General features: G+C 71.1%; 48 protein-coding genes, 1 tRNA gene and 1 pseudogene (2 of these 50 cut by a window edge). 17 read left to right on the forward strand and 33 right to left on the reverse strand.

Annotated features, from left to right (window positions below; genetic code table 11):
- Both Q0747_RS06470 and Q0747_RS06475 read right to left on the reverse strand, forming a co-directional pair.
- Positions 1 to 548, reverse strand: partial view of a methylenetetrahydrofolate reductase gene (locus Q0747_RS06470; protein WP_298252759.1) — the 5' portion only. 355 nt of this gene lie to the left of the window's left edge; only the first 548 of its 903 coding nucleotides appear in the window; its start codon is at positions 546 to 548; the stop codon falls past the left edge of the window.
- Positions 549 to 568: 20 nt separating this feature from the next.
- Positions 569 to 1,705 carry an App1 family protein gene (locus tag Q0747_RS06475; protein ID WP_298252762.1) on the reverse strand — a complete coding sequence of 379 codons (1,137 nt, stop codon included), beginning with the start codon at positions 1,703 to 1,705 and terminating at the stop codon, positions 569 to 571.
- 99 nt (positions 1,706 to 1,804) lie between these two features.
- On the opposite strand from Q0747_RS06475, the gene Q0747_RS06480 reads away from it, so the two are divergent.
- The 5 genes from Q0747_RS06480 (at position 1,805) to Q0747_RS06500 (ending at position 6,685) form a co-directional block, all read left to right on the forward strand.
- Positions 1,805 to 2,671 (forward strand): hypothetical protein, encoded by an 867-nt coding sequence (locus Q0747_RS06480; RefSeq protein WP_298252775.1) that lies wholly within the window; start codon positions 1,805 to 1,807, stop codon positions 2,669 to 2,671.
- Between the two features lie 935 nt (positions 2,672 to 3,606).
- The gene (locus tag Q0747_RS06485) at positions 3,607 to 3,870 is read left to right on the forward strand and encodes a hypothetical protein (protein ID WP_298252777.1); all 264 of its coding nucleotides are present in this window, start codon (positions 3,607 to 3,609) and stop codon (positions 3,868 to 3,870) included.
- Positions 3,871 to 3,965: 95 nt separating this feature from the next.
- On the forward strand, positions 3,966 to 4,823 hold the full coding sequence (locus Q0747_RS06490) for a metal-dependent hydrolase (protein WP_298252779.1): 858 nt from the start codon (positions 3,966 to 3,968) through the stop codon (positions 4,821 to 4,823).
- Between the two features lie 54 nt (positions 4,824 to 4,877).
- Positions 4,878 to 5,846: an NAD(P)/FAD-dependent oxidoreductase gene (locus Q0747_RS06495; RefSeq protein ID WP_298252781.1), complete on the forward strand. Its 969-nt coding sequence runs from the start codon at positions 4,878 to 4,880 to the stop codon at positions 5,844 to 5,846.
- A complete protein-coding gene (locus Q0747_RS06500; RefSeq protein WP_298252783.1) occupies positions 5,843 to 6,685 on the forward strand; it encodes an SDR family oxidoreductase in 843 nt (280 codons plus the stop codon). The genes Q0747_RS06495 and Q0747_RS06500 overlap by 4 nt, the downstream gene beginning before the upstream one ends.
- A 28-nt stretch (positions 6,686 to 6,713) precedes the next feature.
- Here Q0747_RS06500 and Q0747_RS06505 read toward each other — a convergent pair.
- From Q0747_RS06505 to Q0747_RS06575, 15 genes are all read right to left on the reverse strand, one after another.
- A tRNA-Ala gene (locus Q0747_RS06505) sits at positions 6,714 to 6,786 on the reverse strand.
- A gap of 95 nt (positions 6,787 to 6,881) precedes the next feature.
- Positions 6,882 to 7,562, reverse strand: a complete 681-nt coding sequence (locus Q0747_RS06510; protein ID WP_298252785.1) for a histidine phosphatase family protein — start codon at positions 7,560 to 7,562, stop codon at positions 6,882 to 6,884.
- The gene (gene rsfS, locus Q0747_RS06515; RefSeq protein WP_298252787.1) at positions 7,559 to 7,969 is read right to left on the reverse strand and encodes a ribosome silencing factor; all 411 of its coding nucleotides are present in this window, start codon (positions 7,967 to 7,969) and stop codon (positions 7,559 to 7,561) included. The genes Q0747_RS06510 and rsfS overlap by 4 nt, the downstream gene beginning before the upstream one ends.
- Before the next feature lie 27 nt (positions 7,970 to 7,996).
- Positions 7,997 to 8,692 carry a hypothetical protein gene (locus Q0747_RS06520; RefSeq protein ID WP_298252789.1) on the reverse strand — a complete coding sequence of 232 codons (696 nt, stop codon included), beginning with the start codon at positions 8,690 to 8,692 and terminating at the stop codon, positions 7,997 to 7,999.
- A 42-nt stretch (positions 8,693 to 8,734) separates the two neighbouring features.
- Entirely contained in the window at positions 8,735 to 9,400 is a 666-nt protein-coding gene (gene nadD, locus Q0747_RS06525) for a nicotinate-nucleotide adenylyltransferase (RefSeq protein WP_298253063.1), read from the reverse strand.
- An 89-nt stretch (positions 9,401 to 9,489) separates the two neighbouring features.
- Positions 9,490 to 9,726: a hypothetical protein gene (locus Q0747_RS06530; RefSeq protein ID WP_298252792.1), complete on the reverse strand. Its 237-nt coding sequence runs from the start codon at positions 9,724 to 9,726 to the stop codon at positions 9,490 to 9,492.
- Positions 9,727 to 9,827: 101 nt separating this feature from the next.
- Positions 9,828 to 11,168 carry a glutamate-5-semialdehyde dehydrogenase gene (locus Q0747_RS06535; RefSeq protein ID WP_298252794.1) on the reverse strand — a complete coding sequence of 447 codons (1,341 nt, stop codon included), beginning with the start codon at positions 11,166 to 11,168 and terminating at the stop codon, positions 9,828 to 9,830.
- Positions 11,169 to 11,177: 9 nt separating this feature from the next.
- A complete protein-coding gene (gene proB, locus Q0747_RS06540; RefSeq protein WP_298252796.1) occupies positions 11,178 to 12,371 on the reverse strand; it encodes a glutamate 5-kinase in 1,194 nt (397 codons plus the stop codon).
- A 9-nt stretch (positions 12,372 to 12,380) separates the two neighbouring features.
- A complete protein-coding gene (gene obgE / locus Q0747_RS06545; protein ID WP_298252798.1) occupies positions 12,381 to 13,964 on the reverse strand; it encodes a GTPase ObgE in 1,584 nt (527 codons plus the stop codon).
- 116 nt (positions 13,965 to 14,080) lie between these two features.
- Positions 14,081 to 14,341, reverse strand: coding sequence for a 50S ribosomal protein L27 (gene rpmA / locus Q0747_RS06550; protein WP_148601085.1), 261 nt, complete (start codon positions 14,339 to 14,341; stop codon positions 14,081 to 14,083).
- A gap of 56 nt (positions 14,342 to 14,397) precedes the next feature.
- Positions 14,398 to 14,706, reverse strand: coding sequence for a 50S ribosomal protein L21 (rplU, locus tag Q0747_RS06555; protein ID WP_298252801.1), 309 nt, complete (start codon positions 14,704 to 14,706; stop codon positions 14,398 to 14,400).
- Positions 14,707 to 14,986: 280 nt separating this feature from the next.
- A complete protein-coding gene (locus Q0747_RS06560; RefSeq protein WP_298252803.1) occupies positions 14,987 to 18,343 on the reverse strand; it encodes an Rne/Rng family ribonuclease in 3,357 nt (1,118 codons plus the stop codon).
- Positions 18,344 to 18,734: 391 nt separating this feature from the next.
- On the reverse strand, positions 18,735 to 20,708 hold the full coding sequence (gene dxs, locus Q0747_RS06565; RefSeq protein ID WP_298252805.1) for a 1-deoxy-D-xylulose-5-phosphate synthase: 1,974 nt from the start codon (positions 20,706 to 20,708) through the stop codon (positions 18,735 to 18,737).
- Between the two features lie 90 nt (positions 20,709 to 20,798).
- Entirely contained in the window at positions 20,799 to 22,220 is a 1,422-nt protein-coding gene (locus Q0747_RS06570; protein WP_298252807.1) for a class I SAM-dependent RNA methyltransferase, read from the reverse strand.
- 9 nt (positions 22,221 to 22,229) lie between these two features.
- Complete coding sequence (locus Q0747_RS06575) at positions 22,230 to 24,206, reverse strand: APC family permease (RefSeq protein WP_298252809.1); 1,977 nt, start codon at positions 24,204 to 24,206, stop codon at positions 22,230 to 22,232.
- A gap of 113 nt (positions 24,207 to 24,319) precedes the next feature.
- On the opposite strand from Q0747_RS06575, the gene Q0747_RS06580 reads away from it, so the two are divergent.
- Both Q0747_RS06580 and Q0747_RS06585 read left to right on the forward strand, forming a co-directional pair.
- Entirely contained in the window at positions 24,320 to 24,994 is a 675-nt protein-coding gene (locus Q0747_RS06580) for a TrkA family potassium uptake protein (RefSeq protein ID WP_298252811.1), read from the forward strand.
- The gene (locus tag Q0747_RS06585) at positions 24,991 to 25,662 is read left to right on the forward strand and encodes a TrkA family potassium uptake protein (RefSeq protein WP_298252813.1); all 672 of its coding nucleotides are present in this window, start codon (positions 24,991 to 24,993) and stop codon (positions 25,660 to 25,662) included. Before Q0747_RS06580 ends, Q0747_RS06585 begins: the two co-directional genes overlap by 4 nt.
- On the opposite strand, the gene Q0747_RS06590 is transcribed toward Q0747_RS06585, so the two are convergent.
- The 4 genes from Q0747_RS06590 to dut form a co-directional block, all read right to left on the reverse strand.
- A complete protein-coding gene (locus Q0747_RS06590; RefSeq protein ID WP_298252815.1) occupies positions 25,659 to 26,495 on the reverse strand; it encodes a DUF3159 domain-containing protein in 837 nt (278 codons plus the stop codon). The two genes, Q0747_RS06585 and Q0747_RS06590, sit on opposite strands and share 4 nt — an antisense overlap.
- A gap of 1 nt (position 26,496) precedes the next feature.
- Positions 26,497 to 26,853 (reverse strand): hypothetical protein, encoded by a 357-nt coding sequence (locus Q0747_RS06595; protein WP_298252817.1) that lies wholly within the window; start codon positions 26,851 to 26,853, stop codon positions 26,497 to 26,499.
- A 6-nt stretch (positions 26,854 to 26,859) separates the two neighbouring features.
- Complete coding sequence (locus Q0747_RS13905) at positions 26,860 to 27,801, reverse strand: DUF3710 domain-containing protein (RefSeq protein ID WP_367277681.1); 942 nt, start codon at positions 27,799 to 27,801, stop codon at positions 26,860 to 26,862.
- A 78-nt stretch (positions 27,802 to 27,879) separates the two neighbouring features.
- Positions 27,880 to 28,338, reverse strand: coding sequence for a dUTP diphosphatase (gene dut / locus Q0747_RS06605; RefSeq protein ID WP_298252819.1), 459 nt, complete (start codon positions 28,336 to 28,338; stop codon positions 27,880 to 27,882).
- 104 nt (positions 28,339 to 28,442) lie between these two features.
- Between dut and Q0747_RS06610 the strand changes: the two genes are divergently transcribed.
- Positions 28,443 to 28,919, forward strand: coding sequence for a DUF3093 domain-containing protein (locus tag Q0747_RS06610; protein ID WP_298252821.1), 477 nt, complete (start codon positions 28,443 to 28,445; stop codon positions 28,917 to 28,919).
- Between the two features lie 12 nt (positions 28,920 to 28,931).
- Here Q0747_RS06610 and Q0747_RS06615 read toward each other — a convergent pair.
- Positions 28,932 to 29,132 (reverse strand): annotated as a pseudogene (locus Q0747_RS06615) (DUF4193 family protein); the annotation flags it as partial.
- A 241-nt stretch (positions 29,133 to 29,373) separates the two neighbouring features.
- On the opposite strand from Q0747_RS06615, the gene sepH reads away from it, so the two are divergent.
- Positions 29,374 to 30,753, forward strand: a complete 1,380-nt coding sequence (sepH, locus tag Q0747_RS06620; protein WP_298252823.1) for a septation protein SepH — start codon at positions 29,374 to 29,376, stop codon at positions 30,751 to 30,753.
- A 78-nt stretch (positions 30,754 to 30,831) separates the two neighbouring features.
- Here the strand turns inward: sepH and Q0747_RS06625 are convergent, their stop codons facing one another.
- From Q0747_RS06625 to Q0747_RS06640, 4 genes are all read right to left on the reverse strand, one after another.
- The gene (locus Q0747_RS06625) at positions 30,832 to 31,548 is read right to left on the reverse strand and encodes a thymidine kinase (protein ID WP_298252825.1); all 717 of its coding nucleotides are present in this window, start codon (positions 31,546 to 31,548) and stop codon (positions 30,832 to 30,834) included.
- Complete coding sequence (locus Q0747_RS06630; protein ID WP_298253065.1) at positions 31,541 to 32,674, reverse strand: alkaline phosphatase family protein; 1,134 nt, start codon at positions 32,672 to 32,674, stop codon at positions 31,541 to 31,543. The genes Q0747_RS06625 and Q0747_RS06630 overlap by 8 nt, the downstream gene beginning before the upstream one ends.
- Before the next feature lie 75 nt (positions 32,675 to 32,749).
- A complete protein-coding gene (locus Q0747_RS06635; protein ID WP_298252827.1) occupies positions 32,750 to 33,424 on the reverse strand; it encodes a DUF5998 family protein in 675 nt (224 codons plus the stop codon).
- A 61-nt stretch (positions 33,425 to 33,485) separates the two neighbouring features.
- Positions 33,486 to 36,227, reverse strand: a complete 2,742-nt coding sequence (locus Q0747_RS06640) for a bifunctional GNAT family N-acetyltransferase/acetate--CoA ligase family protein (protein WP_298252830.1) — start codon at positions 36,225 to 36,227, stop codon at positions 33,486 to 33,488.
- 122 nt (positions 36,228 to 36,349) lie between these two features.
- On the opposite strand from Q0747_RS06640, the gene Q0747_RS06645 reads away from it, so the two are divergent.
- Positions 36,350 to 38,947, forward strand: coding sequence for a DNA topoisomerase (ATP-hydrolyzing) subunit A (locus Q0747_RS06645; protein ID WP_298252832.1), 2,598 nt, complete (start codon positions 36,350 to 36,352; stop codon positions 38,945 to 38,947).
- A 70-nt stretch (positions 38,948 to 39,017) separates the two neighbouring features.
- Here the strand turns inward: Q0747_RS06645 and Q0747_RS06650 are convergent, their stop codons facing one another.
- On the reverse strand, positions 39,018 to 40,061 hold the full coding sequence (locus tag Q0747_RS06650) for a GNAT family N-acetyltransferase (RefSeq protein WP_298252834.1): 1,044 nt from the start codon (positions 40,059 to 40,061) through the stop codon (positions 39,018 to 39,020).
- 174 nt (positions 40,062 to 40,235) lie between these two features.
- Between Q0747_RS06650 and Q0747_RS06655 the strand changes: the two genes are divergently transcribed.
- Positions 40,236 to 40,604 carry a BlaI/MecI/CopY family transcriptional regulator gene (locus Q0747_RS06655; protein WP_298252836.1) on the forward strand — a complete coding sequence of 123 codons (369 nt, stop codon included), beginning with the start codon at positions 40,236 to 40,238 and terminating at the stop codon, positions 40,602 to 40,604.
- A 7-nt stretch (positions 40,605 to 40,611) separates the two neighbouring features.
- Complete coding sequence (locus tag Q0747_RS06660; protein ID WP_298252838.1) at positions 40,612 to 41,595, forward strand: M56 family metallopeptidase; 984 nt, start codon at positions 40,612 to 40,614, stop codon at positions 41,593 to 41,595.
- Between the two features lie 17 nt (positions 41,596 to 41,612).
- Here the strand turns inward: Q0747_RS06660 and Q0747_RS06665 are convergent, their stop codons facing one another.
- Positions 41,613 to 43,721: a type IIA DNA topoisomerase subunit B gene (locus Q0747_RS06665; protein WP_298252840.1), complete on the reverse strand. Its 2,109-nt coding sequence runs from the start codon at positions 43,719 to 43,721 to the stop codon at positions 41,613 to 41,615.
- Positions 43,722 to 43,955: 234 nt separating this feature from the next.
- Between Q0747_RS06665 and Q0747_RS06670 the strand changes: the two genes are divergently transcribed.
- Positions 43,956 to 44,174, forward strand: a complete 219-nt coding sequence (locus Q0747_RS06670) for a hypothetical protein (RefSeq protein ID WP_298252842.1) — start codon at positions 43,956 to 43,958, stop codon at positions 44,172 to 44,174.
- Positions 44,175 to 44,316: 142 nt separating this feature from the next.
- Here Q0747_RS06670 and Q0747_RS06675 read toward each other — a convergent pair whose 3' ends face one another.
- From Q0747_RS06675 to Q0747_RS06690, 4 genes are all read right to left on the reverse strand, one after another.
- Positions 44,317 to 45,522: an RNA polymerase sigma factor gene (locus Q0747_RS06675; RefSeq protein WP_298252844.1), complete on the reverse strand. Its 1,206-nt coding sequence runs from the start codon at positions 45,520 to 45,522 to the stop codon at positions 44,317 to 44,319.
- Positions 45,523 to 45,776: 254 nt separating this feature from the next.
- Positions 45,777 to 47,102, reverse strand: coding sequence for a DUF4192 domain-containing protein (locus Q0747_RS06680; RefSeq protein WP_298252846.1), 1,326 nt, complete (start codon positions 47,100 to 47,102; stop codon positions 45,777 to 45,779).
- A 77-nt stretch (positions 47,103 to 47,179) separates the two neighbouring features.
- Positions 47,180 to 48,529 (reverse strand): nitrate/nitrite transporter, encoded by a 1,350-nt coding sequence (locus Q0747_RS06685; protein ID WP_298252848.1) that lies wholly within the window; start codon positions 48,527 to 48,529, stop codon positions 47,180 to 47,182.
- A 27-nt stretch (positions 48,530 to 48,556) separates the two neighbouring features.
- Entirely contained in the window at positions 48,557 to 49,573 is a 1,017-nt protein-coding gene (locus Q0747_RS06690; RefSeq protein ID WP_298252850.1) for a proteasome assembly chaperone family protein, read from the reverse strand.
- A gap of 253 nt (positions 49,574 to 49,826) precedes the next feature.
- Between Q0747_RS06690 and Q0747_RS06695 the strand changes: the two genes are divergently transcribed.
- From Q0747_RS06695 to Q0747_RS06710, 4 genes are all read left to right on the forward strand, one after another.
- Positions 49,827 to 51,374 carry a leucyl aminopeptidase gene (locus Q0747_RS06695; RefSeq protein WP_298252852.1) on the forward strand — a complete coding sequence of 516 codons (1,548 nt, stop codon included), beginning with the start codon at positions 49,827 to 49,829 and terminating at the stop codon, positions 51,372 to 51,374.
- 278 nt (positions 51,375 to 51,652) lie between these two features.
- On the forward strand, positions 51,653 to 53,035 hold the full coding sequence (lpdA, locus tag Q0747_RS06700; RefSeq protein ID WP_298252854.1) for a dihydrolipoyl dehydrogenase: 1,383 nt from the start codon (positions 51,653 to 51,655) through the stop codon (positions 53,033 to 53,035).
- Between the two features lie 141 nt (positions 53,036 to 53,176).
- Positions 53,177 to 55,087, forward strand: a complete 1,911-nt coding sequence (gene sucB, locus Q0747_RS06705; RefSeq protein WP_298252856.1) for a 2-oxoglutarate dehydrogenase, E2 component, dihydrolipoamide succinyltransferase — start codon at positions 53,177 to 53,179, stop codon at positions 55,085 to 55,087.
- 107 nt (positions 55,088 to 55,194) lie between these two features.
- Positions 55,195 to 56,091, forward strand: a complete 897-nt coding sequence (locus Q0747_RS06710; RefSeq protein ID WP_298252858.1) for a TIGR01777 family oxidoreductase — start codon at positions 55,195 to 55,197, stop codon at positions 56,089 to 56,091.
- 57 nt (positions 56,092 to 56,148) lie between these two features.
- On the opposite strand, the gene Q0747_RS06715 is transcribed toward Q0747_RS06710, so the two are convergent.
- Positions 56,149 to 57,671: the 3' portion of a serine/threonine-protein kinase gene (locus Q0747_RS06715; RefSeq protein WP_298252860.1), read on the reverse strand. The gene runs 262 nt beyond the window's last position; 1,523 of the gene's 1,785 nt are visible here — the last part of the coding sequence; its start codon lies off the right edge, out of view; its stop codon occupies positions 56,149 to 56,151.

Consider the following 57,671-nt stretch of genomic DNA (forward strand, 5'->3'; position numbering starts at 1 on the left):
AAGAACACCTGGGTGATGGCGAAGTCGGCCCCGGCGGCCTCCTTGGCGAGCAGCACCTCGACGTCCTTCTCCACGCTGGGAGAGTCGGGATGGCGGGTCGCGTAGGCGGCGACGCCGATCGAGACCCGGCCGGCCGCGAGCTGGGCGGTGCGCTGTGCCTCCACGTCGCGGATCAGCCGGACGAGCTCGTCGGCGTGCTCCACGTCCCCGGACCCGGGCTCCACGCCGTCGGGGGCGTCACCGCGCAGCGCGAGGATGCCGCGGACCCCTCCGCCGAGCAGCCGCTCGATGATCCCGACGAGTTCGGCCCGGCTGCTCCCGACGCTCGTCAGATGGGCCAGCGGCTTCAGCGTGGTCTCGGTCAGCAGCCGTCGCAGGAGGTCGATCGCCGTCTCCCGGTTGCTTCCCGCAGCACCGTAGGTGACCGAGACGAAATCCGGGCGCGTGGCCTCCAGCCGACGGATGGTGGCCCACAGGGGGCCCTCGGCCTCGGCGTTGCGCGGCGGATACAGCTCGTAGGAGAGCGCCGGATACGTCCTGGGCGTCATCTGAGGTCCTTCGGGCAGGGTCAGCGGGTCTCCTCGGGTTCCCCGGCGGAGCGGGTCTCGCTGACGATGACTCCCAGCTTCTCGAGCTCCTCCGACATTCCTGCGCCATCGGGAGCGTAGATCCACGGGACTCCCGGTGTGGACCGGACACCGGACTTGGAGCGGCCACCGGCGAGGACGGCCTCGCCGACGGACAGCTGCCGGATGGCGATCGCCCGGACGTTCTCTGGGTGGCGCTCGGCGAACTCGGAGTAGATGGCCTCGTCGTGCTGGCCGTCGTCGCCCACCAGCAGCCACCGGACACCCGGGAACTCCTCGGCGAGCCGCTCGAGGGCCGACCGTTTGTGCTGCTGGCCGCTGCGGAACCAGCGGTCGCGCGTGGGACCCCAGTCCGTGAGGAGCTTGGGGCCCGCAGGGTACAGATTGCGGGAGAGGAACCTCGACAGGGCCGGCGCCACGTTCCAGGCACCGGTGGAGAGGTAGAGGACCGGGGCCGACGGCATGGTGCGGACGATCCGCTCGTAGAGCACGGCCATCCCCGGGGTGGGGGTCCGGGCGTGTTCGTCGAGGACGAAGGTGTTCCAGGCAGCCAGGAACGGCCGGGGAAGCGCTGTCACCATGACGGTGTCGTCGATGTCCGACACGACGCCGAACTCCGCACGGTCGGACACGATACGTACCGGCGCCTCCACGGACCGGGATTCCCCGGACTGCATGGAGACCGTGTGCCACCCCGCCTCCAGGGCCACCTGGATACGGGCGTCGACCACGCCGCCGTGGTCCGCCTCGACCTCGTGCACGGAGTCGCCGATGGTCACCCGCACGACGGCGTCGGCCACCGGCGGGCTCGTGAAGTTCCGCCAGCCGCGGATGCCCTCCTGCAGCGGTCTGAGCGGTCCCTCCTCGGGGCCGCGCTCGCTGTCCCTCGGGTCGCTGAGGACCACGCGCGCCAGCACCCGAACCCACGACGTCGTGCCGTACCCGGTGTACGGGATGACGGTCTCCGTCCGTCCCAGGCGGAGGGCGCGACGCGTCTGGAACCCGAGCCAGGCATCGTCGAGGCGCAGCGCGATGTTGCCGGCTCCCGACTCGGAGGCCGGCGCGTCCGGGGTGGGACGGGCGGGCCGGAGGAAGGACAGGGCATGACGGAGGCGCATGGTCCCCAGTCTTCCACGCGGCCCGGGTGGTCGGGAGGCCGATCCTCCGAGCCCGGCGACCTGCCCCGGCCCGGCCCGGCGCATGACACACTCGGGCTCATGGAGGCAGTCATCCTGGCGTGGGACCCCGACCGGCCGGTCTGGGCCGGGAGTCATGCCGCGGCGGTGCGGACCGTGCAGGCCGACGGTCTGCTCCGGCAGCTGTGGGCGTTCCCCTCGGCGCTGCAGCCGGCTCCGGAGCTGGACGTCTGGCTCGTGATCCTCGGTACCCGATCCGCGATGTGCGGGCTCGGCGGGCACGGCACCGTGGGCTGGGTCGGCGCCGTGGTAGCTGACGCGACGACCGTCCAGGTCGCGGTCGACGTCGACCACCTGCTCCCCCTCGGCGATCAGGTGGCCCTGGCCCGACTCGTGGAGCACCTGCCGGAGCTTCGATTGGAGGAGGGGGTGCAGCCGGTGGATCGAGGGGCGGCGCGCACGCTGCGCAGGCTCTGGGCCGGGGCCGCGCAGCCGGAGCGGGGAGCACTGGAACCCACCCCGGGGTCCCTGCCGTCGCGCGCCGTCCGGCGCGTCCTGGCGAACAGGTACGAGCAGGATCCGCAGCTGCGGCGCACGGTCCTGGCGCTCCGCGGGTCGGCATGCCATGCGTGCGGGCTCGACATGGAGCAGCGCTACGGCACCGTGGCCCGCGATCTGGTCCAGGTACACCACCTGACGCCGCCGGGCTTCGTCGATGCCGACCACGAGGTCGATCCGCTGAGCGATCTGGTCCCCCTCTGTGGCAGCTGCCACGTGGTGGCACACAGCCGCTGGCCCGACCCCTACTCCGTCGAGGAGATCAGGCTGCTGCTGCGCGAGCACGGCTTCCTGCGCGGGAGCACCCTCACGGACTCACAGCTCATGGCGCAGGCCGATGCGGCCCGCCTCCTCGGACCCCCGGAGGGGGATCAGCGCACGGGCCGATGATGCTGCCGTCGCGGGGCCGGCCGCATGACACTATGGAGCGGTACGTCTGACGCTCGAACACGGTCTGGAGACTGGGACATCATGGGAAGAAAGTGGACCCGGGCCATGGCCGCTACGGCCATCGTCACGGGCGCAGGTCTGTCGTTCGGTGCGCCCGGCGCCCTGGCCGTCGATGACACGGCCACCCGTCCGACGACGCCTTCGCAGCAGGCGACCGTCGATCCCGAGACCGATCCCGGTACCGAGGTACAGCTGACGGAGGAGACCGACGACGACAAGGGCACGATACCCGGCGATGGCCGGACGGCGTCGACGAAGTCACCAGGGGCCGAAGAGCCCTCTCCCAGCCCGGCCCCGACGAAGACACCCACTTCCGACCCGACGACGCCTCCCCCACCTCCTCCGGCCCCTGCGCCCGCACCAGCTCCTGCACCTGCACCGATACCTGCCCCGCCCGCGCCCGTCCCCGTCCCCGCGCCGGCCCCGCAGCCGATCGCACCACTCGTTCTGCCTCCGGCGCCCGCCCCCGTGCCCGCTCCTGTGCCCGTCCCGATACCTGCTCCTGCACCGGTGCCGGTCTTGCCGGTGGTGCCGGTGCAGCCCGAGCCCGCTCCGACCCCCTCCGCCACGAAGACACCGAGAGCGACGAAGACGCCGACACCCTCGCCGTCGGCCAGTACGAGCCCCGAGCCCTCACCCACCGCGAGCGCCACTGCGGAGCCCGTGTCACTCGAACCCACCACGTCCCGGTCGGGTCCGAATGTCCCCCTCCTCGCCGTGCTGTCCGTCGTGATCGTCGGGTGCGTCGCGGGACTCGTCAGGCTGTTCGGCCTGCCCGGGAGCCGAACCTCGCTCTGAGCCCAATCGTGACCTGTTCGATACGTGTCGCCGCCGCTCCCCCGCCGCGCGGGTCCGACACTTGGAGCATGGCGCTCATGGGGATCTCAAGGACACGACCGACGCAGTGGCTCAAGGACAATCGGAGGGCCCTGCCATCGGTGGGCGCACTCCTCGGGGTGGCGGTCTTCTGGATCGTGGGGGCGGTCGGCGGGATCGGTTTCCTCCGTGATGCCAGTTCCGCCATGGTGATGCTGACGGGCCTGTACACGATGCTGGTGGCGGTCGCGGCGTCGATCATCATCGCCGTCCTGGCGCTGACGGATCTGATCCAGCGCTACGGGCCGCGCACCCGTCCCTGACCGCCACACCGCGGTCGCGGGGTCCCTGACCAGGAGTGTCGGTCGCTGCACGGAGGATGGGCGAGTACGAGCCGCCCACGAAAGGACCACCCGCCATGATGGGGGCCCACCATGCAGCCTGCGGCTCAGCCGCCTGGATCGCCGTCACCACCCACGTCGAGGTGAGCCTCGGCGTGGCCGCGGCGACCCCGCCCTTCCTGCCCGACACGATCGCCCTGGGCCTGGGCTTCCTCGAGGTCAGCCCCGTCGGGGTAGTCACCGGTGCTCTCGTCACGGCCGGGGCCGCACTGCTGCCCGACGCCGATCACCACAACGCCACGATCGCCCACTCCCTGCCACCGCTGTCCAACGCCGTCTGTTCCGGCATCGGAGCCATCTCCGGCGGGCACCGGCACGGTACCCACTCGATCATCGGCATCGTCGCCTTCGTCTCCATGGCCTGGGTGGCCGGCCTGTGGACGCTGGACACCGAGGCCTTCGGACGGGTCTTCCCCGGCGCCGGGCTGCTCGCCGTCCTGCTGGTGTCGTTCGCGGCCAAGGCGCTGAAGATCATCCCGGACCGGATGCGGAAGTCCCCGTGGGCCGTCGGGCTGGTCGCAGGTGCGTTCGTCTGCGCCTTCGCCCCGGAGGAGCAGTTCTGGTTCCCGGTCGCCGTGGGACTCGGGGTGAGTGTCCATGTTCTCGGCGACATGCTGACCACGGGAGGCTGCAATCTCCTCCATCCGTTCACGCTCAAGCCACCGGGAGCGATCGCGGCGCTGCCGGTCGTGGGCCGGATCTGGCGGAAGAACGGCTTCGTCGCCGTACCTGTCCTCGGGAACGCCGGCTCCGTGAGGGAATGGTGCCTGCTCGTGCCGATCAGTCTCTACGCCATCGGCGGTGTCGGGTGGGCGATCACCGCGATGAGCCGCTCGGGGCTCGGGAGCCTGGCGGGCGCGGTCGGCTTGGGGTGACGCCGAGCGGACAGGGTCTGGTTGCCGGTCCTGCGAGCTGCCATGATGAGGCCCATGCCCTATGCCGTCCGGCAACGCGATGTTGCCCCCGCCGCTTCCCCGGTCCCGCCGAACCCCGCCTTTCCGCGTGCCTGCATCATCGGAGCCGGGTCATCGGGCCTCGCCGCGGCCAAGGCCCTGCACGCCGCCGGTGTCCCGTTCGACTGCTTCGAACAGGGCAGCGTGCCGGGCGGCAACTGGGTCTACGACAACCCCAACGATGTCTCCGCCTGCTACGAGACGCTGCAGATCAACACCTCGTGCCCGCGCATGGCGTTCTCCGATTTCCCCATGCCTGCCGACTACCCGCCCTATGCGCGGCACGACCAGGTGGCGGCGTACTTCGAGGCCTACGTGGACCACTTCGCCTTCCGCGAGCGCATCACCTTCGACACGACGGTGATCCGCGTCTCCCGGGCCGGCGCCGGGTGGGAGGTGGTGACGCACGGTGCGGACGGCGAGCACACGCGTCACTACGACGCCGTCCTAATCGCCAACGGTCATCACTGGGATCCCCGCTGGCCGGATCCCGCCTATCCGGGCCGGTTCGACGGAGAGCAGATGCACTCCCACGACTACCGCTCGGGCGACCAGTTGCGTGACCGGGACGTGGTCGTCGTGGGATCGGGAAACTCGGCCCTCGACATCGCGTCCGAGGCGGGCAGGGTGGCACGCAGCACCGTGCTGTCCCAGCGGCGGGGCCAGTGGGTCCTGCGCAAGTTCACCCTCGGGCTGGCCTCGGACAGGCTCGCCCTGCCCGGCTGGATGCCGTGGTGGGCCACGAGGGCACGCCTGCGCTTCGGAGCACTCACCTCCGGCGACGCCGCACGACTGGGTCTGCCCCGGCCGGATCATGCACCCGGCGCTTCGCCCCGGCACACGATGGAGGTCGACTTCGACCACTACCTGTGGGATCTTGCCCGCGAGCGCAAGCGCGGCACCCGCCGTGCGGAGAACGCCCCCGCCCGGGCGGTTGCGGCATGAGCGCTCCACACGACGGCGGCGCCGTCGTCACCGGTGCCGGGCGTGGTCTGGGCCGGGAGATCGCCCTCCGGCTCGGTCGGCTCGGCTGGAACGTCCTCGTGACCGACGTGGACGAGGCTCTCGCCGCCGCCGTCGCCGCGGAGATCCGGGACGCAGGAGGGTCGGCCGGCTCCTCCGGGCTGGACGTCCGAGATCCCGACGCGTGCCGCGCGGCGGCGGAGGCGGCGGTCGCGGAGAGCGGTGCGCTCGGTCTGTGGGTGAACAACGCCGGTGTGCTGACCACGGGTCCGGTCTGGTCCCACACCGACCAGCAGCGCAGGCTGATGATGGAGGTGAACGCTCTCGGGACCATGCACGGCACCATCGCCGCGCTGGAGCTGATGCGTCCGGCCCATCGCGGTCACGTCGTCAACGTCGCCTCCCTCGCGGGACTCGTCTCCGTACCGGGCGAGGGCGTCTACGCTGCCTCCAAGCACGCCGTCCTGGGCTTCAGTACGTCGGCGCTCTGCGATCTCCGCGTGGCGGGCGAGCGGAAGGTCCACATCAGCGCCGTCTGCCCCGACGGCATGTGGACGCCCATGCTGTTCGACAGGGTGCGCGACCCCGGTGCAGCGATGTCCTTCTCCGGGACGCTGTTCCAGCCCGGGGAGATCGCCGATCTGGTTCTTCGCGTGGTGGCGAAGCCCCGCCCGGTCACGACGGCGCCGGCATGGCGCGGGGTACAGGCCCGCCTCTTCGATCTGGCTCCTGGACTCGCGGCGCGTCTTGCTCCGTTCATGGTCCGCCTCGCGCGTCGGCAGCAGGCAGCCTACGCACGGAAGAAGCCCGCCCCATCGTGAGATGGGACGGGCTTCGGTGTTCCTCGGGTGGAGCTAAGGGGATTCGAACCCCTGACCCCCTGCATGCCATGCAGGTGCGCTACCAGCTGCGCCATAGCCCCGTATCGTGCTGCTTGGTGGGACTCACGTCCCGTTCAGGCAACTGTGCCAGTGTAGTAAATTCTCCGGTCTTCACCAAATCAGCCGCGGCCGGCGGTCAGCCCTCCAGTGGCTCAGCGGGAAGGGAACCGAGGCCCACGTTGTGCTCCGTCAGCTGCCACGAGAACCGCGCCCCCACCTGCCCCACCACCTCGTGGACCTCGGACCAGTGGCAGTTGGACAGACCGGCCAGGGCACCCCAGCGCTGCGGTGGCAGACCCATCAGCGCAGCGAGCGCGGCCCTGATCGACCCACCGTGGCTGACGATCACCAGGGTCTCGGTGGGCGAGATGCGCTCGAGCGCGTCCGTCACGGCCGCAAGCATGCGGTGACCGACCTCGAGGCGGTTCTCCCGCCCGCCGGCACGCACGTGCGGATCCCCGCCCCGCCAGGCCGCGTTGTCCTCGGGGAACCGCTCACCGATCTCGGCGAACGAGAGCCCCTGCCACCGGCCGGCGTCGGTCTCCCGCAGGCGCTGGTCCAGCGACACCGTGAGACCGGTCCGCTCGGCCAGGGCATCCGCCGTGTCGGCGGCGCGCCGCAGATCGGAGGAGACGATCAGGGAGGGCTCCCGCGTGAGCAGCACCTCCGCGGCACGGAGGGCCTGCTCCCGTCCCGTCGGATCCAGAGCGATGTCCTCCTGGCCCTGGAACCGTCCCGCGTGGTTCCACTCGGTCCGGCCGTGGCGCCAGAAGATGATCCGCCGGGCCTCGGGATGGGCGTGGACGTTCCGCGTCACTCGGTCGCGTCGCCGGAGCCTGCATCCTGCGCCGCGCCGTGCACGGCACCCTCGAGCTGGAGGTCCACGCCGGGGCAGTCCTTCCAGAGGCGGTCCAGCGCGTAGAACACGCGGTCCTCCTCGTGCTGCACGTGCACGATCACCTCGACGAAGTCGAGCAGCACCCAGCGACCCTCGCTGCGGCCCTCGCGCCGTACCGGCTTGAGTCCCTGGCGGGACAGCTCCTCCTCGATACCGTCGACGATCGCGTTGACCTGGCGTTCGGTCGGCGCGGACGCGATGAGGAAGATGTCCGTGATGGCGAGCCGCTCACTGACATCGATGGCCACGATGTCCTGCGCGAGCTTCTCCACGGCGGCGTGTGCCGCGGTACGGGCAATGCCGATGGACTGTTCGGTAGCGCTCACTGATCTCCTTGAGTGTGGTCAGCGGTTTCACCCATTGAGGGAGCTGACGATCATCATTATCCCGGTAACCAGCGCAGCCGCGCCCACGACCAGCAACGAGTACAGGGCGTAGCGCAGGCGGCGCGTTCTCCCCAGGCCCGCGGTCATGGCATCGAGGGGATCCAGCCCGAAGGCACTCCGGGCCGCGATCGGGTCGGTGTCCCCGTTCGGGCCGGGCGCCGCCGGCTCCCGGCGGGCACTCGCCGTCGACCCGGTCCGGGTCGGCGACGGGGACTGCTCCTGCTCCTGCGATCGGGCCGGGGTGGCAGGGACGGGCGTGTCCGCAACAGGTGCCTCCATGCTCCCGGATGGTGCCTGCGCACCGTCCGTCGGGAGGAAGAAGCCGGGCGAGGCCAGCGCGGCGAGGTTGTGTGCCGCCGCGGGGTCCTCGGGGGCGGGCTGCACGGTGAGGTCGTGCGCCGCGGCGCGCACACGCCGGGCGCGGGCGGCGAGCTCCGCTGCCCGCGCTGCGAGGGCACGCTGCTGCGCCAGGACGGCCGGGTCCGGCTCCACCGGCTCGACGGCGGGCCCTCCATCGGTGCGCCGGCCCTGGCGACGGCGGTCGCGGCGCCCGCCGGGAAGGGGCTCCCGCAGCGACCCGACGGCCTCGTCGGGCACGACGGCCTTGCCGTCGACCAGCTGGAGTCTCAGCTGACGTCGTGTGACGGGGTGTGCTGTATCCACATCGGTGCCTTATCCACATCTATGCCTTCGGTCATACCGGCTTCACCCGGTGGGCTGTCGTGCAGGACCGGACCGGACTCCGGGCCGTCCTCCCGTGGGGAAGACCTCGTCGCCCCTGAGCCCCGAGGACAGGCCGTCGTCGATCCTCCCCGGGCGGCGGTACAGCCGGTACTTGGAGATGTACTGGACCACGCCGTCGGGTACGAGGTACCAGACCGGTTTGCCCTCGCCCACGCGGCGCCTGCAGTCCGTGCTGGAGATGGCCATGGCCGGGACCTCCAGGAGGCGTACGTCCCGGCCACGCCCGTCGAGCTCGTGTCCCGGACGGGTGACGCCGATGAACTGGGCGAGCGACCAGAGCTCCTCGGCGTCCTTCCAGGTGAGGATCTGCGCCATGGCGTCCGCCCCGGTGATGAAGAACAGCTGCGCGCCCGGCCGCTGCTCCTTCAGATCGCGGAGCGTGTCGATGGTGAAGGTGGGCCCCGGCCGTTCGATGTCCACGCGGCTCACGGTGAAACTGGGGTTCGACGCCGTGGCGATGACCGTCATGAGGTAGCGGTGCTCCGCCTCGGAGACGTCCCTGTCCACCTTCTGCCAGGGCTGTCCGGTGGGCACGAAGACCACCTCGTCCAGGTCGAACACCGAGGCGACCTCGCTCGCGGCCACGAGGTGGCCGTGATGGATCGGGTCGAAGGTCCCTCCCATCACGCCCAGCCGCCACGGCGAGCCGTCGCGACGATGCTGACGCGGACCTGTCGTGGCGTCCAGTCCGCTGCGCTCCGCTGACATCAGGACCGCTAGTGCCTGTTCGCTTCGCCGTGGTCGTGCTTGTTGGTGTGCTGCTTGTGGGGGTCGACGTGCTCCTCGACCGCCTCGTGCCGGTTGCGCACGTTGGCGAAGGACACGGTGACGAGCATCAGCAGGAGCAGCAGACCCATGATGATCAGGCCGTAGGCCAGAGCCGGCATCGGCAGCTCGGTGTGGTGTTCCGTGCCTTCAGTCGCCAGCATGGCGCTGCCGAGGGAGTAGAGCATCGTGGGTCCTCTGCGGATTCAGGGGCCGCCGGTCTGGTGCTGCCCGATGAGTGGTGAACCTCCATGGTACGCGCTGGGCACACTGCCGACGGCGGCGGCCCTCAGCGGCGGACCTGGCCCTCCCCCTGGACGATCCATTTGGTCGTGGTGAGCTCCGGCAGCCCCATGGGACCCCTGGCGTGCATCTTCTGCGTGGAGATCCCCACCTCTGCTCCGAGGCCCAGCTCCCCGCCGTCGATGAAGCGGGTGGAGGCGTTGACGAGGACGGCGGCCGAGTCGACACCCGCCACGAACTCCTCCGACGCTGCCAGGTCGTTGGTGATGATGGCCTCGCTGTGGCCGGTGCTCCACTGCCGGATGTGCTCGAGTGCCTCCTGCACCCCGTCCACGGTCCGCACCGCGAGATCCAGCTGCATGTACTCCCTGCGCCAGTCCTCGTCCGTAGCGGGCACGGAGTCGGCCCCCTCGGGCAGGAGCGCGCGCGACCGGTCGTCGACGTGCAGGGTGACACCGGCCCCGACCAGCGCAGCGAGGACACCCTGCGCGGCCGTGGCGCCGCTGTGGAGGAGCAGTGTCTCCACCGTGTTGCACACACTGGGTCGCTGGGTCTTGGCATTGAGGAGGATGTCGATCGCCATGTCCTCGTCGGCGCTCTCGTCGAGGAAGATGTGCACATTGCCCTCGCCCGTCTCGATCACCGGGACCCGCGCGGTGTTCACCACGGACTGGATGAGATCCCGTCCGCCCCGGGGGATCAGCACGTCGATCCGGCCGCGCGCCTGCATGAGGACGCGGGCGCCCTCCCGCCCGTACTCGTCGATCGTCAGGACCGCGTCGTCGGGCAGGCCGTGATCGGCGAGGGTGTCCCGGATGATTCCGACGAGTGCTGCGTTCGTCGCGGCTGCCGCACTCCCCCCGCGCAGCACCACGGCGTTGCCGCTCTTCAGGGCCAGTCCGGCGATGTCGACCGTCACATTCGGACGGGCCTCGTAGATCGCCGCGATGACCCCGAGCGGGACGCGGAGCTGGCGCATCCGCAGTCCGTTCGGGAGGGTCTCGGTGCGGACGGCCGTTCCGACCGGGTCGGGCAGTGTGGCCAGCTGTGCCAGGGCCTCGGCGAGTGTCCCGATCCGCTCGGCGTCCAGCGTCAGCCGGTCCAGCAGGCCGTCCGACGTCCCTGCGGCGCGGCCCCGCTCCACGTCGGTCCGGTTCGCCGCGAGGACGAGGTCACGGCGTTCCACGAGTGACGCCGCGATGGCGAGCAGCAACCGGTCCTTGCGGCCGCGACTGACCCTGCCGAGTGAGCGCGCGGCCACCCGCGCCCGATCGGCGATGGTGTGCACGGCGCGGACCACCTCCTCCCCGGAGCGCTCCTCCGGCTGTCCGTCCTGGCCGGCGGCGGTCCGGACGTTCTCGATGAGTGCGTGCTGCTGGTCGGTCATCCCTGCAGTCTAGCGAGGACCCGCGTCCCCGGGCGCTGCGGCGTCGTCGGTGCTCCGGGTGGGGGTGAGGACCACGAGATCGTTGACGTGCACGACGGACCGCTCGTACCCGGAGCCCAGCTCCGCCGCCAGGTCGTGGGTGGACCGACCCAGCATGCGCGGCAGTTCCGCGGAGCTGTAGTTCACGAGGCCGCGGGCGATCACGGTCCCGTCCCTGCCGACGAGCTCCACGGGGTCGCCCGCCTCGAAGACACCGGAGAGCTCCAGGACCCCGGCGGGCAGCAGCGACCGTCGCCGCTCCCCCACGGCCCGTACCGCGCCGTCGTCGAGCACGAGGGTACCCAGCACCCGCGCGAGGTGTGCGAGCCAGAGCAGGCGGATGGGTTGCCGCTTCCCGGTGGCCCTGAACCACGTACCGACGTCGTCACCCCGCAGCGCCACCGCGGCATTGGCGGCGGAGGTGACAAGGGCCGGGATGCCGGAGGACGCCGCGATGAGGGCTGCCTCGACCTTCGTGACCATCCCGCCGGTGCCGACACCGGCCGCCCCCACCCGTCCGATCGTGACGCCGTCGAGCCCGGCCGCGGAGTCCACCTGCGGGATCCGGCGGGCACCGGCGCTCGGCGGCCCGTCGTACAGCGCGTCGACGTCGGACAGGAGGACCAGCGCCTCGGCCTTGACGAGGTGTGCCACGAGCGCGGCGAGCCGGTCGTTGTCACCGAACCGGATCTCGTGACTCGCCACGGTGTCGTTCTCGTTGACGATCGGGACGACGCCGAAGTTCAGGAGGCGCTCCAGCGCGCGGTGCGCGTTGGCGTAGTGGGACCGCCGGATGAGGTCGTCGGCGGTGAGCAGGATCTGGCTCACCGTGACGCCGTGCATCGCGAAGGCCCGGGAGTACTGGGCCATCAGCAGACCCTGCCCCACGCTCGCGGCTGCCTGCTGACTGGACAGCTGCGCGGGCCGGCGCGTCAGACCGAGGGGTGCGAGACCGGCCGCGATGGCACCGGAGGACACGAGGATCACCTCGGTACCCGACGCGCGGCGCTCGGCGAGGACATCGGCCAGTCCCACGAGCGCCGCGTCCGAGATCCCTCCCGACACGGAGGTCAGGGAGGACGATCCCACCTTGACCACGATGCGTCGGGCGGTGGCCAACCCTGCTCGGGTCGCCGGCGGCCGCGCGGAGCCCTGGGACGGCACGATCGGCTCCTAGCCCCGGGACCCGGCGTCCGGGTCCTGCTGCGCAGGAGTGGTCGTCCTGCGGTCCTGTACGGATTCCGTCCAGATCCCGGCCTTGCGATCGGCCTCGAGCTCGGCCCGGGCCGCGGCCTTGGCGTCCTTGCGCTCCTGGTACTCCTCACGCTTCTGCTCCCGCGTGGGCCGGATGTACTCGGCGAGGCGCAGATCGCTGCCGCGCGGCCCGGCCAGGAGTTCGGCGCCGCCCATCATGGTGGGCTCCCAGTCGAAGACCACGCCGTCGCCCTCGCCGATCACCACGGTGTCCCCGGGCTTGGCGCCCGCCTTGAACAGCTGCTCCTCCACACCGAGCTTGGCGAGCCGGTCCGCCAGGTAGCCCACGGCCTCGTCGTTCGTGAAGTCGGTCTGCAGCACCCAGCGCTCGGGCTTCTCACCCAGCACCCGGTACAGCGGCAGCGCGTCCTTCTCCTCGTGGCGGATGCGGAAGGAGGCGGCGTTGACGCCGCGGGGGCGCAGGACCTCGGGCACCACCTTCGGCGGCGCCGCGGCGACGGCCCTGCGCTCGTTCTCGACGATCTCCGCCATGGCGAAGCCGAGCTGCCGCAGTCCCTCGTGGCTCGACGCCGAGACCTCGAACACGCGGTAGCCGCGCGCCTCGAGCTCGGGACGGACGAAACCGGCCATGTCGCGGCCGTCCGGCACGTCCACCTTGTTCAGAGCCACCAGCCGGGGCCGCTCGTTGAGCGGGACGACGTCGCCGTCGGGACCCGCGAAGCTCATGTCCACCGCGTACTTCTCGAGCTCGCTCTCGATGACGGCGAGATCGCCCAGCGGATCGCGGTCCGTCTCGAGCGCGGCGCAGTCCAGCACGTGCACGATGGCGGCGCAGCGCTCCACGTGGCGCAGGAAGTGGTGCCCCAGGCCCTTTCCCTCACTGGCCCCCTCGATGAGTCCCGGGACATCGGCGATGGTGAAGCGCGTGGATCCGGCCTCCACCACGCCCAGGTTCGGGACCAGCGTGGTGAACGGGTAGTCCGCGATCTTCGGACGCGCGGCCGACATGGCCGCGATCAGGCTCGACTTCCCCGCTGAGGGGAAGCCCACCAGGGCGACGTCGGCGATGGACTTGAGCTCCAGCACGATGTCGCGCTCGTCGCCCGGGATCCCGAGCAGCGCGAAGCCCGGAGCCCTGCGCTTCTGCGAGGACAGGGCGGCATTGCCCAGCCCGCCCTGGCCGCCCGCCGCGGCGACGAACTCCGTCCCCTCGCCCACGAGATCGGCGAGCACCTCGCCGGCCTTGGTCTTCACGACCGTGCCGTCCGGTACGGGCAGGATCAGCGTCTCGCCGCTCTTGCCACCCCGCCAGTCACCCATGCCGTTGCCGCCGTTGGTGGCATGGCGGTGGGGCGCGTGGTGGTAGTCGAGCAGCGTGGTGTTCTGGTGGTCGACACGCAGGATCACGCCGCCGCCGTCGCCGCCGTTGCCGCCGTCGGGTCCGCCCAGGGGTTTGAACTTCTCGCGGTGGACGGAGACGCACCCGTGGCCTCCGGTGCCTCCCGATACGTGCAGGACTACGCGGTCAACGAAGCTCGCCATGGCGATCTCCTTCTACGAATGCTTCACTGTGCCGGATGGATCCGGCTTAAAAGAAGGTGGGGCGGGCCGTTGCGGCCCACCCCACCCGAAGAGCTGGTCAGTCCAGCGCGGCGTGACTACTCCGCTGCGGCGCCGACGATGTTGACGACCTTGCGGCCGCGGCGGGTCCCGAACTCGACCGCTCCGGCCTCGAGGGCGAAGAGGGTGTCGTCCCCGCCGCGACCCACCGCGGTTCCGGGGTGGAAGTGGGTGCCGCGCTGGCGGACGATGATCTCGCCGGCCTTGACGACCTGTCCGCCGAAGCGCTTCACGCCGAGGTACTGGGCGTTCGAGTCGCGGCCGTTCCGGGTTGAGCTTGCGCCCTTCTTATGTGCCATGGGTTATGCCTGCCTTCGCTGAGGAAAGTACGTGAACGGGCGGAGTCCGGGGAGGACTACGCGATGCCTGTGATCTTGACGCGGGTCAGTTCCGAACGGTGACCCTGGCGCTTCTTGTACCCGGTCTTGTTCTTGAACTTCTGGATGACGATCTTCGGCCCGCGGAGATTCTCGACGATCTCGGCCGTGACGGAGATCTTCTCGAGCTCCTCCGCTGCGGAGGTGATCTTGGCACCGTCGACCAGCAGGAGGGCGGGGAGCTCGAAGGTGCTCCCTGCCTGACCGGTGACGCGGTCAAGGGTAACGAGGTCTCCTACAGAAACCTTTTCTTGGCGGCCGCCTGCGCGGACAATCGCGTACACCACTGGGACACTCACTTCTCTCGACGATCTGACTTCTGATGAAAAATCTCTGGTGGATCCTGGCGGGGGTCCCGGAGGATCCCGGCCGTCCTGTGGGTGATCGGCGCCCGGGCGGACCGGCCGCCGCTGTCAGGAGGAACTCCTGGACGCTGCTGGTCCCGTTACCCCGACACGTACCCCGATACACCGCTGGACGCGCTGATGCACCGAGGGTCAAGATTACGGCAGGACCGCGGCTTCCCGCAAATCAACGGGCTGCCGCAGGCCCCGCCGTCCCGGCCGGCTAAAGCTTCGAGGCGGGAACCCCCACACCGAAGATCAGCGGCTCCGGGCCGCCCTCCTCCGGCTCCCGTACGGTCGGCGCTGCCGTGGCCACGTACCGTGATCCGGCAGTACCCTCGGCGCCCTCCGCGGTGCCGGTGCCGGTGCCGGTATCGGTGTCGATGGCGGTATCGGCCGCGCCCTGCGCACTGCGGGCGACCCGGCGCCCGCGCGGACGCCGGCCGCCGGTGGCGGACGGCGGGGTACCTGCCGGCTGCGCGGCGCGCGGTGGTGCGTCGTCCGTCCGGTCCGCGGGTTCGCCGGAGGAGTCCCGCCCGGCTGCCGGAGGTGATGCGGGAGCCTGTGCCGGCGGCTCGAACGCCTCACTCAGGCTGTCGAGGGTCAGACCGGTGGACGCCGCCCCCGACTCCCCCGGCTCCTCGGACTGCTGCCGCTCCGCCCTGGGCAGCGTGAGCGTCTCGCCGTTGATGGTCAGCACGGCCTCCGTCACCTCGATCTCGGCGGGTCGGGCGGCGTCCTCCGCCGAGTCGCCGTGCCCGTGGTGCGTGGCCGCGGCGATGCTGGCGAGGGCCGCACGCGCGGCCTCGGCCTTCGCGGCACGCTCGGGGCTCTCGGGAGCGGGCGGTGCGGCCTGCTGGGCGGAGCCCTCCTCCTGCTGCGGTCCCTTGGTCCTGTTCCGCTTCCGTTCGCTGCGGGACATCCCCTGGCGCCCCTGCTGCTGGGTGTCCGGAGCAGGGGTGTGCCGGTGTTCCACCGGTTCCGCGTGGGTGATGACGCCGCGGCCCTCGCAGTGCTGGCATTCCTCGCCGAACACCTCGAGCAGCCCGGTCCCCATCCGCTTGCGCGTCATCTGGACCAGGCCCAGCGAGGTCACCTCGGCGACCTGGTGCTTGGTCCGGTCCCTGCCGAGGCACTCGACGAGGCGCCGCAGCACCAGGTCGCGGTTGGCCTCCAGCACCATGTCGATGAAGTCGATCACGATGATCCCGCCGATGTCGCGGAGCCGCAGCTGGCGGACCACCTCCTCGGCCGCCTCCAGGTTGTTCTTGGTGACGGTCTCCTCGAGATTGCCGCCGCTGCCGGTGAACTTGCCGGTGTTCACGTCGACCACCGTCATGGCCTCGGTGCGGTCGATCACCAGCGAGCCGCCGGAGGGCAGGAAGACCTTGCGCTCCAGAGCCTTCGAGATCTGCTCGTCGATGCGCGACGCCGAGAAGATGTCCTCCTCGCCGGTCCACTTCTCGAGCCGTCCCACGAGGTCCGGCGCCACGTACATCACGTACGCCTCGATGGTGTCCCAGGCCTCCTCGCCCGAGACCACGAGCTTGGAGAAGTCCTCGTTGAAGACATCGCGGACCACCTTGATGGTGAGGTCGGGCTCGCCGTACAGCAGCTCCGGGGCGAGGGTCTTCGTGGAGCCCGCCTTGCGCTCGATCTCCTCCCACTGGGCGCGGAGGCGGTTGATGTCGTGGGTGAGCTCCTCCTCGCTCGCCCCCTCGGCCGCGGTCCGCACGATCACGCCGGCGTTCTCGGGCAGACGGTCCTTGAGGATGCGCTTGAGGCGATTGCGCTCGACGTCGGGCAGCTTGCGGGAGATGCCGGTCATGGAGCCGCCCGGGACGTACACGAGGTAGCGGCCGGGCAGGGAGATCTGACTGGTGAGGCGGGCGCCCTTGTGACCCACGGGATCCTTCGTGACCTGCACGAGAACGGGATCGCCGGACTTCAGCGCGAGCTCGATGCGACGGGGCTGCCCGTCGAGGCCGGCCGCGTCCCAGTTGACCTCGCCGGCGTAGAGCACGGCGTTGCGGCCGCGCCCGATGTCGATGAAGGCGGCCTCCATGCTCGGGAGGACGTTCTGCACCTTGCCCACGTACACGTTGCCGATCAGCGAGTCCTGCTGGGTCCTCGACACGAAGTGCTCGGCGAGCATGCCGTCCTCGAGCACGCCGATCTGGATCCTGTCGTCGCTCTGGCGGACGATCATCTGCCGATCGACCGATTCGCGGCGGGCCAGGAACTCGGCCTCGGTGATCACCTGGCGACGGCGTCCGGTGTCCCGGGACTCCCGTCGACGCTGCTTCTTGGCCTCGAGCCGGGTGGAACCGCGCACGCTGGTCACCTTGTCCGAGACGGACTCGTTCGCCGCCCTGGGTGCGCGGACCCGCGTGACGGTGTTGGGATCGTCGTCCTCGCCGCCGGTGAGCTCGAGGTCCTGGTCCCCGCGACGACGCCGGCGCCGGCGTCGCGAGCTGGTCCCGCCGCCCGACCGGTCCGCGGACGTGTCGGCGCCGTCCTCGGTGTCGCCGTCCTCCGAGTCGTTCGCCGTGTCGTTCGCCGCATCGGGCGTCGCCGTGTCGCTGCGACCGCGGCTGCGGCCGCGCCGGCTCCGCCGGGAGCGCGGCGCCTGGTCGTCGGAGTCCTCGTCCGTGGGCTCTTCCTCGCGGGGCGGGGCCACCTTGACCGAGGGCACGGTGGCCGCGCTCAGGTCCGGGGCGTGGAAGAGCAGGGAGAGCGGTGATTCGGGAGGACTGAAGGGGTCGGCCCCGGGCGAGGTCTCCCCGGCACCCGCGGCTGCCTCCGCACCGTCCTCGTCGGGGGTGTCGTCGTCCGCGACCGCCGGTGTCCCGCTGTCGGGCCGGGCTGTGTCGGCCTGGGCTGTGTCGGACTGGGCTGTGTCGGACTGGGCCTGCGTGTCGTCGGTCGTGGCTGTGTCGGGCTGGGCTGTGCCGGGCTGGGCTGTGTCGGTGTCGGTCGGGGTGCTGTCCCTGCGGCTCCGTCCCGAGGTCCGGCGCGTCCGGGTGGGCTTCGTGGGTGCAGCGTCCTCAGCGGCGCCGCCGTCAGCAGCACCGTCCGACGTCGTATCGTCCGCCGTCGTACCGGCGGCCGGGGACACCTCGGAGAGCGACGGCGCGTCCGCGGGCGCCGCCCGGCCGGTCGCCGTTTCGTCGGGGGTCCGTGCGGGTCCTGCCGCGGCGGTCGCTGCCCTCCGGCGCGTACGGGGAGCGCGCGCCGGCGCTTCGGGAGCGGAGCCGGCCTCGGGAGCAGCGTCCGCCGTGCCGGAGGGGGTCTGACTGGTGGGGGCCTGGCTGCTGGCGGCCTGGCTGGTGGATGCCTGGCTGGTGTCGGTCTGGTCGGCCTTCGGTGCACGGGCGGCCCGCCGACGTGTCGGGGCGGGTGACCCGGCGGCAGGATCTCCTGTGGGCTCGGCGGCGGGCGGCGCTCCTGCCGGTGCGCTCGCGGTGCGGCGCTTCCGCGGCGCCCTCGCCGGAGCCGTCGTCGCCTCCGGTGCTGCGGGGGTGTCCTGCCCGGTCCCGTTGTCCTGCTGTGCCGGGTCCTGCTGTGCTGACTGATCCATGGATTCTCGCTCCAAGCCCCTGCGGCACCGGCCACATCCCAGCACCCTCGAGGGCGGTATGTCGGACCGCCGCGGGCCGTTCGCCCGGCGGCTGACCGGAAGTCGTTGTCGTGTCCTCCGGGGTCGCACCGTCTGCGGGGTGCGGAATCACTCGAGGGACCAGTGGCGCTTTTCCACCTCAGCCGTCCTTGTCGACGGTGGGTTCCGTGAGCGGATTCTGCCGATGTCCGCCGCTGGGACGGACGCGGTAGGGCTGAAGCATCGCTCGCGGAACGGAAGCCTGTCACTGGACCGGCGCGGGAATGTGGTTCCCCCGCCAGCCTTGGCCATTGTCTCACACGGGCCCCGGAAAGCAGCCTCGGGCAACCGGTGTGCCGCCCGCCCGAGGGCATCAGCCGTGCGGGTACTGGCCCGAGACGGGCGACTCCTCCTCGGCGAGGGGTCGTGCCACGGGCACCTTCGTCCCGAGCACCTGGGCGACGACGTCGTAGGTGATCTTCTGGGCCGAGAGTCCCACGCGCTCGAGCACCTGGGCGCGTGTGCCGTGGTCGAGGAACTCGACGGGGAGCCCCACCTCGTTCAGTGCCGTGTCCACACCGGCGGAGCGCATCTCCTGCCTGATCCGCGAGCCCACGCCGCCGGCGCGTACGCCGTCCTCGATGACGATCACGATGCGGTGCTCGGCGGCGAGGCCGATCACCGACGTCGGGACCGGCAGCAACCAGCGCGGGTCGACCACGGTGGAGCTGATCCCCTGGGCACCGAGCCTGCCGGACACGTCGAGCGCGAGTTCGCTCATGGCGCCGACGCTCACGATCAGGACGTCGTTCCGGTGCGAGCCCGACGGGCGCCGCGCCAGGACGTCGACGCCGTCCTCGAGTCGTTCGACGGCGTCGATCTCGGCTCCGACGGACCCCTTCGAGTAGCGCACCACGCTCGGCGCGTCCGAGATCGCGACGGCCTCACGGAGTTCCTCGCGGAGTCGGGAGGCGTCGCGGGGCGCGGCCAGATGCAGGCCCGGCACCGCCTGCAGCATGGCGAGGTCCCACATGCCGTGGTGGCTCGCGCCGTCGGGACCCGTGACGCCCGAGCGGTCCAGCACCACGGTCACGCCGGCACGGTGCAGCGCCACGTCCATGAGGAGCTGGTCGAAGGCGCGGTTCAGGAACGTCGCGTACAGCGCCACGACCGGGTGCAGCCCGCCGTAGGCCATTCCCGCCGCGCTGGTCAGGGCGTGCTGCTCGGCGATCCCGACGTCGAAGACGCGGTCGGGGTGACGCGCGGCGAAGCGGTGGAGACCTACGGGGATGAGCATGGCGCCGGTGATCCCGACGATGTCGGGGCGTTCGTCGGCGAGATCGGCGATCTCGTTCGCGAAGACCGAGGTCCATGACTGCTGGCCCGCGGCATCCATCGGGTCGCCGGTCTCCGGGTCGATCACGCCGACGGCGTGGAACTGGTCCGCCTCGTGGGCGCGGGCCGGCGCGTAGCCGTGACCCTTCTCCGTGATCGCATGCACGATCACGGGTCCCTCGTAGTTCTTGGCGAGCTGCAGGGCCTGCTCGACGGCGGACTGGTCGTGCCCGTCCACGGGTCCCACGTACTTCATGCCGAGGTCCTCGAAGAGACCCTGCGGCGCCCACCAGTCCTTGATGCCCTTCTTCATGGCGTGGAGGCTCTTGTAGCTGAACTCACCGGCCGGACCGCCGTTCTGCATCCTGGCCTTCACCCAGTCCAGCGTCCGCTCGTAGATGTGGTGCGTGCGCACGGAGTCCAGGGTGGGGCGCAGCGAGGCGAGGTAGTCGGCGACGCCGCCGATCGTGGGCGCATAGGATCTGCCGTTGTCGTTCACCACGATCACGACCCGGCGCCGCTTGTCGGCCGCGATGTTGTTCAGTGCCTCCCACGCCATGCCGCCCGTGAGCGCCCCGTCGCCCACGAGGACGACCGTGTACCGCTCGCCCTCGTGCGTGAGGACGCGGGCCCGGGAGATGCCGTCGGCCCAGGAGAGGGAGGACGAGGCGTGGGAGCTCTCGACGACGTCGTGCACGGACTCCGCGCGCGAGGGGTAGCCGGAGAGCCCGCCCTGCTGGCGGAGGGTGCTGAAGTCCTGTCGCCCGGTGACGAGCTTGTGCACGTAGGACTGGTGGCCCGTGTCGAAGACGATGCTGTCGCGCGGCGAGTCGAAGATCCGGTGGATGCCCAGGGTCAGCTCGACCACGCCCAGGTTCGGGCCGAGATGACCGCCGGTCCGTGAGACGTTGCTGACCAGGAAGGTCCGGATCTCCTGGGCGAGAGCGCGCAGCTGCGATCCGCTGAGCTTGCTCAGGTCCTGTGGGCCGCGAATGGTCTCCAAGAGTCCCATCGGCGCCTCCTCGGTTCGTTGGGCGTGGCGGCGGGACGACCGCCGGTGACTGACCATTACTCTAACGTTCGGTGTCCGTGCGGGGTGCCATCAACTCGCAGGCGGCCTCCCGGGTGGGCGACGTCGTGCACTACCGCGCAGCCGTTGTGGCTGATAGGCCCGCGGCGGCAGGAGCCTCGCGAAGGACTCCATGTGGTGGGTGTGCGGGTAGAGATCGAAGACGCGCAGCGTGTCCAGGGACCACCCCGCGGCGAGGAAATAGCCCAGATCCCGGGCGAACGATGCCGGGTCGCAGGACACGTAGCCCACCGTCCTCGGTCGTGCGGCGATGATCTGCCCCACCACCTTCTTCCCGGCACCGGCCCGCGGTGGATCGAGCAGGACGGCGTCGAGCGGGTCGCTCCAGCGGCCCAGGGCCGCGTCCACGCGCCCCTGGACGATCGAGACCTGCGCCTGGCCGTGGAGATTGCGGCGTGCATCGCGCACCGTCCCGGAGGAGCCCTCCACGGACAGGACGGCGCCGTCGGCACCGACGGCCCGGGCGAGCGGCACCGTGAACAGACCGGCACCGGCGTACAGATCGGCCAGGCGCTCCCCGGCAGCGGGCTGGAGGCCGTCGAGCACGGCCTCCACGAGAGCCTCCGGGGCCCCGCGGTGGATCTGCCAGAACCCTGCTCCCGTGACGCGGTAGTCGACACCCAGCACGGATTCCTGCAGCCACGTGCGCCCCTTCAGCCGCTCCACGCGGCCCGACTCCGGGTCGAGGACCGCCACGGAGGAACCGGTGATCGCCGCGGCGACGGCGGCGACGCGCCGCGGGTGCGTGCCGGCCGAGGGCACGAGCAGCACGAGCGGCTCTCCCCCGCCGGACGGGACCGCGACGTCCACCCGGTCGATACCGGTGAAGTCGATCGTCCACAGTCCGAGCGCGTTGACCGCCGGGACGGCGAGGGGCATCTCGCGGACCGGGACCACCTCGTGCGAGCGGTGCTGGTGCATGGCCAGGTGGCCGGAGCGGTCCACGGCGAAGGCCGCACGGGTCCGCCACCCGAGCCCGTCCTCCGCCTCGCCCGGCGCCGCCTCGACGGTCGGTGTGCGCTCGGCATGGGCCAGTCGTTCCAGCTGCTCCCGGAAGATCGCGCCCTTCAGGCGCCGCTGCTCGTCCAACCGGATGTGCCCGAACTCCGCGCCGCCGACGGCGGCGCGTCCCCGCGCGCCGGCGGCGAGGGCGTCCGCGGGCCGCCAGGGGTGCGCGGTGCGCTGCGGGGAGGCCTCGAGCACCTCGACGACGTCGGCCCGCCAGAAACTGGCGGCGGGATCCGTCTCCGTGAAGCGCACCCGGACCCGCTCGTCCGGCAGGGCGTGCCGGACGAAGACCACCCGGCCCTCGTGGCGGGCGACGAAGTGGCCGCCGTGGGCGGGCCTGCCGATGGTCAGCTCGACGTCCGGGACCACCTCGGCGGGCTGCTGCGCCGCAGTGGCCGGTGCGGCGGTGCCTGGGGCGTCGGTCATGGCGTCCTCCTACTTCAGGTCCTGGTAGATGCGGGTCGCGTCCGAGGACGCGAGCTGCCAGGGGACACTCGCGACCATCACTCCGGGGACGAAGTGCAGGCGGGCCTTGATGCGCAGGGCGGTCTGGTTGTGGACGAGCTGCTCCCACCATTTTCCCACCACGTACTCCGGGATGTAGACCACGATCAGATCCCGCGGGGAGTCCCGGCGCATGGTCCTGATGTACTCGAGGATGGGGGCGATGGTGTCCCGGTAGGGCGAGGCGAGCACGGTGATGGGAACGGGGATCTCGTACTTCTGCCAGTCCTCGAGGGTGGTCCGGGTCTGCTCCGGGTCGACGTCGACCGTGATGGCGTCGAGGCGCGAGGGCCGCGACGCGCGGGCGAACGCCAGGGCGCGCAGGACCGGCTTGCGGACGTGGGAGACGAGGATCACGGCGTGCACGCGGGAGGGCAGGGCCCGGAGGCGGACGGCGTCGTCGATCGCGAGTTCGCTCGCCACCGCGTCGTAGTGCCTCTTGATGCTGCGCATGAGGGCGAAGAGGACGGCCATGGCGAGCACCGCGATCCAGGCGCCGTACTCGAACTTGGTGATGAGGATGACCACCAGGACCGCCGCGGTGAGGGCGAAGCCCAGCGTGTTGATGGCGCGCGACTTGTGGATCCTCCAGCGGTTCTGCTTCCCCACGGTGCTGCGCAGTTCCCGGTTCCAGTGGCGGATCAGTCCCAGCTGGCCACCGGTGAACGAGACGAAGACCCCCACGATGTACAGCTGGACGAGGGCCGTGACGTCCGCCCGGAAGAGGAGGATCAGCACCACGGCGCCCAGGCCCAGCGCCAGGATCCCGTTGCTGAAGGTGAGGCGGTCACCCCTCGTGCGCAGCTGGCGCGGCAGGTAGCCGTCCGTGGCCAGGATGGACGCCAGGACGGGGAAGGCGTTGAACGCCGCGTGCCCGGCGAGCATCAGGATGAGCGCCGTCGCAGCGACGACGAGGTAGAAGGCGGGCGAACCGGCGGTGAAGACGGTCCGGGCGAGCTGGCTGACCACGGGCGACTGGATGTAGTCCGCGGGCACCGGCCGGCCGTCCAGCAGCAGTTGCGCCGCGGGGTTCTGCACCACGTGCACGCGCGTGGCATTGGCCAGGAAGATCACCCCGGCGAGCATCGCCGCGGACACGAGGCCGAGGACCAGGAGCGTCGTCGCGGCGTTGCGGCTCCTCGGCGCCTCGAAGCGCGGCACATTGGCGCCGGGGCCCTCCAGTCCGGTCAGGGCGGCAGCGCCGGCCGAGAAGGCCCGGAGGATCAGCAGGGCACCCGCCAACCCCACCAGGCCGGCGTCGAGCCCGGGGTCCGGGAGGATCTCGAAGCGGGAGCTCGGCGCCTCGCCGAGGGTCCCCGAGAACGACTGGACGACACCCGTGACGCAGAGGGCCAGGATGCCCGCGAGGAAGACGTAGGTCACGACGGCGCGCGCCCGGACCCCGCGCGTGATGCCGCGGAGGTTGAGCAGCACGAGGATCCCCACGCCGACGACGGCGAGCACCACGCGCGCATCCTCCAGCGAGGGTGCGAGCGAGACCACGTACTGCGCCGCGGCCGAGACCGACACGGCGACGGTGAGCAGGTAGTCGATCATGAGCGCTGCGGCCACCGTGGCACCGGCCCGCGGTCCGATGTTCTGCTTCGCGATCTCGTAGTCCCCGCCCCCGGCCGGGTAGGCGTGCACCGCCTGGCGGTAGGAGGCGACCACCACGAGCAGGACCACGATCACGGCCAGTCCGATCCACGGGGAGATGGTCACCGACGCCACACCCGCCAGGGCCAGGGTCAGCAGGATCTCGTCGGGCGCGTAGGCCACGGAGGAGAGGGCGCTGGCCGAGAACACGGGCATGGCGAGGCGCTTGGGGAGGGCCTTGTTCCTCGGCCTGTCACTGGCGAAGGGCTTGCCCACCAGCACCCGCTTGACGGCCTCGAGAAAAGTCAGCACAGCCCACACCCTAGCGCGTCCGCCTTCCCGGGCAGCCACTAGGCTTGAGGCCGGTAACGCACGGGACAGCAGGATCCGTGCCGGGGATCAGTCAGGAATCAGGGGTGCCGCGGGTGGCTCATTTTGTGATCATGGGATGCGGGAGGGTAGGGGTCAGTCTCGCGCACACACTGGACGAATCCGGCCACTCGGTCGCGATCATCGACCAGGACGACCGCGCCTTCCGCCGGCTGCGCGCCGGCTTCGGCGGGCGCAAGGTCACCGGGGTCGGGTTCGACCGGGACACCCTGATGTCCGCGGAGATCGAGGGCGCCTACGCCTTCGCCGCCGTGTCCAGCGGCGACAACTCCAACATCCTGGCCACCCGCGTGGCGCGGGAGACCTTCCACGTGCCGCACGTCGTCGCCCGCATCTACGACCCGGGACGCGCGGAGATCTACCAGCGGCTCGGGATCCCCACGGTCGCCGCCGTCCGCTGGAGCGCCGACCAGGTGCTGCGGCGCATCCTGCCCGAGCAGGCGATCAACGGGGACTTCCGCGAGACCTCCGGGAGGCTCATCCTCGCGGAGCTGGTCCTGAGCACCGCATGGCTCGGCAGGTCGCTGCGCTCCATCGAGGCGGCCAGCGGCGTGCGCATCGCATATCTCACCCGCTTCGGCGAAGGCATCCTGCCCACCTCGGAGACGAGCTACCAGCAGGGGGACATCCTGCACGCCATGATGCAGACGACGGCGACCGACGAGATCGGCCGGATCCTCGCCGCCGCACCGAAGGAGGAGATCCAGTGAGGGTCGTCATCGCGGGAGCGGGCAGCGTCGGCTCGTCGATCGCCCGGGAGCTGCTCGGCAACAAGCACGAGATCCTGCTCATCGACGAGAAGCCCGAGGCCATCGGGCGCAGCGGCCTCAAGGGTGCCAAGTGGCTCATCGGTGATGCGTGCGAGCTGACGACCCTCAAGGACGCGCACCTGGAGGAGGCCGACGTCGTCGTCTCGGCGACCGGCGACGACAAGGTCAATCTGGTGGTCTCCCTGCTCGCCAAGAGCGAGTTCGGGGTGGGCCGCACGGTGGGCCGGGTCAACAATCCCAAGAACGACTGGATGTTCGACGACTCCTGGGGCGTGGACGTGGCGGTCAACACCCCGCGGCTCATGACGGCGCTCGTGGAGGAGGCCGTGGAGATCGGCGACCTGGTGCGCCTGCTGACGCTGCAGACCGGTGTCTCGTCCATCGTGGAGTTCACGGTCCCGCAGGACTCCCCCCTCGTGGGCGGCACCATCGGCGCGGTCACGCTGCCGGAGGACTGCGCCGTCGTGGCTGTCCTGCGGGACGACTCGCCCTTCAGTCCCAGTGCCGACGACGTCATCGAGGCCGGGGACGAGATCTTCTTCCTGGCCGCCATCGCCGTGGAGGACGAACTGCGCGTGGCCCTGGCGGCCCGCACCGACGGGGACTAGACCGGATCGTCGGTACGCGGGGCGAGGGGGCCCTGGTCGTCGGCGTCGGTCGGCGCCGGGGTCGGCGGCCGGGAGACCAGCCAGGCCAGCCACAGCCCGAGGGCGTAGAGCGGCAGTCCCATGGCCACGCGTGAGGACCCGAGGGCCGTCACGTTGTCGGCGAGATAGAGCGGCACCTGCACCGCGAGGCGCAGCGCGAGCACGGAGACGATGATCCAGGTCGCGACGGCGTAGGCGCGCACGCGCACCGGATCCTTGCGCCAGTCGATGCCCTCGTTGCGGATGAAACCGAAGAGCAGCCCGGCGAAGGGCCAGCGGACGAGCACCGAGATCGCCATCGCGACGATGTAGGCGCCGTTGATGAAGAAGCCCGGCAGGAAGAAGTCCGTGGCGTTGCCGGTCCGCTGCGCCACGAAGGCGCAGAAGGCGACCCCGACGAGTCCGGCGACCGCCTGGGTGAGGGGCTTCCGCGCCACGAGGCGGAGGGCGGTGAAGACCGCGGAGAGGACCAGCGCCGCGACGAGCGAGACGGTCAGGTCGCGGGTGACGGTGAACACGAGCGTGAACACGAGCCCGGGGACGATGCTCTCGGCGAGGCCCTGGACCCCGCCGATGGAGGAGAGCACGTCGATCTGGCCGGAGTCGTGCCGGCGGACCCCGGATCTGGCCGCGTACTGGGAGGCGACGTCGGCTGCCGTCGGTCCCGCCTGCTCGGCGGCCCGTCCCCCCGCGTCGACGCGTCCCCCGTCGCGAGGCGGGGACGGCGGGGCCGCCCGGGTGTCCCGGTCGGGGGGATCGGGGGCCGCACCTGGCTCGCCGGTCGGGTGGGTCATGTCAGTTCTCCTCGGGTCGGCCGATGATCTCGTAGCGGGGGTTGTACACGGTGGGGGTACCGGCGACCCGGCTCAGCATCCCCTCGAAGCGCAGCGCCGCACCGGCCTGGATGCCGGGGACCCGCCGCTGGCCCATCCAGATGATGCGCACGCTCTCCCCCGCGCCGATCCGGCCGTCCCGGTCGAGCCGCGCGTGGACGGCGAACGACGGCGTCGCCGACGCCGGGGCGATGGTCACCCGCTCGATGACCCCCCGCGCCCTGATCCTGCCGCGCTCGGGCAGCGGGACCCAGGATCCCCGGAGCTCGGCCGCAGGGACGCCGGGAGCGTCGTCGGGGGTGTGCAGGCGGGCGGTCACGGTGCCCTAGCGGGTCTCGGTGATCTCGGGACCGCGCTCGAGCGGGTTCGGGAGGTCCCGGGCGGGCGCCGGACCCGCTGCAGGCGGCGCTTCGGCCGCGCTGGTCGGCAGTCTCAGCTGCAGCAGTTCGCGGGGCGGCAGCGGCTGATCCCCGCGGACGACGACGACGCTGCGGAAGAGCTGTTCCACCGGCGCCGCTGCCTCACGCTGCAGCGCAGCCGGGCCGCCCAGCACACCCCGCAGGAACCAGCGGGGTCCGTTGACGCCCACGAACCGCGCCAGGCGGACACCGGCCTGGCCGTCGGGCGTCTGCGCGGGGACCTTCGCCAGCAGTTCCGTACCGAGGACGCCGGGCCGTTCCTCCACAGTGCCGCCCTGGGAACCCACCGAGGCGCCGATCTGCCCCCGTATCTCGTCCCACAGACCCTCGGTCTTCGGAGCGGCGAAGGCCTGCAGCTGCAGCGTGGACCCGCCGAGATCCAGGGTGACGGCGATGACCCGCTTGCTGCGCTCCTCGACCTCGAGCCGCAGCTGGAGCCCCTCGGCCGCATTGATCCGCAGTGCACCGAGGTCGATGTAGCCGGACTCCGTGTCCTGCTCCGAGGCGTCGAAGGGTCCGAGGGTGGCCCGGTCGTACTCGGCGCTCGAGACGTGTGCCGGCGGAGCGGAGGCAGCGGCGGTCACCTCGTCGGTCATGGTGTCGGTCATGGTGTCGGTCACCGCGTCGGGGGTCGGGCCGGCATCTTCGGTCGAGCCCGCATCCGTCGTCGAGCCCGCATCCGTGGTCGAGCCGGCGTCGGGCGTGGGGTCGGCGTCCCCGGTCTTCCCTTCGGCCGGGCCGGTATCGGTGATGTCCGACGGGGTCTGCGCGGCCTCCGTCGACGCCCTCCGGTCGGTGGAATCGGTGGAGTCGTCCTGCTTCTTCTTCCTGGAGCGGCCAAAAGCCATGTACGGGGTCCTTCCTGGTTGATCGGATGAGGTCTTCGGTGGGGTGGTCGCGAGGCGGGGTCAGGGGCGGGGGGTCACTCAGCCGCCGAAGCCGCCCGTGGATCCGAAACCGGCGTCGCCACGGGCGCTGGCGGGCAACCGGTCCACCGTCGTGAACACCGCGTGCTCCACGCGCTGGATGACCAGCTGGGCGATGCGGTCGCCCCGGCGCAGGCTCACCGCCTCCGTGGGATCGGTGTTCAGCAGGCAGACCATGATCTCACCCCGGTACCCGGCGTCCACCGTGCCCGGCGCGTTGACGATCGTGACGCCGTGCCGCGCCGCGAGGCCCGATCTCGGGTGGACCAGGCCCACGTAGCCGGACGGCAGGGCGAGGGCGACACCCGTGGGGACGAGCTCTCGCCGGCCCGGTGCGAGCACCAGGTTGACGGCGGTGCGCAGGTCTGCCCCCGCATCGCCCTCCGTCGCGTACGCGGGAGGTTCGAGGCCGTCGTCGAGCATCCTGACCTGGACCGGGAGGCCCTGCTGTATACCCATTGAACGCTTCTCCAACGCAACCCGTCCGGTGACCCAGCCCCCCACTTTAGCGCCTCCACCCGGGTGCGGCCCGACCCCGGGCCAAAGAGTGGAATGCTGGAGTCATGTCCAGCGCGCCGAGGGAAGTACCTCCGAACACACCAGACCGGACCGTCCTCTACGACGAGCGCCTGTGGCCCTCCTTCTGGGTCTGGGTCATCGCGGCGGGCTTCTCCGCCGCCACGATCGTGATGTTCGCACCCATCTCGATGCTCGTCGGGTACTCGGTCGCCGTAGTGGTCGCAGCGGTGGTCTTCACGCTCCTCATCCTCTCCACGCCGCGGATCACCGTCACGCCCGGGACCCTCAGCGTGGGCCGCGCCACGATCGAGCGCAAGTACCTCGGAGAGGTGTCCTGGTACGCCGGGGAGGATGCCACCTTCCAGCGCGGACGCGGGCTGAACGGGCTGGCGTACCTGTGCATCAGGGGGTGGATCTCGCCGGTCGTCCGGGTGGAGGTCGTCGACCCGGAGGACCGCACCCCGTACTGGCTCACCTCGTCGCGGCGACCCGAGCGCCTCGCCGCGGCCCTGGCCGACTGAGCCGGCCAGGAGTCAGCCCTCGCAGTCGACGCAGTAGGGCGCACCGTGGCGGTGCACCGCGATCTGGGACCGATGGCGCACGAGGAAGCAGGACGCACAGGTGAATTCGTCAGCCTGGGCCGGCAGGATCTCCACGGAGATCTCCTCGGTGGCCGGATCGGCCCCCGGTAGGTCGAAGGCGTCGGCCGCCCGTACCTCGTCGTCGTCGATCACCTGCTGCGGCGTGTGGTCCGTCGCCATCCGTGTGCCTGCCTTCCCTCGTCCCCGACCCGCCCGATCCTGCAGGACCCGGGTCCACTCGGCTGCCATAACGCAGGGAACCCATAACGCAGGGAACCGCGGATTTGTGCCCGCCAGGGCCCGGTCCGGCCCGCCACGCCTCGGGGTGTAGTAGGAATGAGTGCGATTCAGTGGCACAGTTTCTCCTAGTGATCACTGTCGGCTGGAGGATTTGATGCAGGAGCTACGCCTGGTGGGTGTCCATGAGGATGGCCACCACCTGCTGTTGAGCAGCGAACAGGGCGTGTCGTTCCGGCTGCCCATCGACGATGAGCTGCGCCGGGCGAGCGAACCCTCCGCCGACCGCCAGCCACCCGCGGCGCGGCCCCTCCCCGAGAAGCCGCGCACCCGACCCGCCCGGCCGACCGTCCAGCTCACTCCCCGTGACATCCAGGCACGGATCCGTTCCGGCGCCTCCGCCGAGCAGGTCGCCGAGGAGTCGGGGCTCGACCTGGCGCACGTGCAGCGCTACGAGGGACCGGTCAGGGCGGAGCGCGACTACGTGGCGTACCTCGCCCAGCGTGTCGAGGTGGCCACGCCGCTGCCCAGCCACGACGGCTACCGTTCGGCCTTCGGGGACGATCCCGCGCTGCTCGGGGACATGGTGGCCTTCCGTCTCCAGGAGTTCGGCGTGGACCCGTCGGAGCTCGAGTGGGACTCCTGGCGCCGACCGGACGGGTCCTGGCACGTCGAGGCGGTCTTCGAGCTGCCCGACGATTCCGCGGTGGACCTGGGAGAACAGCCTCCCGCCCGGTGGAGCTACAACCCCACGCGCAAGACGGTCACGAACGCCAACCGGTGGGCGCAGGTCCTGAGCGAGCTCGAGCCCCTCGACGGCCCGCTGCCCGCGCGGCGGCTGAGTGCCGTGGCAGACCACGTGTTCGACTTCGAGGCGGACGGCCCCACGGATGCGACGATGTCCTCCGACGCCGACCAGGACGGACTCCTGGATGTGCTCCGCTCGCGCCGCGGTCAGCGACTGGGAGCCGACGAGGAGGGCGACGACGCCCTCGCGGAGCTCCTGACGCGGGGCAGCATCCCTGCCGCCCACCCTCGCGACGCGGACGACGGCGACGACGTCGTGGCTCCCGGCCTGAGCCTCGCCCCGGCGCCCCCCGGCCAGGACGACGCGGATCCGGAGGACGGCCTCAACGAGGACGGGACGCCGAAACTGTACGACGGCGTCAGCACCGAGACGCGGGAGATCAGCATCTTCGCGCACCCGGCACGGCGGTCACAGCCCGCCATGCCGGCACAGCCCCACACACCAGTACAGCAAGCTCAAGCAGAGCAAGCACCCGGGCAGCAGGCACCCGGGCAGCAGGGCGCCGACGAGCAGGACCGCGGCACCGCACAGCAGGAACCCGCGGCCGGCGAGGGCGCCGGTCGGCAGGCCAGGGACGCGCGGAAGGGCTCGGCGAAGGGTCAGGGCAAGGACCAGGGCAAGGCTGCGAGCAGGGACGGTATCGAGCCCGCCGGGGACCGCCGACCGAAGCCCAAGCGCTCGAGCGTCCCCAGCTGGGACGACATCGTCTTCGGGCGCAAGGGCGACTGACGAACCGCACCCGAGGCCCTGCACGGCGTCGCCGCTGGGAGGGTGAGGTGCGGAGAATCAGAGCTGCAGGCCCGGACCTCAGTGGTCCAGCAGGCTGAGTACCGGATCCCCCGGCCGCACCGGCGATCCCGCATCGAACGGGAGCGGGATCTCGTTCGAGGCCAGCGAGGGCGAGACTCCTGATGTCTGGCGTCGCATGTGGTGCCGGCGGCAGAGGGTCTCGTAGCCGATCACCGGCTCGCCGGGCTCCGCTGCCACCGGTGCCGCGTCGACGTCTCCCACCACCATCTGGTCCCCCTCGACCACCATGACGCCGTCCACGGTGCGTGCGTTGTGCGTGGCGCGCCGGCCGCACCAGCACAGGGCCTCCACCTGCAGGACCTGCACGCGGTCGGCGAGCTCGATGAGGCGCTGCGATCCGGGGAAGAGCCTGGTGCGGAAATCCGAGGTGATCCCGAAGCAGAAGGCGTCGATGCCCATCTCGTCGACGACGCGCGCGAGCTGGTCGATCTGGTGCGTCGTGTAGAACTGCGCCTCGTCGCACACCACGTAGTCGATGCGGGCGCCCCTGGTCTGCCGGTCCGCCAGCTCGCCCCAGAAGTCGGTGTCCGGGAGCACCTCGACGGCGGGGACGCGCAGCCCGAGGCGGCTCGAGATGATCGAGTCCCCGCCGCGGTCGTGCGAGCTGAAGAGCACGCCGCGCCGCCCGCGGGCCTTGTGGTTGTGGTCCATCTGGAGGGCCAGCGTGGACTTGCCGCAGTCCATGGTGCCCGAGAAGAACAGCAGTTCAGCCACGAGCGGCGCTCCTCCGGCGTGCCCGGGGCGGACGGACCTCGGGCGTCGGGAGGCGCAGCAGGGGGATGTCCCGCTCGCTCCGCGTCAGGGAGCCGTGCTGGCCGATCATCTCGAACGCCGCCGGCTCGCTGCGCCGCCCGTCGAAGAGGGCGATGTCCTCCCTCGCCAGGACCAGCAGGTCCCCGATGCGCGGCAGTACGGTCTCGCTCACGGTGCCGAAGTAGCCCTGCTGCACGGCCTCGTCGCGGGTGAGGAGCCACGCGCGTGAGCCGAAGGCAGCGTCCCAGCGCTCCCTCAGCGCGGCACGCGCACGGTCGTCGAGATCGGGCTCGAGGTAGAGATGGAGCATGCGGGGCTCGCCACCGGTGTGGGCCACGCCCTCGACGAGCCCGGCGTGCTGCGAGTAGTCGATGCGTCGGGACGCCGGGACGTCCACCATGCCGTGATCGGCGGTCAGCAGCAGCAGGGTGTCCGGCGGGACCCTCCGGGCGAGGAGCTTCAGCGCGCCGTCGAGATCCTCGAGGGCACGCAGCCATTCCGCGGAGGCGGCGCCGTGCCGGTGTCCGGCCTTGTCGAGGTCGTTGACGTAGAAGTACAGGAGCCCGGTCGGGGTGGCGGCGAGGCGCTCGGCCGCCGCGTCGACACGCGCGTGGATGGTGTTCGCCCCGACGAACTGCCCGCCGCGCAGGGCGGCCCTGGTCATCGGGGAGTCCGCGAACCGCGGCTGGCTCACGGTGGTGACGGGCAGGTGCTCCGCCGCGGTCTCGAAGACGGTGGCGTGCGGCTGCCAGACGAGCGGGTCGACACCGGCGTCCCAGCGTCCCAGCATGTTCACCACGCGGGACTGCCCGGGATCGAGCACGTCGTAGCCCACCAGTCCGTGCCGGCCCGGTGGGAGGCCGGTGCCCAGACTGGCCAGCGACGCCGCGGTCGTCGAGGGGAACGCGGCCGAGAGCCTGAGCGCCGCATCGAGCCCGGAGCGCAGGAACGGGGCGTGGGCGGCGTGCTTCCGCAGCAGCCCCAGCCCCAGGCCGTCCACCATGACGACGGCCGCCCGGCGCGCGCGGGGCAGCCCCAGCGCGTTCTCGAACCCGGGGACGTCCAGCGCGGCGGCCGCGCTGGTCATCACCTCGGCCACGGTGGAGGCGCCGTACGCGGGCGCTGCCGGAAGAGGCTCCCGATGCAGGAAGGTCACGCGGCTCTACCGCTGGTGGGTCCGGTTGGACCGTCCGCCGAACCCGTGCTGACGGCGGGCGGACGCCTCCGGCCCGGCCGCGTAACCACCGGAGACGGGGCTGGCCGTGTTGACCTTCCGCAGCGCCCGGGCGAACGCCTTGGCGTTCTGCACGGCCTGCGCGCCGTCGGCCTCGGCGCTGACCCGCAGGACGATGTCCTCCTGGGCCACGGTGCCGGTGTAGCCGTGATCCGCCTCGCACTGGGGATCCCCGCAGCCGGCCGGCCCGAGATCGAGCCGCTGGCCGCCGGACCAGGCGATGGCCAGGGTCATCTCCCTGACCTGGTCGCTGGGCTTGTAGTCCTGCGGCTGGGCGTAGAGATAGCTGAGCACCACGGACCGGATCTGGCTGACGGGGACGGACTCGGTGGAGATCTGGGCCATCACCTGCTCGCCGCTCTCGTCGAGCTCCTGGTCGTCCACGTGGGTGATGACGAGCATGTCCTCGGTGAGCACGAGCACGGTGATGTGCCGGTGCACCTCGGTCCGCTCGAAGTGCGTCTCGAGGTGCGCCACGTGGGACAGCGGCTCGCGTCCGTCGAGCGCGTCGTGCACGACGTCGGCCACCAGGCGCGGGTAGAAGCCCGCACGTTCGAGGGACGCGTCGAGGTCGCGCCGCTGGGCGGAGAGCGATGGGGTCATGTGCCCCAGTTTCCCCCACGGGACGCCCCTGTGCCTAACCGTGGTCCTCGGGCAGGTCCGCTCAGTCCCGCATCGCCCGGCGTGCGCTGTCGGTGCGGCGCCGGGGATTCCCGACGTCGATCGCCGCGTTCAGGACGCACAGCCCGGATGTCGCCGCGAGCACCGGGGTGAGGTCGATCCGCGCGATCTCGGGGTGGTTGTCCTTGAGCAGGGCCACGCGCGCGAGGAGGTCCTCGAGGGCCGCGACATCCGCCGGCGGCAGGCCCTGGTAGCCGAAGAGCTTGCGGGAGGCTCCCGGCGCCCGCACCAGGTCGGCGACGTCGCCGGTGCTCAGGGGAGGCACGGCATGCGCCCAGTCGTCCAGCAGGTTGACGGCGTCGCCGGCGAGGCCGAAGGACACCACGGGTCCCATGAGCGGGTCCTCGATCGCCTGGATGCTGCAGGCCTGCCCCGAGGGCGCCATGGACTGGACCTCCATGCCGAAACTGCCGAAGGGCGCCAGGACCCGCTCCATCTGGGTGATGTTCTCCCTCAGCGACTGCGCGTCGTCGATACTGAGGCGGACCCCGCCCAGATCGAGCCGGTGCCGCAGGTGCTCGTCCATCGTCTTCAGGGCCACGGGCCAGCCCAGGCGCGCCGCGGCCTCGACGGCCTCGTCCGCGGAGGAGAACCGCGCGGACGGCAGCAGCCCGATGCCGTAGGACCCCAGCAGCGCACCGCACTCCTCGGCGGAGAGGTGCGTGAGTTCGACGTCCGCCACGCGGGTGCGGACCCGGCCCAGCAGACGCGAGGCCTCCTCGGCGTCGACACCGTCGGGGTCCACGAACTCCCCGTGGTCGCGTGTGCGCCACCGCGAGTACCGCACCACCGCCCCGAGCGCGGCGAGGGCCGCACCCGGGCTCGGGAAGCACGGCAGCCCGCGCTGCAGCGGCAGCGCCGCGGCCTCCTCCGGCTGCTCCTGCGCGGCGTCCGCCTCCAGCCGGATGGACGACGGCGCCGCGGCCACGAGCCCGTCCAGCTGGAGTGCTGCGTCGAGGATGCCCGTGAAGGAGCCGATCACGGGCTTGCCGGCGTCCTCGGAACACTGCTGCAGGCACGCGGCGATCGACTCGGCGGTCAGCCCGCGGGCCGGGAGCGTGGTGACGATCGCCGCGTGGACCCGGTCGTCCTCCAGTGCTCCGGCCACCGCGGCGGCCAGGACGGGCAGGGCCACGGAGCGGCCGGTGTCGAGCTGCAGCGAGCTCTCGACCAGCGCCACCGTCATGCCCTGCGCCACGACGGCGTCCGAGACCACCTTGCCGAGGGCCGACGAGTTGCTGAAGACCGCCACCCCGGAGCCGCGCGGCAGCGGCTGGCTCGCCACGATCTGCGCGATGTCCATCAGCTGCTCGGTGGTCTCGACCCGCATCACACCCGACTGCCGGAGCATCGCGTCGAGGGCACCCGGGGGCGCCTGCGAGGTGCGCACGGCGTGGCCGGGGGGCAGCTGGAGTCCCGTGACGTCCGACTTGGCGACGATCACGGGTTTGGACCGGGCGAGGCGCCGGGCGATCCGCGAGAACTTGCGCGGATTGCCGATCGATTCGAAGTAGAGTCCCACGGCGCGCGTGGTGGGATCGTCCTCCCAGAACTGCATGGCGTCGTTCCCGGAGACATCGGCGCGGTTGCCGGCCGAGATCACCGAGGAGACCCCGAGACCGCGCCGGTGGGCGCTGGCGTACAGGAGCACCCCGAGACCGGCGGACTGGCTGAACAGGGACAGCGCACCCCGCTCGGGCAGCCCGGGTGCCATCGAGGCGTTGAGCCGGATCGAAGGGTCCGTGTTGACCAGCCCCAGGGACGCCGGTCCCACCACGCGCATGCCGTGGGCCCTGGCGCGCCGGACGAGCGCGCGCTGGCGCACCAGGCCGTCGTCGTCGTCGGCGTACCCGGCCGTCGCGATGAGCAGTCCCTTGACCCCGGCGCGGGCGCAGTCGTCGACCACCGTGTCGACCAGTTCGTGCGGCACGGCGATGACGGCCAGATCCACGGGCTCCGGGACCTCGCCGATCGTGGCGTGGGAGACGATGCCGTTCAGTTCGAAGGCCTCCGGGTTGACCGCGAACACGCGGCCGGTGAAGCCGCCGTCGAGCAGGTGCTCCAGCAGCGCCTGGCCCACGCTCCCCCGCTCCCGGCTCGCGCCGATGACAGCGACCGAGGACGGCGTCAGCAGCTCGGCCATGCTGCGCGCCTCGGCGCGGTGCTCGCGCGCCTCCATCACGGCCCGCGACCTGCGGGTGGGGTCGATGTCGAAGCCGAGCATGACGACGCCGTCGTCGAAGTGGCGGTTGACCTCGTAGCCGGCCTCGGCGAAGACGGTGATCATCTTCCGGTTCTCGGGGAGCACCTCGGCGGAGAAGCGCCGGATCCCGTTCTCCCGCGCCGCGGCGGCGAGATGCTCGAGGAGGATGGAGCCGAGTCCGCGCCCCTGGTAGGAGTCGGAGACGTTGAAGGCCACCTCGGCCTCGAGCGGGTCGTCGAGCCTGTCGTAGCGGCCGATGCCGACGATCTCGGCGCCCCGGGTGATGACGAACGCCACCCGGTCGCGGTGGTCCACCTCGGTGAACCGCTTGAGCTCCCTGGCGCTGAGCTTGGCCTTGTAGGTGAAGAATCTGAGATAGATGGAATTCTGCGACTGGCGGATGTGGAAGGCCTGCACGGCGTCCGCGTCCGCCGGGGAGATGGGCCTCAGATGGGCGGTCCCGCCGTCGCGGAGGATGACATCGGCCTCCCAGTAGGAGGGGTATTGTCCGTCCGTCACCATAGACTCAGGGTAGTCGGCCTCCCCCGATCGCGCGTCGCATCGCGTGCAGGGCCGTCCGCGGCGCGCGGATGCAGGCCCACGCCACCCTTTCGTCAACGAGTTGCTGAGGAACCGCCACGCATATGGCCAGGCGCCAGAAGTCCGCACCGCCGGAGGACTACACCGAGAAGATCATCGACATCGACGTCGAGACCGAGATGGAGGAGTCCTTCCTCGAGTACGCGTACTCGGTGATCTACTCCCGGGCACTGCCCGACGCCCGGGACGGCCTCAAGCCGGTGCAGCGGCGCATCCTCTACATGATGACCGACATGGGGCTGCGTCCGGACCGCGGCCACGTGAAATCGGCGCGCGTGGTGGGCGAGGTGATGGGCAAGCTCCACCCGCACGGGGACACCGCCATCTACGACGCCATGGTGCGCATGGCCCAGGACTTCTCGCTGCGGCTGCCGCTGATCGACGGTCACGGCAACTTCGGCTCGCTCGACGACGGCCCGGCGGCGGCCCGGTACACCGAGGCACGCCTCGCCGCACCGGCCCTGAGCATGACGGACCATCTCGACGAGGACGTCGTCGACTTCGTCCCGAACTACGACAACCAGCTCACCCAGCCCGAGGTGCTGCCGGCGGCCTTCCCGAATCTGCTCGTGAACGGGGCCAGCGGGATCGCCGTCGGCATGGCCACCAACATGGCACCCCACAACCTCGGCGAGATCGTGGCGGCGGCCCGCCACCTGATCGAGCACCCGGAGGCCCCGCTCGAGGACCTGATGCGGATCGTGCCGGGACCGGACCTGCCCAGCGGCGGGAGGATCGTGGGGCTCGGCGGGATCCGCGACGCGTACGCGACCGGCCGGGGTTCCTTCAGGACCCGCGCCACCGTGGCCGTGGAGCAGCTCTCCGCCCGCCGCACCGGCCTCGTGGTCACCGAACTGCCCTATACCGTGGGGCCGGAGAAGGTGATCGAGAAGATCAAGGATGCCGTCACCGCGAAGAAGCTGCAGGGTGTCTCGGACATCGTGGACCTCTCGGACCGGACGCACGGTCTGCGGCTGGTGATCGAGCTGAAGAACGGCTTCAACCCCCACGCCGTCCTGGACCAGCTCTACCGGTTCACGCCCATGGAGGACTCCTTCGGCATCAACAACGTGGCGCTGGTGGACGGCCAGCCCCGGACTCTGGGGCTCGTGGAGCTGCTGCAGGTCTATCTCACGCACCGGATCCTGGTGGTACGGCGTCGGACGTCGTACCGGCTGCGGCGCAGGCGTGACCGGCTGCACCTCGTCGAGGGCCTGCTCATCGCGATCGTCGACATCGACGAGGTCATCCAGATCATCCGGTCCTCGGACGAGTCCTCCGCCGCTCGGGCGCGGCTCCGGGCCGTCTACGATCTCTCCGAGGTGCAGGCCGACTACATCCTGGAACTGCGCCTGCGCCAACTCACCAAGTACTCGCGCATCGAGCTGGAGAAGGAGCAGCAGCAGCTGCTCCGCGAGATCGCGGAGCTGGAGGCCGTCCTGGGCTCGGAGGACCGACTGCGCGCGGTGGTCTCCGACGAACTCGGCGGACTGTCCGCGAAGTTCGCCACCCCGCGTCGCACTGTCCTGCTGGAGTCGGAGGCCTCCGCACCGGTGCGCGACCAGCTCCCGGTCGCCGGCAGGGCGTCGAAAGCCGTCCTGCCGCTCGAGGTGCCGGACGATCCGTGCTGGGTACTGCTCTCGGCGTCCGGGCAGCTCGCGCGCACTGCGGACCGCGCACCGTTCGGCGACGGGCAGCGCGTCAAGCACGACGCCCTCACCTCCGTGCTCGCCTCGACCGCACGCGGTGAGGTGGGTGCGGTGACCTCCGCCGGACGGATGATCCGCCTGCAGGTGGTGGACATGCCCGCGCTCCCGCCGACCTCCGGGACGCCGAACCTGGCGGGCGGTGTCCCCTCCCGCGAGTTCGTCACCCTCGAGCGGGGCGAGCGCCTCGTCGGACTGGCCGCGCTGGACTCCGTCCTCGCACTCGGCACGGCCCTGGGCGTGGTCAAGCGGGTGCAGCCCGAGTACCCGCTGAACCGGGACGACTGGGAGGTCATCGCCCTGAAGCCGAAGGACTCGGTGGTGGGAATCGCTACCGCAGCCGACGAGGACGAGCTGGTCTTCGTGACGCGACTCGCGCAGCTCCTCCGCTTCCCGGCGGGTGCCGTGCGGGCGCAGGGCCGCCTGGCCGGCGGGATGACGGGGATCAAGCTGTCGGCGGAGGACACCGTGCTGCACTTCGGGGCGATCTCGGCCGGGGACGACCAGGCGGTGGTGGTCACCGTGACCGGAACGGGGGCCGCCGACACTCCCGGTGCCTCCGGCTCGGCGAAGGTGACCGACCTCGGTGAGTTCCCGCTCAAGGGTCGGGCCACCGCCGGGGTGCGGGCCCACCGCTTCCTGCGCGGTGAGGACGCGCTGTCCCTCGCCTGGGCGGGCCACGGGCCCGCCAGGGCCGCGTCGGCGAACGGTGTTGCCCGCGCCCTGCCGACCGAGCACGGGCGGCGCGACGGCTCGGGTGTCCCCCTCACGCAGCGGATCGACGCCGTGGGTCCCGCCCTGCTCGGACTCGTCGGATCGGGCAGTGTCGGTTCGGGCAGTGTCGGTTCGGGCAGTGCCGGCGATAGCAGTGTCCAGGACGCCGGCGCCGCCTCCGAGGCGGACCTGCAGGAGGACGGTCAGGGCTTCCTGCTGTAGTCCGGTCCGGCGCGCGTCGGCGTCGACCCGGCACGACGGGCGACAGCCGTGGTGCTGACTCCGCCTGCTCTCAGCCGCCCACCGTCAGCGGGAGATCGAACACGATCGAGCGCTGTGTCGGACGGTAGCCCATGCGCTCGTAGAGCCCGAGGGCACCCGAGGGATTCTCCGTGTCCACGCCGAGACCGGCGTTCTCCATGCCCGCCGAGCGGTACCGCCTCATCGCCTCGGTCAGCAGGGCCTCCGCCAGCCCCCGACCGCGCCAGGCGCGGCGCACGCCGAGCAGATCCGTGTAGCCCTCGGTGCGGCCGAGGAGCTCGCTGGACTGAGGATCGAAGCTCGCCAGCTGATAGGCCACGACCTCGTTCTTCTCGGGATCCAGCAGCGCCAGGCTCCAGTCGCTGCGGAACTCCGGGTGGCCGATGGTGAACTGCCACGACTCCCGGTCGCGGGGCTCGCTGCCCCAGTGGTCCCGGAACGCGTCGTTGTGGGCGAGCCTCACGAGTTCGGGGATGTCCTTCCCGGCCCCGTCGGCGAAGCTCACGAGGTCGAGTTCGGGCGGGAAGACCGGCTCGGGCAGCGGCTGGTCCAGCGCCCTGGTCATCTCGGTGAAGTACCGCACGATCTCGCTGCCGGTCGCCTCCAGCAGGGCCAGGTGGGACGGGTTGCGCTCCTCGACGTAGTTCCGCAGGGTCCCCACCACCTGGTCGGTCTCGCGGAGGCGTTCACGTGCACGCCAGGTCTGCCACGTGAACACCGCCCTCCCGAGGCCATGCCGACGCCAGGCCGGGTCCACGCCACCGGCACCGTGCACGAGGGTCGATCCCGGGTTCATGGAGACGCGTCCGACGGCGCGCGGCACGCCGTCGGCGTCGAATCCGGCCATGGTGTCCCGGCGGGCATCGTTCTTGGAGGCGCGCAGCACCTCCTCGAGATCGGCCCGCTGCTCCACCCAGTCCGGCTCGTCCGCGGCGGCGATCCGCCGGGTCAGGGCGAGCCAGGCATCGGTGTCCGCGTGCGTGAGCGGACGCCATCGGAGGAGGGGAGGAAGATCTGGTGCAGGTGCGCCGGGAGCGCTGCGCGGACTGCTCGTGAAGGGGTCGGACGTACTCATGGATCCAGCGTATGACAGCGTCTGCGGCGTCGGCCCGGCTGGTGCTCGGCGGCGGGCGTGGCGTTCCCGTCCACAAGACTTCTACATCGAGTAGAACCGGATGCCGCCAGGCTGTAGATTGAGACTCTCGGGTCCCGCTGCGGGCCCGGACCACGGAGCGATCGAAGGAAGAACATGGCAACGCTCGGAGACCTCGAACGCACGGTGATGGACCTGCTGTGGGCGACCACGGACTCGACCACGGCGAACGAACTGCGGGACGCGATCGCCGAGGTGCCTGCGCCGGAGACGGGCCGCGAACTCGCGGTGACCACGGTGCTCACCGTCCTGTCACGACTGGAGAAGAAGGGCCTCGTCGAGCGTGAGCGCAACATACGCCCGCACCGCTACAGGGCCGTGACCAGCCGCGAGGACCACACGGCGGAACTCATGCACGAGGTGCTCGTCACCGCGCCCGACCGCGACGCCGTCCTCGCCCGGTTCATCGGAAGCGTCTCGGAGGCGGAAGCCCAGACGCTGCGTACCCTGCTCGGCGGCAGCTGACCCCTCCGTGTTCTGGGCCTCCTACCTGCTCGCGGCCCTCGCGATCGTCCTCGCCTGGCCGGCGCCCATCGCGCTCTCCCGGGCCGCATGGACGGCGCGGGCTCCCTTCACCGCCATGGTGCTGTGGCAGTCCATAGCCCTGGCCGGTGGCCTGTCGATGATCGGGGCCCTGCTGGTGTGGGGGCTCGAGCCCCTCGGGGACAACCTGGTCGCGGCGTCGGCGGGCTTCCTCGAGCTCCTGCTCACCGACGCCTCCGCGCGGACGCTGGGCGTGGTGCACGTCTTCGCCGTCAGTGCCGCCGTCCTCCTGTTCGCCCACCTGGTGTTCACCCTGGTGCTGACCTTCGTGCGCATCCGGCGCCAGCGCTCCCGGCACCGGGACATGCTGACCCTGCTCAGTTCCCCGTCCACCGAGCAGCCCGCCACCGTGGTGATCAGCCACCCGGCGCCCGTGGCCTACTGCCTCCCGGGCGGGGCGCACTCGGTGACCGTCATGTCGGACGGCCTCATGGACCTGCTGACCCAGGCCGAGCTCGATGCCGTCCTCACCCATGAGAACGCCCACCTCCACCAGCGTCACCATCTCCTGCTGTGGGCCTTCGCCGCCTGGAGATCCGCACTGCCGTGGCTGCCCACCTCGCAGCTCGCCCAGCGTGCCGTCAGCGAGCTGATCGAGATGCTCGCCGACGACGAGGCCCTCCGGCGGGTGGATCGGGCCACGCTGGTGCGGGCCATCGTGATCGTGGGCTCCGGCGAGGTGCACCCGGACCGGGACGAACTCGGCTCCACCGCTGCCGACCGGCCCCACGCCGCGACGGCGGATCCGGCGAGGTCGACCCTCGGGGACGGGTCCACGGCACACCGGGTGCGACGGCTCCTCGCACCGCTGCCTCCCCTGCGCCGACTCCAGCAGACGGCCGCCCTGTCCGCGGCCGGTCTCCTCCTCGTGGTGCCACCGGTGCTCCTGGTGATGCCGGAAATGCTGGGCTGAGCTTCCTCCCCCTCCGCTCAGGCGTCGATCCGCTCGCGGTCGAGGGTCGAGGCGCCCGCCACGATGAAGTCCTTGCGCGGAGCCACGTCACTGCCCATCAGCAGGCCGAAGACCCGCTCGGCCGAGGCCGCCTCCTGGATGCGCACCCGCCGCAGGGTCCTGTGCCGCGGATCCATGGTCGTCTCCGCGAGCTGGTCCGCGTCCATCTCCCCCAGCCCCTTGTAGCGCTGGATCGGCGACTTGTAACGCCGGCCCTGCTCCTCCATCGCGGCCAGGAGCCGGGTCAGCTCCGCCTCCGAGTAGGTGTAGATCATCTCGTTGGCCTTCGATCCACCGTTGATCACCTCGACACGGTGCAGGGGTGGGACCGCCGCGTACACGCGGCCGGCCTCGACGAGGGGACGCATGTACCGGAAGAAGAGGGTCAGCAGGAGCGTCCGGATGTGCGCACCGTCCACATCGGCGTCGGTCATGAGGATCACCTTGCCGTAGCGGCGGGCGTCCAGCTGGAAGCTGCGGCCGGAGCCGGCACCGATGACCTGGATGAGGGCGGCGCACTCGGCATTCGAGAGCATGTCCCCCACCGAGGCCTTCTGCACGTTCAGGATCTTGCCGCGGATGGGCAGCAGCGCCTGGTAGTCGGAGGACCGCGCGTTCTTGGCCGTCCCGAGGGCGCTGTCGCCCTCCACGATGAAGAGTTCGGAGCGCTCCGGATCGTCGATGCGGCAGTCCGCGAGCTTCGCCGGCATCGTCGAGGTCTCGAGGGCGTTCTTGCGGCGCTGGGTCTCCTTGTGCACGCGCGCCGAGATGCGGGACTTCATCTCCGCGACGACCTTCTCCAGCAAAATGCTCGCCTGGGCCTTGTCGTTGCGCGCCGAGGAGGACAGCTGCGCCTGCAGCTGCTTCTCTACCACCTTCGTGACGATGGCCCTGACGGCGGAGGTCCCCAGGATCTCCTTGGTCTGGCCCTCGAACTGCGGCTCCGCGAGACGCACGGTGAGCACGGCCGTCAGGCCGGCGAAGACGTCGTCCTTCTCGATCTTGTCGCTGCCGGCCTTGAGCTTCCGTGCATTCTCGCCGATGACCTTGCGGAACGTCCTGAGCAGGGCCTGCTCGAACCCGCTCTGGTGCGTGCCGCCCTTGGGGGTGGCGATGATGTTGACGTAGCTGCGCAGTGTCGTCTCGTAGCCGATGCCCCAGCGCAGGGCGATGTCCACCTCGCAGTCCCGCTCCACCTCGGCCATCCTGCTGTGTCCGCTCGCGTCAAGGACCGGCACGGACTCCGTGAAGCGTCCCGAGCCGTGGAGGCGCCAGACGTCGGTGATCGCCGTGTCGGGGGCCAGGAACTCGGCGTACTCGGAGATGCCGCCGTCGTGCTGGAACACCTCCTCCACCGGGCCCGCCTCGCCCGGGGTTCCGGGCAGCCTGCGTTCGTCGCGCAGGGTGATGCGCAGTCCCGGGACGAGGAACGAGGTCTGCCGCGCCCGGGTCTGCAGTTCCTCGTAGGAGAACCGCGCGTCGGGGGTGAAGATCTGGCGGTCGGCCCAGTACCTCAGCCGCGTCCCGGTCACGCCGCGCTTGGCGGTCCCGACGACCTCGAGCCGGGAGTCGTCGACGAAGGGGTCGAACGGGGCCTCGGGCGAGACCACCCTGCCGTCCCTGAAGATGCCCGGCTCGCCACGCCGGAAGGACATGGCGTAGGTCTTGCTCCCGCGATCGACGAAGACGTCGAGCCGGGAGGAGAGCGCGTTGACGACGCTGGCGCCGACACCGTGGAGGCCGCCCGACGCCGTGTAGGAGCCGCCGCCGAACTTGCCGCCGGCATGGAGCTTGGTGAAGACCACCTCGACGCCGCTCAGGCCCGTCCTGGGTTCGATGTCCACCGGGATCCCCCGACCGTCGTCGTGGATCTCGACGGAGCCGTCCCCGTGGAGGATCACGGCGATGTTCTGGCCGTAGCCCGCCAGCGCCTCGTCCACGGAGTTGTCGATGATCTCCCAGAGGCAGTGCATCAGCCCGCGCGAGTCCGTGGAGCCGATGTACATCCCGGGCCGCTTGCGGACCGCCTCGAGGCCCTCCAGGACCGACAGGTGCCGGGCCGTGTAGTCCGAGGTGGGGGGTGTCATCAGTAGCTCCTTGACGGAAGACTCGCACGATCCGGGCAGGTGCCCGGCGGGTGCTGGTGGTCGCCCCAGTCTACGGCCCGGCTCCGACCACGCCGGGCCACGCTCCGTGGTGCGCCGTGCCGGTGGCTCGCGGACCTAGCGCTCGTACGCCCCGAGCGAAAGGGGTCCAAGCCTGGGATGAAGTGGTGACGAATGATGGTTATATGAGTACACGATCCACATGAGGAGGCATTCATGACCACTGCAGTAGCAACTCGCGAACTGACGGCACTGGACCGCTGCGACCGATGCGGCGCCCAGGCATACGTGCGGGCGGTCCTTCAGTCCTCCGGTGGCGAGCTTCTGTTCTGCGGCCATCACGCGCGCGCAGTAGAAGCGAATCTCAAGCCGATCACCTCGGAGTGGCAGGACGAGACGCAACGACTGCACGAGAAGGTCGTCGTCGCCGATTGAGCTCGGCCCCGTAGCACACGAGAGCCCCCTCCATCCGGAGGGGGCTTTCGTCGTCGGGCCTGGATTTCGCTCTGGGCCCGTCGAAGGACCGTCGGAGGTCCGGCGCCGTCCCGAGCACGGGCCGGCGCCGGAGTGCCGTGGATCAGTCCAGGTAGTCCCTGAGGACCTGGGACCGCGACGGGTGGCGCAGCTTCGACATGGTCTTCGACTCGATCTGACGGATGCGCTCGCGCGTCACGCCGTAGACCTTCCCTATCTCGTCCAGGGTCTTGGGCTGCCCGTCCGTGAGGCCGAAGCGCATCGCGACCACGCCCGCCTCCCGCTCCGACAGCGTGTCGAGCACGGAGTGGAGCTGCTCCTGCAGGAGCGTGAAGCTCACGGCATCGGCCGGGACGACGGCCTCCGAGTCCTCGATCAGATCACCGAACTCGGAATCGCCGTCCTCACCCAGGGGGGTGTGCAGCGAGATGGGTTCCCGCCCGTACTTCTGCACCTCGACGACCTTCTCGGGCGTCATGTCGAGTTCGAGCGCGAGCTCCTCGGGCGTCGGCTCGCGGCCGAGGTCCTGGAGCATCTGCCGCTGCACGCGGGCCAGCTTGTTGATGACCTCGACCATGTGGACGGGGATGCGGATGGTGCGGGCCTGGTCCGCCATGGCGCGGGTGATGGCCTGGCGGATCCACCAGGTGGCATAGGTGGAGAACTTGAAGCCCTTGGTGTAGTCGAACTTCTCGACGGCGCGGATCAGGCCGAGGTTGCCCTCCTGGATCAGGTCCAGGAACAGCATGCCGCGTCCCGTGTACCGCTTGGCGAGGGAGACCACGAGGCGGAGGTTGGCCTCGAGGAGGTGGTTCTTGGCACGCTTGCCGTCGTGGATGACGAACTCGAACTCGCGCCTGAGCTTGGGATCCATGTCGGGATCGGCTTTCATCTTCGCCTCGGCGAAGAGGCCCGCCTCGATGCGCAGGGCCAGATCCACCTCCTGCTCGGCGTTGAGCAGCGCGACCTTGCCGATCTGCTTCAGGTAGTCCTTGACGGGGTCCGCCGTCGCTCCGGCGGAGACCACCTGCTGTGCAGGCGCATCGTCGTCGTCGGCGTCCGAGTACACGAAACCGCTCGTGGTGCCCGCCTCGGCCGTCTCGGCCTTGACGTCCTCCGTCTCGACGACACCGGCCGGTTCCGTCTCCTCGTCCGTCTCGGCCGTTCCCTGCGTGTCGGGGACGGCCACCTTCGCGGCAGCGGCGGAGGAAGCAGCCTTCGTGGCGGGCTTCTTGGCCGCAACCCGTCGCTTGGTGGTGGTGGTGCCAGCGTCTGTCGACGCCGGCGCTGCTGTCTTCTTGACCGACACAGAGAACCTTTCGAACGCACGGTGTGTGGCGCCACCAGGGGGACAACACCACTATGACCCTGTCAAATCCGCGCCTGATACCAGAGGGGAGCGGCAGGATCAGCTCCTCAGTGGAACCGTTCTGCCGATCCGGCTATTCCCGGGATCCTTCCTGCTCGGAGGAGACGAACCCGGGTCGCACAGCCATCGTCTGATGCACGGACCCAACCGGGTCGCAACCCCGATTGTCTCACGTGCGGCTCCCGGCCCGGTAATCACGGGCAGCCCTCCCCGAGGCGTCCTCCTCCCGGGGACCACGCGGTGGAGCGGCTCCGAGCCCAGACCGGTAATCCGCCCCTGCGCAGCAGTTCGTCCAGCAGGCGCGCGAGCCGGTAGCCCGGAACGGCCTCCTGCGCGGCGTCGAGGAGGACGGCGGCCCGTGAGCCCCGGCCGCGCGCGTAGTCGAACCAGGCAGCCATGGTCAGGGCGGCAGCGCGGGACTCCCCCGAGGACACGACGGCGAGCCTTGCCAGGAGGGACGCCATCGCGTCGACCCGCGCCCAGAGGATCGGGCCGGCGTACCGGCCCGCCAGCACCTCGGCGTACAGGAACTCCGGTCCCGGTCCGCCGGCCGGGGCGGCAGGCGCTGCCCCGGCCGGCGCCGCCGTGCCGACCGCACGCCGTGGCGCGCCGACATCGACCACGACGGCGTCGGCGTCGGCGTCGGCGACACCCGGACGAGGCCGCGGTCCCCCGACGAGCAGGCCGCAGGCCCTGGCTCCCGCGAGCGCGGCGGCGGAGCCGAGGCACGCGCTCACGAGGAGGAAGTCCCGCACGGTGCGGGACTCGATGCTGGCGAGCAGGAAGCCGGTGAGCTGCGCCTCCGTGTCGGTGCGCAGCGGCTCCGGTCCCCCGACCACGGCATCCCACGCGGCCGAGGTGGCCGCGAACTGCTCGGGCGTGTCCCACCGGCCCTCGCACCGAGAGGCGTAGTGGACCCGGGCGTCCTCCACGTCGCCAGCTTCCACCGCGACCGGATCCGCCCGGGTCAGCTCCGGCGCTCCGCGCAGCACCGCGGCGGGCGCGGAGGCGTCGAAACTGCTGCCCGCGAAGACCAGCTCCGCGCCCAGGAGGCTGTGCGTCAGGTCGTCGAGCGGGGCGCCGGGCCAGGGGCAGCAGCGCTCGTCGCGGCAGAAGTAGTCACGCCAGTGGGCCGGGGAGGCGAGCCACCCGGCGCGGACGGGCATCCCGGCGGCGGCGAGGACCGCCTCGAGGTGTGCCACCAGCTCGTCGAAGACAGGAGGCGACAGCCGCGGCCAGGGGTGCCCGGTGTAGACGATCACGAGTGTCGCATCGGCTTCGGTGTCCCCCAGCAGGAAGGACAGGACGCCCTGTACGAATTCCAGGGGGTCGGCGCCCTCGGCAGGGAGGTCCACCCGGAGCGTGGCACCGAGCCGTCCGTTCGCCGTCGTGAGGACCACGAGACTCTCCTGCGGCGTGAAGCCGAGAGCGTGCGGTACGTAGACCAGGATGTCCTCGGGCGAGGTGATGGACAGGGTGGGTGGGAGGGGTCTGCCCGGTGCAGGGTGCGGAGAGGTCATGCCGACCACCCTGCCCGGCCACGCTACGGTGCGCCCCGGGGCGATCTACTATGTGGACAAGGACCGGAGGCCGGTCCTCACGCTTCCGGCCCGCTCCTGCGCCGGGCGGCCTTCTGCTCGCGACGCCGTGCGCGCTCGCGGACGATCACCTCGCGGACCGGCGGCACGACCACGCCCTGCTCGGCCATCCGCCGGCGGACGCGGCGCCGGATCGTCACGACGTTGACCACGCCCACGGCGAGGACGACGAGTTGCGCCGCCATGGCGATCCTGAACGACGCCAGGGCGTAGAGGTCCCCCTCCGAGAATCCGCTGCCGAGGAGCAGATCGAGGACCACGCCGATGACCAACATCGACAGCAGCGACGCCAGGAAACCGCCGATGTTGACGATGCCCGTCGCCGTACCCAGCCGGGCGGCGGCATTGAAGGTGCGGGCGAAGTCGAACGCGATCATGGAGCCCGGGCCGCCGATGGCCAGGGCGATCACGAGCAGGACCAGCAGCGGCAGCGGGGCAGGTCCGGGCTGGAGCAGGACCGCGAGCCACGCACCCGCGATCAGGGCCGCGATCGCGAGCACCATGGTGGAGCGCCGCAGGGGATGGCGCCCCACGTACCGCCCGAGGAACGGCCCGCAGAGGATCCCGACGGCGACGAACAGGGTCATGAGGACAGAGGCAGGTCCCTCGCCCAGCTTCTCCGCCCGCACCAGGTACGGATAACCCCACATCAGGACGAAGACGGTGCCCGGGAACTGGATGGTGAAGTGCGTCCACAGTCCGAGCCGTGTTCCCGGCTGCCGCCAGGCCTCGGCGAGCGACGCCCCCGTCTCCCGGAGGGTCTGCACGGAGCGCTCACTGCCGGCCTCCGGTGAGTCGCGGATGGAGATCACGGCGAAGAGGACGGCGAGCACGGACAGGGCGGCGGCCCCGAGGAAGGCCGGCTCCCACCCGAAGGTGGAGAGGACCGCGACGAACGGGATCACGGACACGATCTGTCCGAGTTGCCCGATGATCCCGGTCCACTGGGTGAGGACGGGGATGCGGTGGAACGGGAACCACGCCGGGAGCAGCCGGAGCACACTGATGAAGGTGGTCGCGTCGCCGGCTCCGACGAGTAGTCGGCCGACGATCCCGGCACCCACCGATTCGGCGAAGGCCAGCTGCACCTGGCCGAGGATCATCAGGATCCCGCCGGCCACGATGAGGGTCCTCGGGCCCCACCGGTCCACGAGGACGCCGACGGGCACCTGGAGACCGGCGTAAACCAGCAGCTGCACCACGGTGAAGATGGACAGCTGGGACGCCGAGGCCTCGAAACGATCGGTGGCCTGCAACCCGGCGACGCCGAAGGTGGTGCGCTGCGTCACGGCCACCAGGTACGCCGTGACGCCCGCGGCCCAGACCAGTAGCGCCCTCGAGGAAGTCACCCGCCCATTATGGCGCGGCCAGTCCTGCTACGGCGTGCGCCCGGTTCCCGGACCGGTGTTCCCGTCGTCCTCGTGCCGGTCTCCCGCATCGGAGGCGCCGGGGAACTCCGCCTCCCACAGGAGGGTGGATTCCTCCTCCGCCTGCGGGCTCGCCAGGTAGGCCTCGACCGCGGCACCGATCTCGTCGGCGCTGGCCAGCTCGCTGTTCTCCTTCACGAGGAGCGACTTGCGGGCGGCGCCGTCGGCGTACTCGTCGTACCGCTGCTCGAGGGAGGAGACCACGGACTGCACCTCCGTGGAGTTCCCCACCTGTTTGGCGATCTGCCGTTCGACGTCGCGGCCGGTCTCGCGGAGACGGTCCGTGGGCAGCACCAGTCCTGCCGTGGCACCGAGGTACTCGAGCCCGGCCACCGCTGCCGGCGAGTACTCGGCCTCGGAGAGGTAGTGCGGGACGTGGATCACGTGCCCGACGACGTCGTGCCCGCCCTCGATGAGCCGCAGCTCCAGGACGTGCCCGATCGAGGCCTGGAGCTCCGCCGTCGGGCGCCAGGCGTTCATCCCGTCGATGAGATCGGCGCGGTTGCCGTGCAGGGTCACGCCGATGGGCCGCGTGTGCGGGACGGGCATCGGGATGGCGTGGATCCACGAGACCAGCGGTACGCGGAGATCCTCGACGATCCCGACGACGGCGCGGACGAACCGTTCCCACTGCAGATCCGGCTCGGTGCCGGTCAGGAGCAGGAAGGGCTCCCCCAGTCCGTCGTAGAGACGGCGGATCTCGAGGCGGTGCGGCCTGTAGTCCTCCAGGTGATCCTCCACGAAGGTGATCTTGGGGCGTCGTCCGCGGTAGTCGACCAGCTGATCGGTGTCGAACTCGGCCACCAGGTCATGGTCCAGCACGTCGACCAGCTCCTCGCCGACCTGCGCGACGACCTGGCCCGCATCCATGAAGCCGGTCAGGCTGACCAGCAGGGGCAGCCCGACGGACTCGGGATCGTCGAAGACGTCGGTGTTGATGGTGTACAGCGTTCGTGGGTCCAGCATGGTTCTCTCTTCCGGTGAAGTCCTGTCCATGTCAACACCCGCCCGTCCCGCTTCATTCCGGGGGACGCGCCCTCCCGTGCGTCCGCAGCGGAACCGATCCGGCTCTGCTGCACGGGGCGTCAGGACGCCGTCCGCGGAACCGTGCAGCACACGGACTACGATCGACGAGGAACGAATCCCGGCCCACCAGAGTCCGGGAAGAACCCTGCTGCAGCACCTGGGCAACCCATCCGGATACGAGGAGACAGATTCCGTGATCACGACGACCGAACTACACCTGAGCGCTTCGGCGAAGGACCTCAAGAAGATCCCGAGCGACGCGCTCGTGATCGCCGTCGCCAAGGGGCCGGACGGACCGGTCCTGCTCGAGAGCCCGCTGCCCGCCAAGGCCGCCCGCGCGCTCGGCGACTCACTCGAGGTCCTCGGGATCACGGGCGCCGCCGACGAGGTGCGCCGCCTCCCCGGACTCCCCGAGACCGGGGCCGACTCCCTCGTCCTCTCCGGGGTCGGGCCGCTGGAGGACGGGGGCAGCCCGAGCACCGAGACCCTGCGCCGCGCGGCCGGTGCCGCCGTCCGGCAGCTCGCCGGTCTCGACACCGTGGTGCTGGCGCTGCCGGCGGACACCACCGAGGCCGCGACCGCCGTCGCCGAGGGTGCCGCGTTCGGTGCCTACAGCTACGACGGGCACAAGTCGGGCCTCACCCCGGACGGCTCGGTGTCGACCAGGAAGGACAGGACCGCGGTGAAGAGCGTGGTCGTCCATACACCGATGGCCGCCGAGGCCGCGCTGACGTCCGCCCTGGAGCGTGCCACCGTCCTCGGCAAGAACGTGAACACCACGCGCTCGCTCGTGAACCAGCCGCCGAGCCACCTCTACCCCGAGACGTTCGCGCAGGCCGCCAAGGAGCTCGCCCGGTCCCTGCCCGTGAAGGTCACGATCATGGACGAGAAGCGGCTGGAGCGCGACGGCTACGGGGGCATCCTCGGCGTCGGCAAGGGCTCCTCCCGCCCGCCGCGCATGGTCAAGGTGGAGTACTCCCCCGCGAAGTCCGCCGTCCACCTGGCGCTCGTGGGCAAGGGCATCACCTTCGACTCCGGGGGACTCTCGCTGAAGCCGGCCGCGGGCATGCAGACCATGAAGCTGGACATGGCCGGCGCCGCCGTCGTCCTCAGCACCCTCCTCGCCGTCGCGGAGCTCGGCCTCCCCGCGAAGATCACCGCGTGGCTCTGCCTCGCCGAGAACATGCCGTCGGGGACGGCGCAGCGACCCGAGGACGTGCTGTCGATCTACGGGGGACGCACCGTGGAGGTCCTCAACACCGACGCCGAGGGCCGGCTCGTCCTCGCCGACGGCCTCGCCGCCGCCAGCGAGGAGGCACCGGACGCGATCATCGACATCGCGACGCTGACCGGGGCGCAGATGATCGCCCTCGGCACGCGGGTCTCCGGCGTGATGGGCGACGACGGCGTCCGCGACGCCGTGAAGGCCGCGGCGGACCGCGCGGGCGAGCAGTTCTGGCCCATGCCGCTGCCCGAGGAGCTGCGCCCGAGCCTCGAGTCGCAGGTCGCCGACATCGCCAACATCGGTGAGCGCAACGGTGGCATGATGACCGCCGCGGTGTTCCTGCGCGAATTCGTCGGCCAGGTGGACGGCGAGAAGATCCCGTGGGCGCACCTGGACATCGCCGGGCCGGCGTTCAACGAGGGAGCGGCGTACGGCTACACGCCCAAGGCCGGGACCGGCGTCGGCGTGCGCACCCTCCTCGCCTATGTCGAGGACGTGCTCGCCCGCAGCGTGTAGGCGCGACCTCCGTCGATCCGGTCAGGGCGGGCCCAGCCCGGCCCGCCCTGCCCGCCCTGCTCGGATCGGCGGTACCGACCGTACCGACGGGTGACCCCGGGCACTTCGTCGGGCTGCGGGCGCGGCGGACACCCCTCCGGGTGGATGCAGCCTACTTCTGGGGATAGGCTGAAAACGAGAGCCTTCCGAGGACAGGCGACCGCACTGCGACCGCACCCGTCATCGATTCATCAACCGACGCGCACCGCGCGTCACCAGAACACGCGAGGAGCGTCCACGTGGCCGAATCGGCATCCGCGAAAGAATTCGACATCCTGGTACTCGGCGGGGGCAGCGGCGGCTACGCCGCGGCGCTGCGCGCCGTACAGCTGGGCCTCACGGTGGGCCTCATCGAGAAGGGCAAGCTGGGCGGCACGTGCCTCCACAACGGCTGCATCCCCACGAAGGCGCTGCTCCACTCCGCGGAGATCGCCGACGGCGCCCGGGAGTCGGAGAAGTACGGCGTGAAGGCCACCTTCGACTCCATCGACATGGACGCCGTGAACAAGTACAAGGACGGCGTGATCGCCGGCAAGTACCGCGGCCTGCAGGGGCTCATCAAGTCCAGGGGCATCACGGTCATCGAGGGCTCGGGCAAGCTCGCCTCGCAGACCACCATCGACGTCGAGGGCACCGTCTACACCGGCAAGCACATCATCCTCGCCACGGGATCCTACTCGCGCAGCCTTCCCGGTCTGGAGATCGGCGGCAAGGTCATCACCTCGGACCAGGCCCTCACCATGGACTTCGTGCCGAAGAAGGCGATCATCCTGGGCGGCGGCGTGATCGGCTGCGAGTTCGCCTCCGTGTGGAAGTCGTTCGGCGTCGACGTCACCATCATCGAGGCGCTGCCCTCCCTCGTCCCCAACGAGGACGCGTCGATCGTCAAGGGCTTCGAGCGCGCCTTCAAGAAGCGCGGGATCGCGTTCAACACCGGGACGCGCTTCCAGTCCGTGGAGCAGAACGACGACGGCGTGGTCGTCACGCTGGAGGACGGCAAGACCTTCGATGCGGATCTCATGCTCGTCGCCGTCGGCCGTGGGCCCCTCACCCAGGACCTCGGGTACGAGGAGGCCGGTCTCACGATGGACCGTGGCTTCGTCATCACCGACGAGCGCCTGCACACCGGCGTGGGCAACATCTACGCGGTGGGCGACATCGTCCCCGGCCTGCAGCTCGCGCACCGCGGCTTCTCGCAGGGCATCTTCGTCGCCGAGGAGATCGGGGGCCTGAAGCCCGTCGTGGTGGCCGACCTCAACATCCCCAAGGTCACCTACAGCGACCCCGAGATCGCCTCCGTGGGCTACACGGAGAAGGCCGCGCGGGAGAAGTTCGGCGACGACCGGGTGGAGACGCACGAGTACAACCTCGCCGGCAACGGCAAGAGCACGATCATCGGCACGGGCGGCCTCGTCAAACTCGTCCGCGAGAAGGACGGCCCCATCGTCGGGGTGCACATGCTCGGGAGCCGGATGGGCGAACAGATCGGTGAGGCGCAGCTGATCGTGAACTGGGAGGCCTACCCCGAGGACGTCGCGCCGCTCATCCACGCCCACCCGACGCAGAACGAGGCGCTGGGCGAGGCCCACCTGGCCCTCGCCGGGAAGCCGCTGCACGGCTGAGCGGGTCCTCGACGGGCCTGGTCCGTGCCGCGGAGGCGTGGACTAAGCTCGACAGCAGAAAATCTCTTGCACGTCCGGCCGGACGGGCCCAATGCCCTCCGGCCGCCAGGAACGATCTACTTGAGGAGGAACGGGCACACTATGAGTGAATCCGTGAACTTGCCCGCTCTCGGTGAAAGCGTCACCGAGGGCACCGTCACCCGCTGGCTCAAGCAGGTCGGCGATCGCGTCGAGGTCGACGAGCCCCTCCTCGAGGTGTCCACCGACAAGGTGGACACCGAGATCCCGTCCCCGATCGCCGGTGTGATCGAGGAGATCCTTGTGGACGAGGACGAGACCGCCGAGGTGGGCGCCCCCCTGGTCCGGATCGGCGACGGATCCTCCGGGGACTTAAGCGGCGACGACGGAGCGTCCGGGGAGGACGACGCCGCAGCGGCGGAGCCCGCCGAGGAGGAGCCGGCGGCGGAGCCGGCGGAGGAGGAGCCGGCGGCGGCCGAATCGGCCGACGACTCGTCCACCGACAGCTCTCCCACCGATGACGCCGGCGAGGCCTCCACCGACAGTTCCTCCAGCGATGGCGCCGCCTCCGGCGACGACGCAGGCGAGGGGACCGAGGTCACCCTGCCGGCGCTCGGCGAGAGCGTCACGGAGGGCACGGTCACGCGCTGGCTCAAGGCCGTCGGCGACGACGTCGAGGTCGACGAGCCACTCCTCGAGGTCTCGACCGACAAGGTCGACACCGAGATCCCCTCCCCCGTGGCGGGCACCCTGCAGGAGATCCGCGTCGACGAGGACGAGACCGCCGAGGTGGGAGCGGTCCTCGCGGTGATCGGCTCCGGCAGTGCCGCTCCGCAGAAGGTCGAGGCCGCGTCGGGAGATCCGGTGGCCGCAGCGCCCTCGGACGAGCGCGACGACGCCCCCGCCCGGCAGCCCGAACCGGCGCAGCAGCCCGCAGAGGAGTCCGCGGCGGACGACGGCGCAGAGTCGGGCGCGGAGTCGGCACCCGCGGCCTCCGGGGACACCCGGGCAGCCGACGCTCCGGCACCCGCGTCCACCCCGACGGCCGACCAGGGCTCGTCGGAGGACGACACCTCGGCGACGAACGCCCCCTACGTCACGCCTCTCGTCCGCCGGCTGGCGAACCAGACCGGCGTGGACCTCTCCACCGTCAAGGGCACGGGCGTCGGTGGGCGTGTGCGCAAGCAGGACGTCGTCGAGGCTGCGGAGGCACTGAAGGCCCAGCAGGCCCAGCAGAAGGCGCCGGCCGCAGCGCCGGAGGCCGCTCCCGCGGCCGGCAGGGCCGCCGCACCCACCGTCGAGCCGTCGAAGCTGCGCGGCACGGTGGAGAAGGCGCCCAGGATCCGGCAGACGATCGCCAAGCGCATGCGGGAATCCCTCGAGGTCTCCGCCCAGCTGACCCAGGTCATCGAGGTGGACATGAGCCGCATCGCGAAGCTGCGGACCGGCGCGAAGGAGAGCTTCCAGGCCCAGAACGGGGCGAAGCTCACCTTCCTGCCCTTCATCTCGAAGGCCGTGACCGAGGCGCTCAAGCAGCACCCCAAGCTGAACGCCTCCTTCGACGAGGAGAAGAAGGAGGTCACGTACCACGACGCCGAGCACCTGGCGATCGCCGTGGACACGGAGAAGGGCCTGCTCGTACCCGTGATCCGGGATGCGGGTGACCTCAATCTCGGCGGTCTCGCGAAGAAGATCGCCGACATCGGTTCCCGGACGCGCAACGGCCAGATCGGCCCGGACGAACTCTCCGGTGGCACGTTCACGATCACCAACATCGGCTCCGCGGGCGCCCTGTTCGACACCCCGATCATCAACCAGCCGCAGGTCGGCATCCTCGGGACCGGCATCATCGTGAAGCGGCCCGTCGTCGTGACGGGTGCCGACGGCGACGACACGATCGCCATCCGTTCGATGATGTACCTGAGCCTGACGTACGACCACCGGCTGGTGGACGGCGCGGACGCCGGGCGCTTCCTGCAGACCCTCAAGGCGCGCCTCGAAGCCGGCGCCTTCGAGGCGGACCTCGGCCAGTAGGAGCAGCACCACGGACGGGAGCAGCCCCCAGGGGCTGCTCCCGTCCTGTCGTCGAGGCACCCCGGGGCGCGGTACCGCTCCTTCGTGACTAGTGGTTCGATGGAAGCATGCGCATCCTCCTCGCCGGCGCGTCCGGCACCATCGGAACAGCCCTCACACGTCAGCTCGAGAAGAACCACGAGGTCGCCCGGCTCGTGCGGCGACACCCGAAGGGTCCGTCGGAGATCCGCTGGAATCCCGCCGCGGGTGCGCTCGACGACTCCGCCGTCGAGTGGGCCGACGCCGTGATCAACCTGTCCGGTGCCGGGATCGCGGGAGGACTCTGGACGAGGTCCTACAGGGAGACGCTCTACTCGTCGCGCATCATGCCCACGAGGACGCTCGTCCAGGCGATGCGGAGGGCCGAGAACCCGCCGGAGGTGTTCATCAGCCAGTCGGCGTCGGGGTACTACGGCGATCGCGGCGACGAGGTGCTGACGGAGTCGTCGGTGTCGGGCGACACCCTGCTGGCCGACATCTGCCGACGCTGGGAGGCAGAGGCCGTGCTCGCGCCGGAGCCGGTGCGCGTCGTCCTGGCCCGCACGGGCATCGTCATGTCGAAGGGCGGCGGGGCGCTGCCCAAACTGCTGACCCCGATCCGGCTCTTCATGGGCACGGCCCTGGGATCCGGCCGGCAGTGGTGGCCGTGGATCAGCCTGAACGACGAGATCCGGGCCCTCGAGTTCCTGCTCACCGCGCCGGTGAGCGGTCCCGTGAATCTCAGCGCGCCGACGCCGGCGCCCCTCGACACCGTGGTGGTGCAGCTCGGCAGGGCCTTCCGGCGTCCGGTCTGGTTCCGTGTGCCGGGGTTCGTCCTCACGACCGTCATCGGACGGCTGGGCTACGAACTGCTGCTCGTCAGCACGCGCATGGAACCGCGGGCGTTGAAGGACGCGGGCTTCATGTTCGACGAGCCCACACCCGAAGCGCTCGCTCGGTGGGTCCACCGGATGGTGACGGCCTAGCGCCAACCAGACGCGGTGCGGTACACCGCCGCTCCGGGAAGGACGCAGGGCAGAAGTTCAGGGCGGGGGTAGCACCGAGTGGATCAGCCACCCGGACCCGGCATCCCACAGGACGAAGATCAGCTCCTGCGACCCGGCGACGACCGGATCGGGGCGGCCGTGCTCCTGGTCGATGGACGAGCCGGAGCCTCCCGTCGACGGCACAGCGGTGTAGGACGACAGCGCTGCGGTCGCCCGGATCACCGAGACCTCCGTGGCCGGCGGGGCGGCGCTGACGGCAGGCAGTTCCCGGAATGGAGGGGCAGAGGTCTCCTGCCCGGAGAGGACCACCGCGTGGCGGATGGTGATCGACAGATCCGCCAGACGGCGATCGGCGTCGGCGAGGGTCCGGACCGCATCCGTGTCGGCCGCCAGCGCGGGTGAGCCGTCGACGTCGACTCCCGCCAGCAGCGCCGGGTCGGCCGCCCGGAAGGCTTCCGCCCTGGAGGAGACGAGGGCCTCCAGCGCCACGAGGGGCTCCACCGTCGAGGCGGGCGCGACCTCCGGCCCGGCGCTCCCCTGCTGCTCCCCGCCCCCGGTCTCCCCTGCCCGCACTGCGGGTTCCTGTGCGTCGGTCAGGGTCAGACCCACCGTCAGCAGCAGCACCGCGAGAGCTCCGGCCACGAGGGCGAGGAGGGCCCTCGACGGGACCGGCACCCCGTTGCGAGGGCGCCTGCGCGGGGCCGGGGAGTCGCGCGGCACCCGATCCGCCGTCCGTGGCGTCCGCCGACCCGGTGCTGCGGGCGCCGCCCTGCGCCGGGACGGGCGGCCTCCGCCGTGGGCGCGCCGCACCGGAGCCGCCAGTACCGCGGTGTCGGCGCGGCGTCTGGTCAGCAGTTCGGGCAGCACACTGGGGTGGACCGCCGGGACGAGATCGACGGGCGCGGGGGTCGCAGCGCGCAGCAGGGTGGCGGCGAAGTCGTAGGCCGTGGGCCGGCGGTCGCGGTCCGGGCTCAGACCGTCCTCGACGAGGTGCATGAGAGTCACCGGCACCTCCGGGTTGATCAGGGCCAGCGGGGGTCTCTCGTCCGTCGGCCCGGGAATCCGACCCGTCAGCGCGAACCACGCCACCGCCGCCAGGGCGAAGACGTCGGAGCCGGGATCGAAGGCAGCCCGCCGTGTCGGATCGATGAACCCGGGGGTACCCGCGTCGGCGCGTCGATCCGTCCCCAGGAGGCGGCCGGTCCCGAGGTCGCCGAGCAGCGGTCTGCCGTCGCTCGTGAACAGGATGTTCCCGGGGGTGACATCGCCGTGCTGTGCCCCCTCGGCGTGCAGGTAGCCGAGGGCCTGCCCTATCGGGACCAGCGCGGTCACCACCTCCGCCACGGGGAGGGGTCCCCGGCTCGTGAGGAGCCCCAGGAGGGAACCCCCGGGCGCCAGGTCCATCAGCATGCCGGGGCCCTGGTCGGTCTCCACGGTCCGGTGGACCCGGACCAGGTGGTCGTGGACGAAGCGGCGCAGGAGGCGGAGCTCCTCCGTGACGCCGGCCGCAGGGGGCAGCGCCGAACCCTCACCGGTGATCCCCCGTGCGACGTGGGCGT

The organism is uncultured Arthrobacter sp. (assembly GCF_947493765.1).
GTDB lineage: Bacteria > Actinomycetota > Actinomycetes > Actinomycetales > Micrococcaceae > Arthrobacter_D.

What these genes read in the sequence shown, in the direction of transcription:
- Q0747_RS06475 (WP_298252762.1), bottom strand. Translation starts at nt 1,705, where the DNA reads ATGCGCCTCCGTCATGCCCTGTCCTTCCTCCGGCCCGCCCGTCCCACC.
- Q0747_RS06480 (WP_298252775.1), top strand. Translation starts at nt 1,805, where the DNA reads ATGGAGGCAGTCATCCTGGCGTGGGACCCCGACCGGCCGGTCTGGGCC.
- Q0747_RS06485 (WP_298252777.1), top strand. Translation starts at nt 3,607, where the DNA reads ATGGGGATCTCAAGGACACGACCGACGCAGTGGCTCAAGGACAATCGG.
- Q0747_RS06490 (WP_298252779.1), top strand. Translation starts at nt 3,966, where the DNA reads ATGATGGGGGCCCACCATGCAGCCTGCGGCTCAGCCGCCTGGATCGCC.
- Q0747_RS06495 (WP_298252781.1), top strand. Translation starts at nt 4,878, where the DNA reads ATGCCCTATGCCGTCCGGCAACGCGATGTTGCCCCCGCCGCTTCCCCG.
- Q0747_RS06500 (WP_298252783.1), top strand. Translation starts at nt 5,843, where the DNA reads ATGAGCGCTCCACACGACGGCGGCGCCGTCGTCACCGGTGCCGGGCGT.
- Q0747_RS06530 (WP_298252792.1), bottom strand. Translation starts at nt 9,726, where the DNA reads ATGCTCTACTCCCTCGGCAGCGCCATGCTGGCGACTGAAGGCACGGAA.
- Q0747_RS06535 (WP_298252794.1), bottom strand. Translation starts at nt 11,168, where the DNA reads ATGACCGACCAGCAGCACGCACTCATCGAGAACGTCCGGACCGCCGCC.
- obgE (WP_298252798.1), bottom strand. Translation starts at nt 13,964, where the DNA reads ATGGCGAGCTTCGTTGACCGCGTAGTCCTGCACGTATCGGGAGGCACC.
- rpmA (WP_148601085.1), bottom strand. Translation starts at nt 14,341, where the DNA reads ATGGCACATAAGAAGGGCGCAAGCTCAACCCGGAACGGCCGCGACTCG.
- Q0747_RS06560 (WP_298252803.1), bottom strand. Translation starts at nt 18,343, where the DNA reads ATGGATCAGTCAGCACAGCAGGACCCGGCACAGCAGGACAACGGGACC.
- dxs (WP_298252805.1), bottom strand. Translation starts at nt 20,708, where the DNA reads ATGGGACTCTTGGAGACCATTCGCGGCCCACAGGACCTGAGCAAGCTC.
- Q0747_RS06570 (WP_298252807.1), bottom strand. Translation starts at nt 22,220, where the DNA reads ATGACCGACGCCCCAGGCACCGCCGCACCGGCCACTGCGGCGCAGCAG.
- Q0747_RS06590 (WP_298252815.1), bottom strand. Translation starts at nt 26,495, where the DNA reads ATGACCCACCCGACCGGCGAGCCAGGTGCGGCCCCCGATCCCCCCGAC.
- Q0747_RS13905 (WP_367277681.1), bottom strand. Translation starts at nt 27,801, where the DNA reads ATGGCTTTTGGCCGCTCCAGGAAGAAGAAGCAGGACGACTCCACCGAT.
- dut (WP_298252819.1), bottom strand. Translation starts at nt 28,338, where the DNA reads ATGGGTATACAGCAGGGCCTCCCGGTCCAGGTCAGGATGCTCGACGAC.
- Q0747_RS06610 (WP_298252821.1), top strand. Translation starts at nt 28,443, where the DNA reads ATGTCCAGCGCGCCGAGGGAAGTACCTCCGAACACACCAGACCGGACC.
- sepH (WP_298252823.1), top strand. Translation starts at nt 29,374, where the DNA reads ATGCAGGAGCTACGCCTGGTGGGTGTCCATGAGGATGGCCACCACCTG.
- Q0747_RS06630 (WP_298253065.1), bottom strand. Translation starts at nt 32,674, where the DNA reads ATGACCAGCGCGGCCGCCGCGCTGGACGTCCCCGGGTTCGAGAACGCG.
- Q0747_RS06635 (WP_298252827.1), bottom strand. Translation starts at nt 33,424, where the DNA reads ATGACCCCATCGCTCTCCGCCCAGCGGCGCGACCTCGACGCGTCCCTC.
- Q0747_RS06640 (WP_298252830.1), bottom strand. Translation starts at nt 36,227, where the DNA reads ATGGTGACGGACGGACAATACCCCTCCTACTGGGAGGCCGATGTCATC.
- Q0747_RS06645 (WP_298252832.1), top strand. Translation starts at nt 36,350, where the DNA reads ATGGCCAGGCGCCAGAAGTCCGCACCGCCGGAGGACTACACCGAGAAG.
- Q0747_RS06650 (WP_298252834.1), bottom strand. Translation starts at nt 40,061, where the DNA reads ATGAGTACGTCCGACCCCTTCACGAGCAGTCCGCGCAGCGCTCCCGGC.
- Q0747_RS06655 (WP_298252836.1), top strand. Translation starts at nt 40,236, where the DNA reads ATGGCAACGCTCGGAGACCTCGAACGCACGGTGATGGACCTGCTGTGG.
- Q0747_RS06665 (WP_298252840.1), bottom strand. Translation starts at nt 43,721, where the DNA reads ATGACACCCCCCACCTCGGACTACACGGCCCGGCACCTGTCGGTCCTG.
- Q0747_RS06670 (WP_298252842.1), top strand. Translation starts at nt 43,956, where the DNA reads ATGACCACTGCAGTAGCAACTCGCGAACTGACGGCACTGGACCGCTGC.
- Q0747_RS06680 (WP_298252846.1), bottom strand. Translation starts at nt 47,102, where the DNA reads ATGACCTCTCCGCACCCTGCACCGGGCAGACCCCTCCCACCCACCCTG.
- Q0747_RS06690 (WP_298252850.1), bottom strand. Translation starts at nt 49,573, where the DNA reads ATGCTGGACCCACGAACGCTGTACACCATCAACACCGACGTCTTCGAC.
- sucB (WP_298252856.1), top strand. Translation starts at nt 53,177, where the DNA reads ATGAGTGAATCCGTGAACTTGCCCGCTCTCGGTGAAAGCGTCACCGAG.
- Q0747_RS06710 (WP_298252858.1), top strand. Translation starts at nt 55,195, where the DNA reads ATGCGCATCCTCCTCGCCGGCGCGTCCGGCACCATCGGAACAGCCCTC.